Raw genomic sequence first — 57,671 nt, 5'->3', positions numbered from 1 at the left:
GAGCAGCGCGTTCTTGGAGTCGTAGTAGGAGTAGAGCGAGGGAGGCCGCAGGCCCACCCGCTGGGCGACCTCGCGCAGCGACAGCCCGGCGACCCCGTTCGCCCTGGCGACTTCCCACGCTGCCTCGCGGATCTCCGCCCGCGTCGCCGAACGGCGTTCGCCTCTCCGATCCCTTGTCGGTTCTCCTATCACGATTCGAGTATCCGTACACCATTCGCCCACCCACAACCCAAAAATAGGCAAAATCGATATTTCTGTACAGGTCGCCGTCCGGCTCCGAGTGGCACAGCAGGCGCCCGGTCTGCGTCAAGATCAACGACAAGGCCCGATCCAGTAGTGCCCAGGTGGCGGGTGGAGTAGGTCAAAGAAGCCAGGGGTCCCAAGCGTCAGGGGCCGACCCGTTGCCCTGAAGTGGCCAAGCACTGCCTGTTGCACGGCACGAAACTTGACCCCGTCACCGGAGCCGGACGTCCGCGCCCGGCCATGTCCGTCGCGCGTCAATGAGGGCAGTGGGGCGCCGTCAAGCCCAATCCTTTGGCCTGGTCCCCGGTGATGACTTCGAAACACCTCGACCTGCATGCTCGGGCCGCCGAGCGCGCGAGTGATCCGCTCCTGGGCAACGGGGGGCTTGGGGCAGCCTGGCAGGGAGCAGGGCGGCGGATGCGCCAGGCGGCGTTCTCGCAGTGCCTCCCCTGGGGGCACCGTAGCCGGGGGCCGTACGTGTCCGGGTGTGACGCGGGGCGGGGCGACGCCGATGCCTGACGCCTGGCAGGGGGTGGTGCCCGCCCGTGGACGGGCACCACCCCCTGTCGCAAATCGTCGCGGTGTCGGAACTCGCCAAGTCGACACGGACCACAGCATGACGCGTGGTCAAGGGGGTCTTGAGCCACATCGGCAATCGTGATGCGTGATGCCACTCTCACCACTCGGACCTCAAGTGAGGGAGAGTAGAGGGAAGTTCACCTCGGCCGTGACTTCCACGGCGAGGCCGGAGACACATCGCGTACGACATCGAGCGCCGCCAGGGGTGGCCGCCGGAAGGAGCTCTGCCGTGTCCCAGCCCTCCAGTGACCAGCCGCCGGGTGGCGCGGGTGGCGGAGTACCGCAACCGCCTCCGGCTCAGCCGGGGTACGGCTTTCCCCCGACTCGTGGCTACGGGCCGCCTCCTGGGGACACGTATCCGCAAGCGCAGGGGGGAGGCTTCGGGCCTCCCGGGCAGCCGGCCATCCCGCAGTATGGGGCGGGCGGGAGCCCGTTCGCGGCACCTCGGCCGCCGGACAACGAGAAGAGACGCACCGTCGTCGTCGCGATATGCGCAGCGATGGCCGTGCTGATCGCCGCCGTGGTCACCGGCGTGATGGTCCTCCGGCACGACAGGAACGGCGGCGACAGAGCCGACGCGAAGCCCAGCCCCTCCGCCTCCGCCCCTTCGGCCTCGCCTTCCGGCTCCTCCGGGCCGGGCGGGGTGAAGCCGACCATCGGGGGCTGGAAGGTGGTGGTGAATCCCGCTCACGGCACGGCCTTCGACGTCCCACCGGAGTGGCAGGTGGAGGCGCCCACCGTGTTCAGCGGCTACTCGGAGCACGGGAACCCGGACAAGGCTCTCATCGGACACACAGCCCCCGCCTTCTACAAGTCCCAGTGGTGCCGCATCGACACGGACGGCGACGGCAAGATCGACGACTTCGCGCTGGCCTCGGTGGGCACCAAAGGCGCGGACGGCGCGAAGAGCACCGACGAGGTCGCCGAGAAGTCTGCCCCGACCTGGGTGTACGCCGCTTACACGCAACCGGACAAGTCCGTCGTCAAGTGGGACAAGCCCGTGAAGTACACGACCAAGGCCGGTGTAGAGGGCAGTTACGTCAGGTCGCACTCCGAAGGAGCCAAGAAGACCAACAGGTGCACCGGCGACGGCCAGGCGATCGTGTTCGGCTTCAAGAACTCCAAGGGCGATTTCGTCGCCTGGGACTTCTACGGCAGGACGGGCGTCCCCGGTGCCGTCGGCGATGACGTCATCATGCGGGTCCTCAGCACCGTCCGGCTGTCAGGAACCCCCACCGGGCAGCCGCAGTTGTGACGTGGTTTCGAGCGGACATCGAATGATGGCGAAGGGCAGACACGTGACAAATCCGGAGGGAACACCGCAGTGACGCAATCACCCGATTCCCAGCCACGCGGTGATCAGCCCCCGCAGCAGCCGGTACCGGGCAACCCTTACGCCCAGCCCGACGGCGGGTACGAACGGCCGGACAGCGCATCGCCCGGCGCCGGTTACGGCTACCCGGGGCAGCCTTCGGCTTCCGGCAGCAGCCCCTATGCGGTCCTGCCTCCCTACCCGGGCGGCTACAGCGGTACGGGACAACCGTCACCCCCGCCGTCCCCACCCGGCGCCGGTCGAGGCCCCTTCCGGGACAGACGTGCCGTACTGGTTTCCGCGCTGGCCGCCGGCCTGCTCCTGCTGGGCGGCGGAGTGTACGTATGGGCCGGGAAAGGTGGCGACGGCCACGAGAAGCCGGGCGCGAAATCCACGGCTTCCGGGCCCTCGTCGTCCCCCTCGGTCGACAAAGGCGACGGGAAGGGCCCCGGGGGCGGCAACGACGCCTACGACTTCAACGCCGACATGAAGCCGGGCGAGGCGCGAGTCTGGGTGCGCGAGAACGACACCCGACTGACCAAGGAAGGCGCGCTGCAATACGGCCCGTGGCGGGCTGGTGACGTCGTCGCCAAAGCGATGTACAAGGAAATCACCGGATACGCGGTGGCCGACGGTACGCAGAAGTGGAGCACGTCCTTCGAGACGCCGGTCTGCGGCGCGGCGCGCCTTCTCTCCGGCACCGGCAAAGCCATCGTCGCGACGCAGGAGAACAACACCAAGGCCGCCCACTGTACGTACCTTCAGCAGATCGATCTCGCCACGGGCCAGGTCGGCTGGAAGGTGACGGTGCCGCAGGAATCGTCGTACGACACCACCAATCAATTCACCCTCGCCGTCTCCGGCGACACCGTCGTGGTCCACCACGGCGCCTATGCGAGCGGCTTCTCCGTCACCGACGGCAGCAAGCGGTTCGGTTCGTGGAAGACCGAGGGCTGCAGCCCGTACGACATCGGCGGCGGCCCCAAGCTGATCAGCGTGGGTCTGTGCAGCTCCGATGACATCAACAAGACCCAGAGCCTGGTCGAGGAACTCGATCCGGCGACAGGCAAGTCCAAGTGGAACTACAAGTACCAGCAGGGCTGGAGCGTCACCGCGGTCCTCTCGTCGGACCCGCTGGTCGTGGCCGCAAGCAACACGGACAAGAAGACGTGGAATCTCACGGCGTTCGCCCCGGACGGCAAGGTCCGCTGGCAGGTGGAGCCGAACTTCAAGACCATGGGCGGGTGCGACGGCCACGACGGCCAAGGCCTTGACGGGTGTACGGCCGCGGCGGCCGACACCGGCACCCTGTATCTGGGAACGGAGGGCTCGGGCGGAGCCATCAGCAGCTACCCGGAGACCAATGAGGTCGTCGCGATCGACCTCGGCAACGGCAAGGAGAAATGGCGCACCAAGGACCCCAAGGGTCGGGCCATGCGGCCCCAGGCCGTCGAGGGCGGAAAGCTCGTGGCATACGTGCAACCCGGCAGGGTCCAGGACGCGGCCGCCATGGCCACCTTCGCCCCGACGGGCGGAGCTCCCCAGGTAGTGCTGCAGAGCCCGGAAGCGGCGATCGGCGGCGAACGCGCCTTCTTCCTCAATCCGCACATGCTCTGGTCAGGCGGACGGTTCTTCATGCTCAACGGCCGAGTGCAGAGCCCGTCCGACAAGGGGAAGGACCACGCGCTACTTTCCTTCGGCAAGTGAACGGTCCTGCCGATGCGGACTGCCTCGGCCCCGGGCCGCCGGGCACGCCCTCAACGGGAGTGGACGGCAATGCCGTTGGGAACCTGCCATTCCGCTCCGTGGTCGAGAGCGTTGCGCACGATGATGCGGCCGCTGTGGTCCCGGGTGGCCAGAGCGGCCGCTCCGACGCCATCCACAAGACGATCTACCGGAGCGGAGATGCCCGGGGAGCTGGTGGGGACCACCCCTGCTGAACGCTTTCTCAGGGACCCGGGTGGCAGGTGAGCAACTCGGCGTACCTGACAGTTCCGTACTCCCGGTACCTCCTGCGAGTGAAGCACGCAGTGAAGGGCGGCCATCGTCCGGGACGTGCCGAGAGACTCTGCCATGCGTCGACCACATCGACCTCACGGCAGCACGGCGCACCCCACGACGAAGGCGGATGTCATGGCGAACGGTACGGTCCTGCTGGCTTTGCGGGAGGATCCGTTGGGCGGCGGCGCGAGTTCCGAGCAACTGCGCCGTATCGGCAAGGAGATGGAGAACAAGGGGCTGGAACTGCGGTGGGCCGCCAGCGCCGGCGACGCACGCGCCACTCTGCAGACGGAAGCCGGGCTCGCGGCGGCCGTCGTCGCCTGGGACCTGCCACGCGGCCGGGGGAGCGCCGTCGAAGAGGGCGGCGGCGCCGAAGTCCTGCGGCACATCGCGCGCCGTTTCAAGGATCTGCCTGTCTTCCTCCTCATGGCCGACGAGTCCGACCAGGACCTCGAACGCCTCCCGCTGTGGGTCTCCGAGGCCGTGGTCGGCTACATCTGGCCTCTGGAGGACACCCCTGCCTTCATCGCCGGCCGCGTCGTCAGCGCCGCCCGCGCCTATCACAAGGATGTCCTGCCGCCGTTCTTCAAGGCGCTGCGCCGTTTCGACGACGCCCACGAGTACTCCTGGCACACCCCGGCGCACGCGGGCGGCGTCGCCTTCCTGAAGTCCCCCGCGGGGCGGGCCTTCTTCGACTACTACGGCGAGCGCCTCTTCCGCAGCGACCTGTCGATCTCGGTCGGCGAGCTGGGATCGCTCTTCGAGCACAGTGGCCCGATCGGCGAGGCCGAACGCAACGCAGCCCGGGTCTTCGGCGCCGACCGTACCTATTTCGTCCTGCACGGCGACTCCACGGCCGACCGCATGGTGGGCCACTACAGCGTCACCTCCGACGAGATCGCACTGGTGGACCGCAACTGCCACAAGTCCGTGCTGCACGGCCTGGTCATCTCCGGCGCCCGGCCCGTCTACCTCGTACCGACGCGCAACGGTTACGGCCTGGCCGGCCCGCTGCCCCCGGCCGAGACCGACGCGGCGGCGGTCGCCACCCGGATCGCGGCCAACCCGCTCGCGGCGGGCGCGGTGTCGCTGGAGGCCCAGTACGCGGTCCTCACCAACTCCACGTACGACGGGCTGTGTTACGACACCGTCGCGGCGGCCCGCGCCTTCGCCCCCAGCACACCGCGCCTGCACTTCGACGAGGCCTGGTTCGCCTACGCCCGCTTCCACCCCCTCTACGCCGGCCGCTATGGAATGGCGGTCGGACCCGACACCTTCGAGGGGCCCGATCGGCCCACCGTCTTCGCCACGCAGTCCACGCACAAGCTGCTGGCCGCGCTCTCGCAGTGCGCGATGGTCCACGTCAGGTCGGCGCCCCGGGCCCCCGTCGAACACGAGCGGTTCAACGAGGCGTTCATGATGCACGGCACCACCTCGGCGCTCTACCCGGCCATCGCCTCGCTGGACGTGGCCACTGCCATGATGGACGGCGCGCAGGGCCAGTGGCTGATCGACGAGGCGGTGACCGAGGCGATCCGCTTCCGCCAAGCAGTCGTCCGCACCGGCCGTCGCATCGCCGACGCGGGCGACCGGCCCGCGTGGTTCTTCGGCGTCTGGCAGCCCGACACCGTTACCGTCCCGGCCACCGGCGAGCGCATCCCCTTCGCCGACGCCCCGCCGGCGCTGCTGAGCCGCGAGCCCGGCTGCTGGTACCTCGAACCCGGCGCCGACTGGCACGGATTCGCCGGCCTCGGCGAGGGTTACTGCATGCTGGACCCGGTCAAGGTGACCCTGACCTGCCCCGGTGTGACGGCCACCGGCGAGACCTCGCCCTGGGGCATTCCGGCTCGGGTCCTCACCGCCTACCTGGCAGGCCGTGGCATCGTCGTGGAGAAGACCGACAGCTACAGCACGCTCGTCCTCTTCTCCATGGGCATCACGAAGGGCAAGTGGGGCACCCTGATGGACGCCCTGATGGACTTCAAGGCCCTCTACGACTCGGACGCGCCGCTGGAGCGGGTCCTGCCCGCTCTGATCGAGCAGTTCCCGCGCCGGTACGTCGGCACCACCCTGCGCCGACTGTGCCAGGACATGCACGAACACCTCACCCGCGCGGAGCTGATCACCGCGCTCGACACGGCCTTCCAGCAGCTTCCGGAGCCCGTGGAGCCGCCCCGGCGCTGCTACCAGCAGCTGATCCGGGGCGGTACCGAGCGCCTGCGGCTGGCCGAGGCCGCGGGGCGGGTGGCGGCCGCGATGGTCACCGTGACGCCGCCGGGCATCCCGGTTCTGATGCCCGGGGAGTCCGTCGGCGCCCCCGACGGCCCGCTGCTCCGTTACCTGGGCGCGCTGGAGACCTTCGACCGGGCCTTCCCCGGCTTCCACAGCGAAGCCCACGGAGTCACGATCGACCCGGAGAACGGCGACTACCGGATCGAGTGCGTACGCCTGCCGGACGCCTGACACGCTGAAACGGGCGGTGCGGACCTGCCCGGACCAGACGCCAGAGGATTGCCGACCACACATGGCCCGGGGGACACGTGTGGTCGGCCTCCAGGTCGTACAGTTCCGAGTCGGTCGACAAACGCACCGGGCTGACGGAGGCCTACCCGATGCGCCCGCGGCAACACGGACCCCTGGGCCTGCGCGGAGTTTGGACCCCGGCGCAGGATCAGGGTCCCGCTGGTCGCCGCGCCCCGGCAAGGGCGTGGAGATGGTGGTTCATCTGGCTCCCCGCAGGCACATTCGTGCCGCTGCTGTGCGCAGATGCCGGCCGCGTTTGCACTACGCGTTCGACACCTGGATGGCAAGGAAGGTCCTGTCCCGCCTTCTCAGATCTTGCCTCTGCCCCACCTGACGTCCGGTTCGCCGGTGAGACACGGGGCCGAGTGAGACGGCCCAGGTCATCGCACTGCCGCGGGGAGAGGCCCACGAACTGCTGGAGCGCGTCGACGGCAGACCTTCTGCGACGCCGCGGGCAGCGGAGAGCGCGAGTACGCGCTGACAGAGCAGGCCCGGCCGCTGAACAGGCCGCCTCCCCTCTTCCGGCGCTGCGTGCCGCGGGACGTCTGCGTCGCGCGCCGTGAACTGGCTGCCCGCACCGCCCTATCGACACCACCACCGATCAAGGCGGTTGAGACGGCTTCCGTGTCCTGCACGACGGCCAGGACGTGATGGTCGTCGTGCAGGGTGGGCCCCTGGATGCGCCGCGACCGAGCACATCGGCAGGCGGCTCAATGATTCGGTGCCGGAGCCCACGGGCCCCGGCTGCGCAACTTGGCGGGTAGGCCGGGAGGTTGGACCCCGTGGGAAGCCACCGGGAACAGTGCCGGGCAGTGCTGAGGGGGCGTGCGGGGACCGTCGCCCCGTGACGGCTCCTGCCTGCCCGGCGTTTCCGCCAGGTCGGTAGGCGGCGCTCCGGTGCTGTCACGACCTTCCTGCTGCTTTCTTGGCCATCCTCAGTGCGAAAGACGGATCAAGCCCAGCTCGGAGGCCGTGAATGATTTCTGGACAGGTGCCTTGGGCGAAGTTGATGCGGTCTGCCGCGAGAGCGGAGAGCTGGCTATCGGTCGCATCTCGGGGGACGCCCATGAGCTTCATCCGGAGGCCTCGAAGCGCCTGCGAATCGCTCTGAGCGCTATCGGCTTCATAGGCGAGCAGGTCCTCCCTCGTGCCGCCCTCGTACTCCCCCCGACGCCCGCAGCTTCCGCGGTCGCGCCGGGAATGAAATTGGTATAGGCCAGAAGTGTGTTGATTGTGTCTCGGGGAACGAGGGGTTGCCCGGTGATTGCAATCTTGTCGCCCTGTCCGACGGAAAATGAAACCTCTCTCAAATGGTTTGTGAAATCCCTGAGCATCCCCTGGGTGTCCGCCATCATTTCATGCTGACGGCTGCCCCGTTTGTCGTTGCGCATGAATGCCAGGCCAATCATGTCCTTCATGTGACCGGAATGAGAGATGGCATTCGCGAGAATGAACCGAGCCGCCTGTCCTGCGGAACGCCTGATGATTCCCTGGCGGAGAAGGCCCAGGTGGGCGACCCGGGCAGTCGTGCGCGATGGTGCCGGGTAAGGGGGAGGGGCGACGGCCTCCGGAGTGAGAAGCCGTGACTGTCCCTTCGTCGGCCTCGACCTGGGAAGTAAGGTATGGCTTCTCGGTTACCCGGTCCGCATGGACGGTGGGAACCGGGGCCCGGACGGAGGGACCCAAGCGGGGGGAACTGGTCTGCGTGCCAGAGCTGGCAATGTTTGTTTCGTACATGATTCTGGCCGGACCGCTCATGGAGGAGCTTCGCTGAGCCTTGCTTCTGTTGGCCCTGCTGGAACTCTCTGCCGGAGGCACCGGAAATTCTACGGGCGCTCCGTCGAATCTCAAGGCATTCGCATGGCACTGCCAGTTGTCGCATTCGGTATTGCACTGGACGGGAGGCTGCTTATCGAGATGCGCGCCCCACTGCGTAATAGTCTTCACCGATCTTCGTGCCGGTGTCCAGGCGGACGTCCATGAGGCCGCCTCGAACACGTCTATGGCGCAAATGTATGCGATTTGTTTTATAGCTGCGCATTTAGTCGTATCGTCTGATGGCTGGGCGGCGCTGCTACGTTCTGGGTGACAGCGAATCTCCCTGGGTTGGACGGAAGTTGCGTCTGACGTCGGGGCGGTTCTCCATCTCCCTCAGGAGGAGAAAGGTCATGAAGAAGTCGTACGAGGTCCCCACTCTCGTTCGGCGCGGCGACTTCCGTTCTCGCGGTGTTCGGCTGCTGCCCCCGTCACGCCGGCCGAACTCGAGCGCCATGCCGAGCGGTTGACAGACCTGGCTCAGCTCGACTCACTCGCCCGCACGCTGCCGGGCAGTTTCCACCTGGTGGCGTCGCTGGACGGCCGGGTGCGGGTGCAGGGCACCGCTTCCGGGCTGCGGCTGGTCTTCCACGCGGCCGTCCAGGGCATCGCGGTGGCCGCCAGTACCGCCGACCTGCTCGCCCGAGCCACCGGGGCCACGCCCGACCGTGGTGAACTCGCCGTCCGGCTGCTGTGGCCCGTCCCTCATCCGCTCTACGAGACCTCCGTGTTCCAGGGTGTCCGGGCCGTCTCCCCGGGGGACGCGCTGTATCTGGCCGCGGACGGGAGTACCACGCGGACTTCGTCCTGGTGGGTGCCGCCCGAGCCGGCGCGGACGCTCGCTGCCGGGGCGCCGCTGGTCCGGCAGGCACTCACCGAAGCGGTGGCGGCTCGAACGGACCGTGGCGGGGTGGTGAGTTGCGACCTCTCCGGTGGTCTGGACTCCACCTCGGTCTGCTTTCTCGCCGACCGCTCTCCAGCGCGGGTCATCGCCTCCACCTGGCCCGGCCGGGATCCGGCCGATGACGACCTGGGGTGGGCGAAGCGGGCGGCGAGCCACCTGCCCGAGGTCGACCACGTCGTATGGGACGCCGACGAATCTCCACTGGTCTACACGGACTTGCTGGACATCGACGACCCCATGGACGAGCCCACCATCGGCGTGATGGACCGCGCCCGGGTCCTGCACCATCTGCCTGCGCTCCGGGCGCGCGGAAGCCGGCTTCATCTGACGGGCATCGGCGGCGACCACATTGCCTGGTGCTCGGAGGCGTACTACCACCGCCTGCTGCGCCGCCATCCAGGGGTGGCGTTGCGTCAACTGCGGGGATTCAAGGTCTTGTTCAACTGGCCATCGGCCGCCATGGCTCGGGCGCTTCGCCGATGCGCGGCCCTACCGGCGGTGGCTGGCGGACGCCGCCGTGCGCCTCCGCGACCCACTGCCCGCCGCCGCCATCGGCGCTCTGGGCTGGTCGGCCCCGCCCCGTCTGTTCCACTGGGTCACCCCTGAGACCGAAGCGCTGGCCCGCAATGCTCTGTTGGGGGCCGCCGCCACTGCCCGGCCGCTGCACCCCGACCGCGGTATGCACACCGACCTGGAGGCCATCCGCGCCTGCACGCGGATCATCCGCATCTGGGACGGCATGGCGGCCCGGGCAGGCCTCGTGATGGCCTCGCGATGGCCTCGCCCTTCCTCGATGACCGGGTCATCGAGGCCGCCCTCGCGGTGCGGGCCCGTGAACGCGTAACCCCCTGGGCCTACAAACCCTTGCTGACCACGGCCATGCGCGGCATCGTGCCCGATGAGTGCCTGCGCCGCACCAGCAAGGCCCAGGCGTCCATGGACGCTTCCAACGGGCTGCGAGAACACCGGGGCGACTTGCTGGCCCTGTGGGAGGACTCCCGCCTGGCCGCTCTGGGCCTCGTCGACCGCAAGGCGCTGTGCGACCTGGCCCGCCGCCCGGCAAGCCCCGGCCTGCAGCACGCCATCCTCTACTCCACCATCGCCTGCGAGGTGTGGTTGCGCGGCCTCGAAGGCCGTACAGCCACGCCATGACAGGACCCATGAAAGGGGCACGGCCCATGCCACTGCGACTCGCCGCCGGCATCTCCACCGCCCACACCGACTACGGAACGGTCCTGCTGAACCAGCGCAGCGGGGAGTACTGGGAACTCAACCCCACCGGAACCCTCGTCCTGCGCACCCTGCTCGACGGCGGCGACGAAGCGGATGCGGCAAAGGTGCTGGTCGCGGCGTTCGACACCAGTCCCTCGCAGGCGGCGCACGATGTCGGCGAACTCACCGCACAGCTCCGGTCCAGCGGGCTGGCGTCATGAGCACACCCAGCGCGCTCGTCCGCCCGGACGGAGTTCCGCTCGCGCACCGCCTCGGCGCCCACGCCGTCCTTCCGATGGCACGCCTGCTCGCCCGGCTGCCGCCACAGCACATCACCGCGGTGCTGGCGGTCTTCCGCCGGCGTGCCGTCGCCGCGACGCCCGGGCAGGCGCAGGCCGCCCGGGACGCGGTGTGCGCGGCGAGTCTGCGCTGTGCCGGGCCGCAAGGGTGCCTGCCGCGCTCGCTGGGCACCGCGCTGCTGTGCCGACTGTGGGGTGTCTGGCCCACCTGGTGCACGGGGGTGCGGACGGTGCCACCGTTCGCCGCCCATGCCTGGGTGGAGGTCGATGAACGGCCGGTGGGGGAGGGCGTTCCGGACGACTACTTCAGCCGGCTCCTCGTCGTCGCTCCCGACCGCGTCGGCGCCGCGGTACGGGACACACCGTGACCGGGCATCCCAGCGCGGATGCCGAGCCCCGCCCACAGGACCGCGACACCGCACCGGGCGAGCCGGCCACCCCGCAACGGTGCGGCCGCGGCGCATTGGCCACCATGCTGTGGCTGACCTCGGGACACCGGCGCGTCATCGGCGTGGCCACGGCGCTCACCTTGGCCGGTTCAGCGATGGGACTGGCCCAGCCGCTCGTCGCACGGGACATCGTGGACGCCGCCCGGCACGGCCGGATCCTGTGGCCCCTGGTCCTGCTGGCGGGCCTGTTCGCGGCGGAAGCGGTCACCGGCGCGGTGGGCCGGTTCCTGCTGGAACGCATGGGCGAAGGTGTCATCCGCACCATGCGGCACGGGCTCATCGGCCACCTGCTCCGCCTGGACATGCGAGCGTATGGCCGTCACCGCACCGGTGATCTGATCTCCCGGGTCACCGCGGACACCACCGTCGTACGCGAGGCCACCGCCCAGGCTCTGGTCGACCTGGTCTCCGGCGCACTGGTCTCCCTCGGCGCCGTGGCACTGATGGCCTGGCTCGACCCACTGCTGCTCGTGCTGGTCGCCGCGACCGTCGGCGCGGCCGCCCTCATCGTCACCTCGCTGCTGTCCGGAATACGCGCCGCCGCCGAACGCACCCAGAGCGCCGTCGGCGAGATGGCCGCCGACCTCGAACGGGCCCTGGGCGCGCTGCCCATGGTGCGGGTCCACTGCGCCGAAGACCGCGAAGCCGCACGCATCGGCACCCGCGTGGAGAGCGCGTACGCCGCCGGGGTGCGCACCGCCAGGCTGGCGGCGTTCATGAGCTCGGCGGTCGAACTCGCCGTGCAGGGCTCCTTCTTGCTCGTCCTGGTCATCGGCGGCATGCGAGTGGGGAGTGCCGACTCGCTGGGCGAACTGGTGGCGTTCCTCCTTTACGCGTCCTACCTCGTCATCCCGCTCTCCTCGGTCTTCCGCGCCATCGGCCTGATCCAGCGTGGCATGGGCGCCTACAAGCGCGTAGACCAAGTCCTCGCCCTGCCAGGGGAATCGCCCAGCCCAGCTCGCGCGCCCCTGCCGGCTTCCCGGCCATGCCCGGTCACCGCCGGGCCCGCCGCCGCCCTTGCCTTCCGCGAGGTCCACTCCGCCTACCGGACGGGCCGGCCCGTGCTGCGCGGCATGTCCTTCTCGGTCCCGCGCTGCGGCCAGACCGCACTGGTGGGCCGCTCCGGCGCCGGCAAGACCACGGTCTTCTCCCTCACCGCCCGTTTCTACGAGCCCGACGCGGGCACCGTGCTCTTCGAAGGACGTCCCGCGCCCGAACTCACCCGCCGCGCCTGCCGGTCCCGGATCGCGCTGGTCGACCAGAACACCCCGGTCGTCCACGGGACCCTCTGGGACAACATCACCTACGCCATGCCGGACGCCGACCCGTCCGAGGTCGAACGCGTCATGAGGATGGCCAACCTCACCGAGCTCGCCGACCGGCTTCCCGACGGCGTCCACAGTGTCCTCGGCGAACGCGGCGCCACGCTCTCCGGCGGCGAACGCCAACGCGTCGCCCTCGCCCGCGCCCTGCTCACCCGGCCGACCCTGCTGCTGCTCGACGAGCCCACCTCACACCTGGACGCGCTCAATGAAGCCGCCCTCAACAAGGTCATGCGTGACATCGCCGCCCGGTGCGCGGTGCTGCTCATAGCCCACCGGCTCTCCACCGTGCAGAACGCCGACCGCATCTACTTCCTCGACGCCGGCCGAGTGATCGCCGAAGGGACCCATGACGAACTGCTGGACCGTAGCCCGGCCTACCGCGAGCTGGCTGACGCACAAGTGCTGCGCGCTCCCTGCAGCGACTGACCTGAGCGGGGCGAGACAGAGCTGAGGAAGCTGACCGCGTGCGGCTGGAAGGGGATCGGTGGTCATCCGGCAAAGGTGGTGCGGAAGATGCCGGGTGATCGGGGCCAGTGCCGCCGGACGATGGGGTCATGAATGACATCCCTGCAGTGGAACCGGGGCAGCACACCACCGGGAGCTCCGACTGCTTCGACCTGATTCCTTCGCAGGCTATCGGGTGCTGTCGGTGACAACTACCCGAGCCTCGGCACACCCTTTGTCGTCCGGGGCGTTAGTGGGGCATGGTCGTCCAGCGGAATCTGTATGCGCCGTCCACATACGGTGCGAAGGTTCAGGTCCACTCGTCGAAGTCGCCCTCCGTGCCGTTCACCATGAAGGCCGTAGTCCGGTACCCGACGTCGCCGTCATTGCCGACGACTGGTACTTCACCTTCCATGCCCGGCCCCCCAGCCGCCGCAACCCGACCAACGAGTCGGACCGGATGCCCGCCCGCATCGCGGCCTTCGTGAACCGGGTGCCGGGCCATGTTCCACAGCTGAAGTCTGTTCGCAATCCGGCAAAAAGAACAGGTGGGCCCCAACTGACTCTACGGCGCAGCGTGGTTGAGGTGACGGCCCCGACTGCTGTGGTCAATGAGTGGTCAAGATCAGCTCATGCATTTCTGTTTACCGGTTCAGGTGCAGGCTAATTCCTGTCCAGCCACGAGTAATGACCCGCCGGATGTTTACCTGCTCTGGTCCTGGTCTGTCCGGCCCGTTCACATCCATGTAACGAGTTGAGTGGATGAACCCGAGGTCATACCCGTTGACCGGTGCTCGTCAAGTCTGCTTTGCTTCGGCCCGGCGAACGGTGCCACCACAGCCCGTGGTGACAGTTCGTTAGATAAATGAGGTTCGCGTTTCGGTCCGGGGGCTTACTTCCCTGTCTGCGGAGAGAGCAATTCCCCGCGAAACGGCCACCGCATGCCCAGGGGAATCCCCTGTGCAATCGCGGTTCCGCTTTCCGCTGCTCTCTTCACGCGGATATTTCGGCGGGGTGGTGAGTGTCTGTTCCGGGCGCGCCCCGGTATGCCGTTCGCCGCTGTCCAGCCGAAGCGGTCACTCGCGTCGATCGACGCGAGGTGACCGGTACGAGAGAGGCGCCCCCACCCATGGGTATCCCCCATATATCAAGAACCGCGCAGCGGACCGCCCTGACCGGGCTCGTCTCGCTGGCCTTCGCCACCACCGGCCTGGTCGCGGCCGGTTCGGTCCAGGCCGCCGACGTGTCGGCCTCGGCCACCCCACATGTCAAGCGGCTCTGCTCGCAGCCCACCAAGCACCGGGTGATGGCCTGCAAGGCGCTCGCCCGCACTGACATCGTCCAGCCGCACGCGCTCACGGTCAACGCGGTCTCGCCGCTCGCGGTGCCGTCCGGCTATGGCCCGTCCGACCTGCTGAGCGCCTACAAGCTGCCCGCGAACGGCGGTGCCGGTGCGACGATCGCCATCGTCGACGCCCAGGACGACCCCAATGCCGAGTCCGACCTGGCCGCCTACCGCAGCCAGTACGGCCTGCCCGCCTGCACCACGGCCAACGGCTGCTTCAGCAAGATCGACCAGAACGGCGGCACCAACTACCCGACGGCGGACGCCGGTTGGGCGGGCGAGATCTCCCTGGACCTCGACATGGTCTCGGCGATCGCCCCCAACGCGCACATCCTGCTGGTCGAGTCCAGCACGGCCAACATGAGCGACCTGGGCACCGCGGTCAACACCGCCGTCGCCCAGGGAGCCAAGTACGTGTCCAACAGCTACGGCGGCTCTGAGGACTCCTCCGACCTCACCGCGGACAACCAGTACTTCAAGCACCCAGGGGTGGCGATCACCGTATCGGCGGGCGACTCCGCGTACGGCGCCGAGTACCCGGCGGCTTCCCAGTACGTGACCTCGGTCGGCGGCACCGCCCTGAAGCGCGACTCCAGCACCCGTGGCTGGTCCGAGTCGGTGTGGCACACCAACAGCACCGAGGGCACCGGCTCCGGCTGCTCGGCGTACGACCCCAAGCCCAGCTGGCAGACCGACAGCGGCTGCTCGAAGCGCGCCATCTCCGACGTGTCGGCCGTCGCCGACCCGGCCACCGGTGTCGCGGTGTACGACAGCTACCAGGCCAGCGGATGGAACGTGTACGGCGGCACCAGCGCCTCCGCGCCGATCATCGCCGGCGTCTACGCACTGGCCGGCACGCCCGGCACCGGCGACTACCCGTCGAAGTACCCGTACGCGCACACCAGCGCGCTCAATGACGTCACTTCGGGCAGCAACGGCACGTGCTCACCGAGCTACCTGTGCACCGCCGGCGCCGGCTACGACGGCCCGACCGGCCTCGGCACCCCGAACGGCACCACGGCCTTCGCCACCGGCGGGAGCACCGGGGGCGGCAGCGCGCTGACCAACGGCACCTTCGAGGCGGGCACCCTGAGCGGGTGGACCTCCACCGGTTCCGCCGCCGCGGGCACCGACGCCGCCCACACCGGCAGCTACGGTGCGTTGGTCGGCTCGTCCAGCCCGACCAACACCTCCTCCATCGCCCAGACCTTCACCGCGCCGGCGGGCAGCTCCAAGGTCTCCTTCGCCTACGACGTGACCTGCCCCGACACCGTCACCTATGACTGGGCCACCGCCACGCTGAAGGACAACACGACCGGCACCACCACGACGGTCCTGCCCAAGACCTGCACCAGCGGCGCGGGTTGGAAGACCGCTTCCGGCTCCCTGACCGCGGGCCACAGCTACACCCTCACACTCACCAACAAGGATGACGACTACGCGGGTGACGAGACGTACACCTACTACGACGACGTGACCGTCTCCTGACACCAGACTGACGTGTGACGTCACCGGTATGCACCCGGACCCCCCTCCCACCGAGCGTGGGAGGGGGGTCCGTTGCTGTCGTGCCGAGTGCTTGGCTATGAGCAGGTCCCCGTGCCGAGCGCGTTGAGGTGGCAGGTGAACGTGAACGTACGCGTCACGGTCTCCGCAGTCGCGTCGAGCTGCGTGTCGGTCGCCACCACGACGGGATGGTCACCGGAGTTGACCACGCCGAGGTCCAGGGTGAGCGGGATGTTGAGCGACTCGGTTCCGCCGTTGCCGGTTTCGTGGGCGACTCCTTCGCCGACGTCCACTCCGCCGTCGAGCACCGTGCCGGTCAGGGTTTCGCTGGCTCCGAGCTCCGTGTGGAACAGACCGTCGGCGAGGTCGTGGGGGATATGTGCGATGACGTCGATGCGGTCGATGCGGATGTCCAGGTTGTTCGCCGCGCTGGCGGACGGGGCGGCGGTGCTCAGTGCTGCGGCGGTCAACAGCAGGGCGGCGAGAGCGGAGAGAGTGGATCTGGCGTTGCGCATGGTCTGTTCCTTCCTGACCACGGGGCCGCGTGTGCGCAAGTGCGGCGTGCTGTGTACGGACCCCGCTTGCTCGTAGTGTCCTGCGGGCGGGGTACAGCGACCAGACTGGTGAACAGGGCGTGAGGGAGCGCTGAGGCGGCGTACGGCACCTGAATTGCTCGGGTTCGGCAGGGACTTCAGAGCGAGCGTGCTACTCGGCCGGTGGGTGCCTCAGGTGGTCAGCTGAGCGCATGGTTGGCCACCGAATGGAGCGGCTGCTGTGGCGTGGCGGGGGCGAGTTGACGCCCCATTGCTGGGTGGGGTCGAGCGGGTCGCAGAACGCCACGGTGACGGTCCCCGGCCCGGCTGCCGGTGCGGCGACGCACCGTCCCGAGAGCCGGTTGGTGAAGTTGAACACGGTGGTCTGGCGGTGGTATCCCAGGAGCCATTGCTCGTCGGATCCGCTTCCATGGCGCCGCCCCGTCCTGCACCCCGTCGCCGACCCGTACACAGCATCCGGAACCGCCGTCCTCACCGGAGGGCATGAGGCCGCCGAATGCATCGAGCACCCGGCCCGAGGCCGGGATCTGTGGTGGCGCAGGCTGGCCGGACTCCACGTAGCGGGCAGCTACTCGTGGTCTGCCCGGGTCCGAACGAAGCCGCTTAGTAGCTGTCGTAGCTGGGCTTTCCGTTGGGCCGGTAGACGGCGACGACGGTGCCGCCCTTCGTCGTCGAGACGTTGACCGGCTCCAGCGCAGTGGGGATCGTTCCGTCGGCGAAGAGCCGCTTGCCGGTGCCGATGATCACCGGGTGGATGGTCAGCCGGTACTCGTCGACCAGGTTGTGCCGCATGAGGGTCTGGGCGAGGTCGCCACTGCCCACGACGTTGATAGTGCCGCCGTCGGACGCTTTGAGCTTGCGTACGGCCTCGACGATGTCGCCCTCCAGCAGCGTGGAGTTCTGCCACTCGACGGATGTCAGGGTCCGAGACGCCACGTACTTGTGCATGCTGTTCATCCGGTTGGTGAACGGGTTGTCGGGATCGGCGGTCGGCCAGTACGCCGCGAAGATCTCGTACGTCTTGCGGCCGAGCAGCATCGCGTCGGAACCCTCGTACCAACCGGCGATGGCCGTGCCGACCTCGTCGTCGGCCACCGGCTTCTGCCAGCCGCCGTGCTCGAACCCGCTCCCAGCGTCCTCGTCCGGACCGCCTGGCGCCTGCATGACGCCGTCCAGTGTCAGGAACGTGCAGATGGTGATCTTGCGCATGGTGCGCTCCCTTCGTCGAGGGGTAGACCGCACAACCGCCGGAAACTCATCGCGGATCTTCCGTGGCGCAGTACCAGGGCTGCCGATGCCCAGCGTGCTCTGTCTGCGCATGCCAGGGGCGAGAGCGCTGCTGCCCTCCACGCGAAGCTGTTCTCGGTCTCGGCGCGTACTCCGCCGTCGTCCCCCTTGCCCCGTACGCCGATGCCGTCGGCCCGGCCGAGCACGGCCGACGAATCCGCGGCCTCCCGGGCGATGTCCCTGTGGAGAGGCTCGCCACCACCCTGGAGACGCTGACCGAAGCCGGCCTGAGGCCCGGATTCCTCCAGTATCCGGGCGGCCTTCACGGTCCGAAGGCGTTTGTGGCTCACGGGCCCGGACGGTTGCCGGATCGAACGTGGCGATCCCCCGAGGGCCAAGGGGGACGTTCGGCGTCGCTGTGTATGGTGCGCCGGGTTCCGGCAAGGCGGATTAGGCGTGAACTGGACTGGCGGGGGTCCGTGCAGTGCTCGACCATGGGGGAGGTTCGGGTTCTCCCCGGCCGTATGGAAGTGGGCGGCCCCGGCTCCTGTAAAGAGTCGGGTCGTCCGTTCCCTCGATGGCCTCGGCGCGATCCGCAACGCTTGGGGATCGGCTCGACTCCGTCGAGGAGCAGCTTCGCGGCCACCGTCCCCCCGTCCGTGCGGACGTGCTCGGCCTCGGCGGCCGCCCTCAGTGCGGACCGCCTTGACGGCCGCCGGGAAGCGGTCTCCGCGTCACGCACGGGAAAGCCACGAAACCGCCCGCACGGAGACCTGCGCCAGGGCGGGTTCGAGGTGCCGTCAGCTTCGCCCTCACCAGCCCCTGGCGTCGTCCGAGCCACTGAGTAGGTCCCTACCGAGCCGGGTCGGATGGTGGTGGACGGTCTGGGCGTTGCGGAACGTGTCAATCAGGCCGGCCTCGCGTAGGGCGGTGGCCTGCCGGGAGGCTGCGGCAGCAGACAGGCCCAAGACCGCCGCGAGGTCTCCGGTGGTCAGGGCCGGAGTCTTGACCACGGCAGCCAATGCGGCCGCCCTGGAGGGGCCGAGCAAGGCTGCCAAGGCCAGGCTCGGCGCGCGCGATGCGGGGTCACGGGCAAGGACGCCGTTGGTCGCCGGGTACGTGATGGTGACCGAGTCGGCTACGGGGTTGAAGCTGAGCCCGGTCGCGAGCGCCGAGGGCTGAAGAACCAACGGGCGGCCTTCAAGTGACTCGTAACAGTCGTGGATGGTGTTCAGGGCCAGTACCGACCCGTCCCAGTGCACCATGGGGTGAAGAGTGCGCAGCATGACATCGATACCGGAGGTCGCAGCCCGGGTACCGGCCCGAGCCGAGGCGGTGGCCACAACAGAGGTGATCTGGCGTCGGAACGGATCCAACGCGATGGCCTGGAAGCCGGAGACCAGCTGCCCCAACGCCTTGTACGCGGGAGCATGTCCATCGGCCAGAGCGGTGGTGAACGGTGTCAGGGCACGGGCCCGAGCCAGGTCACGCACGTGGAGTGCGGTCTCGGTGGAGTCGGGATCGATGGCCGGGTGCGCCGGCGTGGCCCGGCTGGGGCGGGAGGCCAATCCGGAGAACGTCGGTAGATAGCCCGGGGTATAGAGGTCGAACAGCCTGGCGTAGCCCGGGTTCCAGTTGCGGGTGACCTCACGCCGCCACTGTGAGAGATGACTGGCTCGGGTCCCGTCGGCCAGCACGGCGCCGCCCAGGGCGAGTTCGTAGCCGAAGTCGGGCGAATCGGCGATTTGCATCCGTTCCAGATCAGCGGTGCCAAGGCGTATCCGTATCAACGTGAGTCCCCCAACTCGTGCCCTGCGTTGATGTCCTGAGCCTTTGCGCGCGGGCGCAAAAGTGTAGTCGGACGACCGGTCGGCGGGCAATCGTGGAGGCACTGAGCCACCGCGGAAACAGCGTTCCGAGCACCCGCCCATGGCGCTCTGCTCAGCACGAGGACGCCCACCACCACCTGCGTGGTTCAACGCTGTCGCACCATCCAACTCACGGACAGGAACAGGGGAACCACGGGATGATCAAGAAGCTCGCACTGCTCGCCGCGGCCGCCGGAATGCTCGTCGTGCCGCTGGCGGGGACCGCCTCGGCGCAGACCGCCCCCCGCCAGCCGGTCAAGGCTGAGCAGGTCGCACCGGGCAAGCCCGGCAGCGTGGTGCGCTACACCGTGACGAACGGGCATCGCGACTACGCCGGCACGTCCGTGTCGCCGCGCACGGCCCTCGGCTGCAGCGTGATCAACATCGGGCAGCCCGGCAACATCTACTACGGCGGTGAGTACGCAGGGCAGGTCGAGCAGGAGTACAACACCTGCAACGGGCAGGCGTTCGCGCACTGGCAGTGGGCGGGCGGCTTCCAGAACTCCCACCCAGGCGCGTGGGTGGACGTCAACATCATCTCCTACTACGGAGGCCAGATCGGATACGGCGGTGCGTACACCTACACCAAGGACGTTCCCACGGGCGCAGTTGACATCCACTCGGCGAACCCGGACGCCTGGCACGCGCAGGCGATCGTGAACGGCTGCGGCTCCTGGGCGAAGGGCACGGAGCACTGGTACGGCGGGCAGGACTGGGACGGCCCGCACTCGGGCGGCTGCTGACCCTGCCCGGCAGGAAACGGTGAGGCCGGTGCGTCGACCAGACGTACCGGCCAGACCCGCACGGTACGGACAACGCCGTCATGCCGAGAGCCATGCATGGCCGAGGACACTCTGCCGCTCGATCACCGGCGCATTCTCGGCACAGTGTCGGGGAGCCGGTGGTGCGGCGTCGACCAGGAAGACCGGCAACTGCCCTGTCGTCAGGGGCGGTAGTGCGCCTGATCGAAGGGCGCCCCGTGGCCGGGGCCACCAAGGGGGTGTGAAGTTCCGGTCACGCCTGCCCCATGGGAGGGCAAGGATCCTGCTGGTCGCTCAGTGTTTACCTTCGGGTTCTACTCGCATAGACCCTGGCGGTGGTGTCATGCCGTCAGCTGCCCGGCACGTCCTGGCCGGGCTCGGATTGCGACGGAGACCCCCACATGCCTGTCATACGCCAACTCGCCCCTACCCTTGGCGCGTTCACCCTCGCCGCGGGCGCCCTGATCCTGGGCGCGGGCAGTGCCCATGCCACCCCCACAGCCACGCCGTCCGCCCCCGCGGCGGTCTCGGCGTCGTGTTCGCAGTCGTATCTGCCGCTGCCCGATCCGGTCTGCCAGCCCGGCGCGTACAACCCTGACGTGACCCAGTCCACGATCGGTTCGACGATCTGCGTGTCCGGCTGGACGTCGACGGTGCGGCCGCCCACCAGCTACACCAATCCCTTGAAGGTCCAGCAGATCGCGGCCTACGGCTACAGCGACACCAGCACCGCCGACTACGAGGAAGACCACCTGGTGCCCCTGGAGCTGGGGGGTGCGCCCCGGGACCCGAAGAATCTGTGGCCCGAGCCGCGTTACAACACGGGCGGCAAGACCGCGGGAAACAAGGACACCGTCGAGAACAAGCTCAAGGTCGCGGTCTGCAACGGCCAGGTCCCTCTGGACGCGGCCCGCGCCGCGATCGCGGCCGACTGGACCACGGCACTGGCCGCTGTCGGCCTGAACTGACCTCCGCAAGCGGGGATGGCTCCTGCGGACCGGTGCGCTCACCGGTCCGCAGGACCGATATCCGCTCTGGGCGGAGCCCCTCCCGGCCTGCCCTGCCTGCGTCGTGTACGTAGACATGGCGGGCCCGGCGGCGTTGTGGCCATAGCTCCCTGCACGGCAGCGACGCTCCGAGTCGCCGAGACGGAAGGCAAGGCGGACCGGTACGTTCTGCCCCACCTCACCTCGCCTACCGCATCGCGGAGAACGCGATCGGCCGCATCATCGGACACGAACGGAGCCCGCAGTTCCCGGAGGGCCGCACGAGGGTTGCACGGTCACTGAGCACTGTGCTCACGGGACGGAGGAGGGTCCGCGGGCCGGGGTCATCCGGCGCTGTTCCCCGGCCGACCGGCCGCGCTGCCACGCCGACGGTGTTGCAGGCCGACGGCGGGCGACCCGCTGAACTCTGGGCCGGCGGCCGTGGCCGTACTGAGGCGGGCCCACGGGGGCCTGTGCTTCCGCGCGGGGCTCTGGTTGAAGTTGCGGCGAGCCCAGATGCGGGCTCAGCTTGCACGACGCGGCCGTCGGCCGTGCCGCCTCAACAGGTGCGGTCGCGCCCTTGCGGTCATGATCGAACCACAGGACGAGCAAGCGGTGTGGCGGTGAACGCTGGGAGGGCGATGGCCGTGAAGAGGGACGGACAGCGGAGCACGGAGCATCTGCACTGCCTGGTCACCGGGGCATCCGGGTACATCGGTGGGCGCCTGGTGCCGGAGCTGCTGAAGGCCGGCCACCGGGTGCGCTGCCTGGCGCGTTCCCCGGACAAACTGCGCGACCACCCCTGGACGGGGGACGTCGAGGCGGTGCGGGGTGATGTGTCGGACGCCGAGTCGGTCGCCGCGGCAATGCGCGACATCGACGTGGCGTATTACCTGGTGCACGCGCTGGGGACGGGTTCGGGGTTCGAGGACACCGACCGCCGTGCGGCGCGGATTTTCGCCGAGCAGGCGCATGGAGCCGGAGTACGGCGGATCGTCTATCTCGGCGGGCTGCTCCCACGGGGCGTGCCCGAGCATTCCCTGTCCCCGCATCTGCGCTCCAGGGCCGAGGTCGGCCGGATCTTCCTCGAGTCCCCAGTGCCTGCCACCGTGTTGCGGGCGGCTGTGGTCATCGGCTCGGGCTCGGCGTCGTTCGAGATGCTGCGCTATCTGACCGAGCGACTGCCGGTTATGGTCACACCCAGTTGGGTGCGCACCCGCACGCAGCCCATCGGGGTCCGCGATGTGTTGCGCTACCTCACCGGCTCGGCCACCATGCCGGCCGACGTCAACCGGGCGTTCGACGTCGGCGGGCCGGACGTTCTCACGTATCGCGAGATGATGCGCCGCTATGCCACGGTCGCCGGGCTCCGGCGGCGGGTCATCATGCCGGTACCGGTGCTCACCCCACGGTTGTCCAGCTACTGGGTCGGCTTCGTTACGCCCGTTCCGCCCTCCATCGCCCGGCCTCTGACGGAGTCGCTGCGCCATGAGGTCGTCTGCCACGAGCACGACATCGCCCAGTACGTCCCCGACCCTCCGGGCCGGCCGCTGCCGTTCGACGAAACCCTGGCCCTGGCGTTGCGGAGGGTGCGGGAGGCGCAGGTCGCCACCCGCTGGTCGTCCGCGGCCGTGCCGGGAGCGCCCAGCGATCCGCTGCCCACCGATCCCGACTGGGCCGGCGGCAGCCTCTACCAGGACGAGAGGCAGGTGCTGGTCGACGCGTCCCCACAGGCGCTGTGGAAGGTGATCGAGGGTATCGGCGGCGACAACGGCTGGTACTCCTTTCCGTTGGCCTGGGCGGCCCGCGGCTGGCTGGACCGGTTCGTCGGTGGTGTCGGTCTGCGCCGCGGACGACGCGACGCCGAGCGTCTTCGGGTCGGTGACTCGCTGGACTTCTGGCGGGTCGAGGAGATCGAGCCGGAACGTCTGCTGCGCCTGCGGGCGGAGATGCGGCTGCCGGGCCTGGCATGGCTGGAGATGCACGTCGAGAGGGATGGCCAGGGCCGTACCCAGTACCGGCAGCGTGCCCTGTTCCACCCGCGAGGCCTGCTCGGCCACACCTACTGGTGGTCCGTCTTCCCCTTTCACTCCGTCGTCTTCGGTGGCATGGTCCGCAACATCACCCAGGCCGCCACCAAGGGCATGAGCACCCGCGGGAGCGCTCCTCGCGGCCAGTGAAAGCACCAGCAGTCACGCACGGAATCCGCACCACCGCGCCAGGGGACGCCATGACCGTCGCGGTCGTCCTCTTCACCTCGGACCCGCGTCTGCACGCCATCCGCCACTGCACACCGCGTCGAAGGCGGCGGACGGGGTGGTGCCGCTTTTCGTACACGATCTCGCGAACTGCGCGGCAGGCTTCGACGCCCCCAACCAGCAGGCCTTCCTCGCCGACTGCCTGAGCGACCTCGACGCCTCCCGGTGCCGACGCGGCAGGTATCGCGTCGCGCGCGCAGGACCAGCCGTCCGGGAGGTCTGCGCGGTCGCTGCTGAGTGTGAAGCCGCGGAAGTGCACATGGCTGCGGGCGTCACCGGATGCGCCCACCACCGTGCAGCCGCAGCTGTTCAGCACGGCAGGTGGTGTGGCCGAGGTGATGCAGCGTCTGGCTGCGGTCGAGGCGGATGTGCAGGACCTCGTCGAGGCACACATGGAGACGATGCTGGGCGACAGGTTCCTGGCGAGTGAGTACGCCATCGACTGCGGTGGCGAGGGCGGGCGGATCCACTCGCTGGGACGCGACGAGAACGGGACGCCGGTGATCGTCGAGTACAAGCGCGGCACCGACGCAGGCGTGATCAACCAGGGCCTCTGTTGTTACACGGCCTGGCTGACGAACCACAAGTACGCTTTCCGGAACCTGGCCCGCGACCGGCTCGGGGGCACGGCCGCGTCCCAGATCCTGTGGAGCGCACCGAGGCTGATCTACGTGGTCGGCGACTTCACCCGCTACGACGCACACGCCGTACATGAGCACCGGCGCTCGATCGACCTGGTCCGCTACCGGTACTTCGGCAGCGGCCACTTCGGCCTTGAGACCTGCCCTCGGTCACGGTACTCGGCCAAGGAATAGTGGGTACGGCGCCGCGCGGCCCGGGCGCCGCCGGTTCGGAAGCAGGGCGGTGCCATACCCGAGCCGGCTGAGGCGGTCGACGAGGCCCTCGTCGGGCTCGGGCACGGTGTCACCCGGGCGCAGCGCAAGCAGTACCGCGCCCCCCCAGCGGCTGCGGAACTTCGCTTGCCTCATCCCGCCCCAGCAGACCAAGGTGATGGTCTACCTGATGGCCGATCGAACGACGGTGGACCTTGTGCCGGGCTTCACGCGGGATGTGACGGGGCTTGGCCACCACGGCACGGGCGACCTGGAGGTGCAGCTGCGTACGGACCGGTACCTGGAGCGGGCCCAGGACCTGTTCCGCCTCAGCTACGCCGCGGCATAGCGGTGTCCGCCACGGCAATGTGCGGCAGGGATGTGGAGTTGTGGCTGCTGTCGTGGTGCTGCCCTCGAAGACCGGTCCTCAAAGCCATTGTCCTGCCGAACTTGATGGGCGCAAGGTCGAGTGTGGTAACTCGGTCGCGTGATCTTCGGCTCCGGCAAGCATGAAGGCGGGGCCTTCGGTCCAGCCCGGGATCGTCCAATTCTCAACGGGCTGATCAGGGTTTGCCGAATGGCCGAAGAGCAACGAAGCAAGCCCTCGCCGTGAACGCCGCCGACCCCAAGAGGTGCCGTGCCCCTGTCCGGTGGTCGCTTCCCACGCTGTCGGAGATCGTTACGGCCACCCCGCGGTACGCGGCGCGTGACGTCGTCGAGATGCGCCGTCGTGAGACGAACTCGGCAACGCCGCACAGGAGTTTCGTCGGCGCCCTGGCGCAGTGGCGAAGAGCATGGGTGCCTCGCGCTCGTGGCGCGCAGCCACACGGGTGGTTCTGTACGGAGTGCTTACGCCCGCGTTCGGCTTATTGATGCCTTGGCCGTACAGGGAACTTGGGCCGGCCGCGGTGCCGGACCCGTGGTCGTCGGTCGGACCATCCGGCGTGCCGACAAACGGATCTCGGACATTTGCGCATTAACCTCTCGTCACGTTATGACGTGGCGGATCGCGTACGCGTCCGCTCAACGCTCGGAGAAGATATGCGCAAGCCTCGAAAGACCGCTGTCGTAGCCGTCATCCTCAGCGCCATGGGCTTCCTCGGCACCGGCTCCGCCTACGGACACGAACACGAACACGAGCACGCCGGTAACGAGACCAAGACGCTCGTCATCAACCAGAGCAACACATGCATCACGGTGGAGGACAACACCGACGCACAGGGCCAGTCCCAGAACACCAACGTCGGCTCAAGCCAGGGCTGCGACAACACCGTCATCCTCGGCAAGTAGCTCTCACGGCTCCCGCAGCCCGGGGCCCGACCCCCGGGCGGCGGGGCGGCTGTGGGGAAGACGGATCCGCAGCCGACGTCGACGAAGTGCGATCGAGCAGTACGAATCTGCCCCAAGCGGCAATGCCCTTCATCGTCGTGCGCCACAGTGGGCGGATGTCACTAGGGGCGGTGAGCCGCGGAAGCCGGGCATCAGAACTCGCCGACGGTACACAGCAGTTGGTGCGCTGGTCGTGGTGGCTGCGACCGGGTATGGACTTCTGCTCTGGAAAGGCCCCTGGTGGTTCGACGGCTCACCTATCCGATCCGGTAACCTGCAGCCCGCCGACGGCGTGGTGATCACCGGGCTGCGGACCACGCTCGTTGCCTTGGGGGCTGCGGTCGTGGCGGGCTCCGGACCGATGTACACCCACTTGAGCCTCCAGCACGCGCGGGCAAAGGACCTGGGGGAGGCCGTACTTGCGAGGGAAAGCCACGTCACAGGCCGGTATGCAGAGGCGATCGAGCTACTCGGCTCGGACAAGGCGACAGAGCACCTCGGCAGCATCTGTGCGCTGGAAAGAATCATGAAGGATTCCGAGAAGGATCACTGGACAGTGGTCGAGGCGCTGGCCTCCTTTTGAACTCGCAACACGATCTTGCAGAGATGTGATGGCCGAGTGTGGCTGGTGTGATGATCCGGCCGTTCGCGGGGTGTGAGTACGAGCCTGTGCTTCCCTCCCTTCGGAGCCCCCGCCTTGATGTGCACACCGAGGGGCCGGAGGTCGCCCGGGGACAGGCGGCCGATGCTGGTCGGGCGTGACCGGTGTGATGATCCGGCCGTTCGCGGGGTGTGAGTACGAGCCCGTGGATCTTGGACGATGACTTGTGGTTGCTGATCGAGCCGCTGCTGCCTGGCAACTCCTCCTTCTGGAGCTGGGGTTCGGCTCTGGACAGACGCATTGGCGGTGCCCGGACCACATCGCGCCCATCGCGGGACGGCTCGGCCGACCGTGGTGGTGCCCCGTGGCCGCGCCTTTATGGTCGGCAGCAAGGGACGAAGCGACTTCCCCACAGTCGTTGATCAGCCGTTGATGGGTCATTGATCGGCCGCTGGCTCACTGGGAGTCAGTGTTCCGTTCGCGATCTTGGAGGACCATCATGCTCAGACGGGCAGTGTTGATAGCGGTCGGTGCGGCGGCGGGCTTGGTGCTCGGTATCGGAGGTACCGCTGTCGGCGCCGGTTCAGCCGCGCCCACCGCGGTGGACGTCGCGAGCCCGGTAACTCCCGCAGCCTGCGCCGGCAGCCCGGCAAGTTGCATATGACGGGCCGTAGTTGCGGCATGCCAGAGCCGACATGTCACGGCAGGGGTGGATGACGGACATCGTGACGCGTCGGCTTCGACTACGGCGGTTCAGCCGTACCGACGCGTCGGCTAGGGCCCGCTACCGCTCTGATCCCCGAGTCGCCCGCTACCAGACCTGGCGCTCTCCGATCAGTCATGCGCAGGCCGAGGCGATCGTTGCCGACTACCTCACCGAGAATCCAGAAGGGCCTGGCTCCTTCCAGTACGCCATCGAGCTGTACCGGCGGCCTGGCTTGATCGGTGATCTCGCCGTCGCGAGGGAGGCCGGCCCTGATCGGGCAGTGCTGGGCATCACCCTGCCGCCGGACATGCACCATCAGGGCTACGCGACCGAAGCGATGACCGCTGTGGCGGACCACCTCTTCGCCACGGGCGTGGAACGGATCACGACCACCTGCGACGTCCGCAACACGGCTTCCGCCAAACTCCTTCGACGAGTGGGCTTCGAAGAACAGGGGCGGGAAAAGCAATACGTGGCGCAGCGCGGCATCCACGCCGACGTCCTGCTGTTCGGGATGTCGGGCGAGCAACTGCGCCGTTCTCTATGAACCTGCCGGGAACCCACCGGGTTCAGCGGCGACCACCGAGCGCACTCACGCGCGAACACCACAGGAGGACACGATGGACGGAGCACGCCCGGGAGACCGTTTCGCGCCGGCCGATGAGAGCGAGGCCGACATCGACTCTGCGGACACACCCGGTCTGCTCGACGAGGCGGACGAATCGGAAGACCTCCCGTAGCCGGTGTGCCGGCGCTGGCGGGCGCCGGGTCTCTCGTCCAGCGCATGGCAGGGGTCGCCGACCGCGCCTGGCCCGGCTTCCGCCTCAACAAGCTGCCCCTCACCGGCCGGCTCGTCCATGATGAGCAGGCTCGGGCGCCGGTAGAGGGCTCGGGAGCAGGCGTTCCGCTGAAATGGGCCGCCAGACAGCTCCACGCCGCCCCACAGCTCGCGCGCCAGCAGCATGTCGAGACCGTGGTGCAGGTCTTCGACCGCGTTGCGCATGCCGACCGCGTCGGTCGCCTCCCCTACGGAGCCGTCGTCGGCGGTGCGGGGCCGGCCGAGCGTCACGTTCTCCCGCACGTGCAAGGGCCACCGGGCGAAGTTCTGCGGGACGAGTCCGGTGAGTGCCCACACGGTGTGCGAGTCTGCGTGGGAGAGGTCGATGCCGTCCCACGATGCTGTTCCCTTGTCGGCCAAGAGAATGCCGGTGATCAGGCGCGGGAGGGTGGACTTGCCGCTGCCGTTCTCACCGACGATTGCCACGGTCTCACCACGCCCCAGGGTGAGGGAGACATGATTGACCGCAGGGGTGTCCTTGCCGGTACTGGTAGACGACGTCGTCCAGGTGGATCTCGCCGACCGATTGGGGAACCGCCGCTGCGCCGCGCTTGGGTGCGAGATCGTCGGCGAGGTCGAGGGAGGACCGAATCTCGGAGTGGTAGAGGCTCGTGTGGAACATGGCAGCGCCGTAGATGACGAGCGGGGACAGGGCGGCCAGGGACGTTTGCACCGCGACGACGGCGGTGGCGGCGGTAGCGAGTTCGACTCGGCCGGTGACCGCGAGCCAGGCCAGGGTTGCCCAGGCACAGGCACGAAAGCCCCCGCCGTTTGCGGCAACTGCCCAGGGTGATGCGCAGCATACGAGGGGCGTCGCGTGCGCCGGTCGATGCGTTCGGACAGGGCGCGGTACCAGTACCGGCGGGAGGAACGTCCCGCGGTACAACGTGGCACGGGTAGTCGGGACCGTCTTCTGATCCATGTGGTCCGGGACGATGCCGTTCGCCTAGGGGGACTTCGTGGTCCGGTGCGTCAATGGTGTGCGTGACGCGTGTGTGACAGTACAGGCGATGCACAGCGCCGCTGCCTTATCCAGGCCGCCCGGCATACTGGCAGTCGTCGGCAGCCAGACCGCGGCCAAGTCCGACCCCGTCCACGCCCCCCCTCCGCACCGGTCCGCCAAGCAACGAGCCTCCTGGCCTGCTCCCGTCCGGTGACGAGGCGTGTCACCCTTCGGTCCACCATCTCGTGGACCCGCGGCGGCCCGATGCCTAAGATCAAGCCGGCCTGTGGCCAGACAAAGTCATCATTCGCTGTGACTCGCGGCATGGTGAGACGGAGTGTACCGGCGATGAGTCCCGTGGTGCGTGGTCACCGGGGCGCTCAACGGGGCCTCCGGACACGCCGGTATTCGGCGCCGTGACGCAGGGAGGGGAGGCGCCGTGGCGTCCGTAGGGGAGAGACTGAGCAGGGCGCGCGAGCGGTCCTTCATCGGCAGGGAGGAGCAACTCGGCTGCTTCGGGCAGGCGTTGGCCGGTGATCCGCAGGCACCGTTCGCGTTCTACGTGTACGGGCCGGGCGGCATAGGGAAGTCGACGCTGGTGCGCTGTCTGGCGGACCGGGCCCGTGCGGCGGGCCGGCTGCTGGTGGAGCTGGACGGTCGCTTCGTCAGCCGGGATCCGGCGGAGTTCGAGCGGGCGGCGGGCCCGTTCCTGGACGTTCCCGGCACGGTGTTGTTCGTGGACTCCTTCGAGCACTGCCAGTGGCTGGAGAGCTGGTTGCGGCAGCGCTTCCTGCCCCGAGCGGCGGACGACACCTTGGTGGTGCTCGCAGGCCGCCTCGCACCGCAGCCGCAGTGGACCTCCGATCCCGCATGGGCCGAGATCCTGCACGTCAGCGAGATCGGGCCGTTCTCCGAGGAGCAGGCACGAAGGCTGTTGGAAGCGGCGCGGATCCGGCCGGAGCTACGGGAACGGATGCTGCAGTTCGCCGGCGGCAATCCGCTGGCCCTGTCGCTCGCGGCGGCCGCGGGATCGGCGGGCTGGGGAGGAGAGGAGACATGGTCTCCTTCGGCCGACGTTCTGCGCACGCTGCTGGCAGGGCTGATCGGGGAAGTTCCGACCGCGGCTCACCGGCGTGCCCTTGAGGTGGTGGCCCAGGCGCATGTGACGTCCGAGGAACTCCTGGGCGCCGTCCTGCCCGAGGAGGACACCCATCTGCTGTTCGGCTGGCTGAGGGAATTGCCGTTCATGGAGTCCACCGCTCGTGGGCTCTACCCGCACGACGCCGCGCGGGAGACGCTGGCCGCGGACCTGCGCTGGCGCGCCCCCCATGCCTTCACGGCGGTGCGCCGGCGGTTGGCGGAGGAGTATCTGCGCCTGCTGCGCGAAGGGACCGAGGAGCGGGCCAGTTTCATTTCCGACGAACTCTTCTACCTGTTCCGGGAGTTGGGAAGCCGGGCGCGGCGTGGCAGGTGGACCCCTGAGGAGGAGGTGCACGAGCGCCCCCTGCAACCGGACGACATCGAGGTCGTGCTGCGCATGGCCGAGGAGACCGAAGGCCCCGCCTCCGTGGACCTGGTGCGCTACTGGCTGGAGCGTCAGCCGCAGGGATTCGGCGTCTTCCGGTCGGTGAGCACGGGCGAGACCGTGGCGTTCACCGGCCGGCTCGTCCTGCCCGCACCGCCCGACCCCCAGGACCTCGCCACCGATCCCGTCGTCGCGGCCGCCTGGGAGTACACCGCCGCCACCGCGCCGGTGAGCCCGGGTGAGCACATCGCCATGACCCGCTTCTCGATCTACCCGGACCGCTATCAGGTCCCCTCACGCGTCATCGACCTGAGCAACTCCCGCGCCCAGGGTGAGGCCGCCCGTGCCCGCAGCCGGGCGCACGGCTTCGTCATCTACCAGGATGCCGACGCCTGGGCCGAGCGCCTCAAGGGCGTCATGCACGACACCGGCGCGCGGCCGCGAGTCGGTCAGCACTCCTACGGGCTGTTCTGCAACGACTGGCGGCAGGTGCCGGTCGAGGCCTGGATGCGCCACCTCATCACGGCGACCGCGGTGCCGGCCCCGTCCGGGCCCTCGGGCTTCTCGCGCACCGCGTTCGACCAAGCCGTACGCGAAGCCCTGCCGCACTGGCGCGATGCCGGGGCGTTCGCCGTCTGTGCCCTGATGCGTTCCCGCCTGGCGGCGGACTTCGCCGACCCCGTCGAGGAGCTGCGCGCCTTGCTGCGCCGGGCCGTCGACGACCTCGCCAGTGACCCCCGCGGAGTGCGCGCTCGCGAGGCCCTTGCCGCCGGCTACTTCTCCGGCGCGCCCACCCAAGAAGCGGCCGCCCGCCGCCTGGGGCTGCCGTACGGCACCTACCGCCGCCACCTGCGCCAGGGCCTGGACCTGCTGTGCGGAGCGCTGTGGGAGCGTGAGTTGCAGGGGCCGTTCTGAGAACTGCCTGGTGACGGCGGTGAGTTGACGGTCTCCACCGCGAGTTTCGGCACGGAAGGAGGGGAGCTGGTGCGCCCGGGCGGTGCGCGCCACGCGGAGCCAGGTGGACAGGAGTGGACAGTCGCCATCCCTGTCCGGTCTGGAAAGTGGACAGCACTTGGCACGAGTGTCTGCGTCATGAACGATGCACGCACGCAGGAGCGGAAAGCGCGTGGGGCCCACCGGCCCGGAGCAGCGCTCGCGGTGCTCGCCGCCGCGCAGTTCACCGTCATGGTCGCCACCTCGGTCGTGAACGTGGCGCTGCCGCAGATCCGCGCCGGAGTGGGCCTCTCGGACACCGGAACCACCTGGGCGGTCAACGCCTACGGCCTGGCCTTCGGGGCCCTGCTCCTGGCGGGCGGCCGGGCAGCCGACCTCCTCGGCCGCCGTCGGGTGCTTGGCGCCGGGCTCGGGCTGTTCGCGGTGGCCTCGCTGGTGGCGGGCCTTGCCACCGGCCCGGGCCTGCTCATCGCCGCCCGGACTGCCCAGGGGCTGGCCGCCGCGGCCATCGCCCCCGCCGCGCTCGCCCTCGCGATGGACCAGTTCCCCCCGGGCCCCAAGCGAGTGAAGGCGCTCGGGGTATGGGGCGCGGTGTCCGGAGCCGGGGGAGCGGGCGGTGTTCTTCTCGGCGGTGTGCTCACCCAGGCCGGTGGCTGGCCGTGGATCTTCCACGCGGTCGCACTCGGGGCGGTCCTGGTCCTGGCCGCAGTGGTGGCACTCGTGCCCAAGGCGGCCCGGCCGGAGCCCGGACGGTTCGACCTGCTGGGCACCGCCACCGTCACCCTCGCTCTGACCTGTCTGGTCTGGGGTCTGACCAGCGCCCGCGGCGACGGCTGGACCGACACGAGGGTGCTGGGCGCCCTCGGCCTCGCGGCGCTGCTGCTCGGGGCCTTCACCGTGATCGAGCACCGCAGGCCGTACGCGCTGATCCCGCCGGGGCTGCTGTCCACCGGGCGGGTCGCCGCGGGCAATCTGCTGATGGCACTGCTCGGCTCCGTGTGGATCGCTCTGTTCTTCTTCCTGCCGCTCTATCAGCAACAGGTCCTCGGATCCGGCCCGTTGGCCACCGGGGCGGGCCAACTCCCGCTCGCCGCCGCCAGCATGCTCGGCGCGACACTGGCTCCCCGCATCTCCCGGGGCATCGGTGCGACCGCGACCGTGACCGGATCCCTGCTGACCGAAGCCGCAGGACTGCTATGGCTGGGAAGGATCAGCGCCGACGGAAGCTACCTCGCCGACCTCCTCGGCCCGACCCTCCTGGTCGGCCTGGGACTCGGCGTCGCCCTGGTCCAGCTCACCGCGCTCGCCGTGGACGGCGTACCGCGCCAGGACGCGGGTGTGGCCGGCGGCCTGGTCAACACCACCCGACAGGTGGGAGGCGCGATCGGCCTCGCCGCCCTGGCGACCCTGGCGGGGTCCGTCACGACCCACGCACACCAGCCGCCACTGGAAGCGCTCACCAGCGGCTATCGCACCGCCTTCACCGTCTCGGCCGCACTGCTGGCCGCCACCGCGGTCCTCGCCCTGCCTCTCACCCGTCGAGCCCGCGGCGCCCTGCCGCCGGCGGGAGCCCGCCCCCATGGTTGGGCCCCGGCGGGACCGATCGACCGACGGCGCACCAGTCGCCTGATCCACACCCCGCCGGCCGCACGGCGCGCCTCGCGAGGCGGCCCCCGCCGGGATGCCGCGCCGCATGGCACGAAGCGGTCCGTAACACCACCACGCACGCCCCGCACGACGACCTTCCAGACGTTCGACACACCCCGGAGGACCTGACATGACCAGCAAGCCCTACCTCACCGGCCACTTCACCCCCCTCACCGAAGAGGTGACGGCCATCGACCTCACCATCGAGGGCTCGCTGCCTCCCGAGCTGACCGGCCGGCTGCTCCGCAACGGCCACAACCCGAAGCCCGGCGTCACTCCCACCCACTGGTTCAAGGGCAGCGGCATGGTGCACGGCATCCGGCTGCGCGAAGGCCGCGCCGAGTGGTACCGCAACCGCTGGGTGCACACCCCCGCCCTGGACGGCGCCCCCTATATGACCGAACAGGGCCCCGATCTGACGGCGAGTGCCGCCGGCACTCACATAATCGAGCACGGCGGCCGCCTCCTTGCCCTGTGCGAGTCGAACCTGCCCTTCGAACTCACCCCGGAGCTCGAAACCGTCGGCGCCCACGACTTCGACGGCAGGCTGCGCACCGCGATGACCGCGCACCCCAAGGAGGACCCGCTGACGGGCGAGCTCCACTTCTTCGGGTCCTCGCCGTTCCCGCCGTACCTCATGTACTACGTCGCCGATGCCAAGGGCGTCGTCGTCCACAGCGCCGAGGTCCCCGGCGCGACCGCCTCGCTCAAGCACGACTTCGCCCTCACCCGCCGCCACGTCGTCTTCATCGAGGGCAACGTCACCTTCGACCCCGACAACCACTCCGGCATCCCTTACAGCTGGAGCGACCGGCAGCCCGCCCGGATCGGGGTCATGCCCCGCGGAACGGACGGGACCCAGTACGTCCGCTGGTTCTCCATCGAACCGGGCAACATGCTGCACGTCTCCAACGCCTATGAGGACGGCCAGGGCCGCATCGTCCTGGAGGGCCCCACCGTGGATCGCGAGGGCTTCCGGCTCTCCTGGAACTGGTGGGCCGGCGCCCCCGGCCGCGGCAGCGAGCCCGCCGCCCGCTCCTACACCCGCCGCTGGGTCGTCGATCTGGCCGACGGCAGCGTCGACGAGCAGATCATCGACGACCTCGCGGTGGAGTTCCCGACGATCAACGAGCAGTACCTGGGCGCCGAGAGCCGCTACCAGTACGCGATTTCCTTCCCCGATGAGAAGGGCTTGGGCAGCTACGGGGTCGTCAAGTACGACCGCACCACCGGGGCACGCCGCATCCACCAGGTCGGCGACGCCCGCATGCCCAGCGAGGCCGTCTTCGTGCCCGCCGCCAGCGCCTCCGGCGAAGACGACGGCTATCTCCTCACCGTCGTCTCCGACCTGAAGCAGGACGCATCGCAACTGCTTGTCCTGGACGCCTCCGGACTCGACCGGATCGCCACCGTCCACCTGCCCCACCGGGTGACCGCCGGAGTGCACGGCTCCTGGATCCCCGACAGCGACCTGGAGAACTCCGAGGGCTGACCCCCTCGCTCCGCCCGACCCGCACACCCCCGAAACCCTCGCTCCACGCCTCCTGCCCGCACACCGGCCGAGGCAGCCGACCAAGGAAAGCCGACATGACAAGAAACCGGAAGTACGCAGGCTTCATCGCCGCCGCCCTCGCCGTACCGGCGCTCGCCCAGCCCCAGGGCGGTGACCGCCCGGCCGCCGGCTCGGCCATCGACTGGCGCGCCTGCGCCGACGCGGACTTCAAGGGCATGCAGTGCGGCTCGGTCCAGGTGCCGGTGGACGGGTCCCACCCGGGCGCCGGCAGCCTCGGCCTCGCCATGGTCCGCCGTCCTGCCGACGATCAGGCGCACCGTCAGGGCACCGTGCTCCTCAACGACGGTGCGGGCGGCTCGGCGATCGAGCAGCTGCGCCTGGCGATGCACATCCGCATGCCGGAGTTCGCCGGTGACATGACCCAGAAGTTCGACCTCGTGGCGGTGGACCCGCGGGGCGTCGGGCACAGTACGCCGGTCGTGTGCGGCGAGCCGCTCAAGCCCGCGGGAATCACCCACTTCCCCAAGGACCGGGCTGCGTTCGACGCGCTCGTGTCCCACAACCGCGCCTTCGCCGAGGACTGCGTGCGCCGCAACGGCGCCATCACCTCACACCTCGATCTGACCAGCACCGCACGGGACTTCGAAGCGGTACGCAAGGGCCTCGGCGAACAACAGGTGAACTGGTACGGCATCCACTACAGCACGCTGCTCGGACGCACCTACGCCCAGCTCTACCCCGGCCGTCTGCGCACCATGATCCTCGACACCGCCCTCGACGACACCGGTGCGCCCCTCTCCCGGATCACTCAGGAGGCGGCCACCGCCGAGACGGCCTTCAACCGCTTCACCGCCTGGTGCGCCACGTCGAAGGACTGTGCGCTGCACGGCCAGGACGCCGCGGCCGCTTACGACGCCCTCGTCGCCGGCGCGGACCGCGAGCCGATCCCGACGAAGTCCGTGGGCCACCAGCCGCTGACGGGTGAGGACATCCGTGAGGCCACCCAGGACTACCTCACCCTGACCCTCCACTGGCCGGAGCTGGCGCAGGCCATCGTGAAGGCTCAGGGCGGCGACGCGACGGACTTCATCCACGACCCGGACGACACCCTTGACCCGGTCCAGGTACAGGTGCCGGCCTGCCTGGACAACGCCCGCCCGGTCAGCACGCTCGCCCAACTGTCCAAGCTCCAGGCCGAGTTGGCGCGAGTGTCTCGCCACCTCGGCGGCGCCGTACGCTCCTACAAGGCCATGGCCGGCTGCCTCGGCTGGCCCATCCCGGCCGAGCCCGTCGCGGCGGGCCCCGCGGTCCACGGCGCGCCGCCCGCGCTGGTCCTGCAGTCCACTCACCAGGCACTGGCCCCGTTCGGGGCGGGCGCCGCGATGGCCGCCCAGTTGCCCGGCAGCGTCGTCCTCGCCCGCGAAGGCGACGACTACAGCATGTTCCTGTCCTCCCGGTGTGTCAGGGAGGCCACCAACCGCTACCTGACCGCACGAGCGCTGCCCGCCGCCGGCACCGTCTGCACGGACTGACCCCACGTGATGCAGGTGGCCGGAAGCGTCCTCAGCCGTCCGCGCGATCTAGAGCGAGGCCGTTGGTGCAGGTGGGAGCCACGTGAACCACATGCGTCGTCAGTGATGGCGAATGGCACGTGAGGGAGAACGAAAGGCGAGGCGCCTCCGTCGGATTGCTCCGGCGGGGGCCCTCGCGCGTTGTTCTGCGTCACGGAGCTGATGCGCTCGATGTGTCCGGCCCGAATTCCGGCGAGGTCGCTCTGCGGTGTTGTCCGCCGCGGCAGCATCTTTCCGCGTCGGCGGCATCGCCTCCCGCCGATTCGCGAAGCTCGCCCGGATCGGCCGCTGCGAGGCAGAGCCCGTGACCCGTGTCAGTGCGAACGGTTTACGTCGTCCTGGGCGAGCGACTGCGTCAGGTGTTCCAGGCGCATGGCGAAGGCGGCGGCCTCGTCCGGCGGCCACGTCGCCATCTCCTCCGCCACGAAGGACTCCATCGCCCCGCGCAACGCCCTGACCGCCCTCTCGCCCTCAACGGTGAGGGCCAGCCTGGTCGCACGGGCGTCGGTAGGGTCGGGACGACGGGCGATCAGCCCGGCCTCCTGCAGCCGGGTCGCGTAGCGGGTGGTGACGGTGCGGTCCATCCCGATCGCCTCGGCGAGCTTGGTGGCGGTGGCGGGTCCCACACGGGCCAGCCCGGACAGCACCGGGTAGGTCGTGGCGTCCACTCCCTCCACCCCGGAGGTCAGCCGGCCGTAGAGCCCGGCGCGGGTGGCGCGCAGGGTCAGCGCCCCGATGGCCGCGGCCACGCGCGCGGCGGACGTGCTGTCACGTGTCGTTTTACTCACCCCTCGATGATACGTGCAAAAAGCACGGAGTCTTGCTATCGTAATCTGCGTGCAGAAAGCACGTACATCAAGCACGCAAGGGACTGTCATGTCGCATTCGTCTTCGCACCAGCACCAGCCCGCCGTGCGCCCGGAAGATGTCCTGCCCGAGGGCGTCGACTCGACCGCGATCAACGGGATGACCGTCCGCAAGGGGTCGGTGGCCGCATTCGTCGCCAACGCCCTACGACTGGACGAGCTCACCGAGGGCACTCCCGAGTACGCAGCCCTCGTCGCGCAGATGAGGGAACTCGCTCCCGCCCTGCGTGCCATCGGCCTCAACGACGTCTTCCGGCCTCACTCCCCGGCAGTGGAGCGGATCCTCGCCGAGGCCGCGTAACGCGGCACGTGCGGCCGACGGCCGTCCGGCGCCCGGGGAAGCGAACACTGCGCACCGTCGGGCGTCGAATCGTCGAGCGGTGCGCCGGTCGGTGACGATCAGGTCATTTAGCGCCCCCTCCGGGACTGCCCTGCCTCGCCCTGGAGGGGCCACCGGCGGCTCGGTTTGTCGAGGCATGAAGAAACCGGGCGATGCCCGAACTCCCCGTTGCTCCATGGTGCGTCGACGTCCGTCTCATCCGACGGCACTCGAAGCGGGGAGCGTTGAAACGCAATGGGACACGAGTGAGAGGAAGTGGTTGCCATGCTCGACGTGCTCATCGCCGGGGCCGGCCCGGTGGGGCTCTGGCTCGCCGCGGAGCTGCGCCTGCACGGGGTGGAGGTGGCTGTCGTGGAACGCCGGGCGGCGCCGGACGGACGGTCGCGCGCTGTCGGCATGCAGGCCGGCACGCTGGACACCTTCGCCACCCGCGGCCTCGCGCAGCGGTTCATCGAACGCGGCACCCCGGTGCCGACCGGCCACTTCGGGGCGGCGACCACCCGGCTGGACTTCTCCACCGTCGGGGCGGTCCACCCCTTCATGCTGGCGCTCGGCCAGTCCGTCACCGAGCAACTCCTGGAAGAGCACGCGGTCGCCGTGGGCGCCCAGGTGCTGCGCGGGCAGGAGGTCGTCTCGCTCACCCAAAGTCCGGACGCCGTGGAGGTGGTGATCCGGGCCGGCGGCACCCACCGGACGGTGCGGGCCCGCTGGGTGGTGGGCTGCGACGGCACCCGCAGCGCGGTACGACAGGCCGCAGGCATCGACTTCCCCGGCCAGGACACCACGCTGACCGGGTGGCTCGCCGACATAGAACTCGACGATCCGCTTACCGCGCCGCTCGCTGCCACCGGGCCGGCCGGTTCGTTCCTGGCGGCCCCGATCGGCGACGGCGTCCACCGGCTGGCGGGACTCTCCACGGCCACCATGCACCGCGGGACCGGAGAACCGCTGACCCTGGAGGAGGTGCGTGAGCAGACCCGCACGCTGCTGGGACGGGACCTCGGCATCCGCAACCCCCGGTGGCTGTCGCGCTACGGCAACGCCACCCGCCAGGCCGCGCGGTACCGGGCCGGACGGGTGCTGGTGGCCGGGGACGCGGCGCACATGTTCTTCCCGGCCGGTGGGCAGGGCATGAACCTCGGCATCCAGGACGCCACCAACCTGGGCTGGAAGCTGGCCGCCACCCTCCAGGACCGGGCGCCCGACGGGCTGCTCGACAGCTACGACACGGAGCGCCGGCCGGCCGCCCGCGCCGTCATCGACAACACCCGCGCGCAGCTCGCCCTGTTCGCCGCGGCGAGCCCGGAGCAGATCGCCCTGCGCGAGGTCTGGTCCGCCGCGCTCGCCGAACCGCAGACCAACCGCCAGTGGGCCCGCCGGATCGCCGGCTTCGACGACCCGGTCTCAGCCGACACCACACCCGGCGCCCACCCGCTGAACGGCACCCGACTGGCCGGCCTCGCCCTCGACGCAGCCGACGCACCCACCGCCCACCCATTGATGCACCACGGCCGACCACTGCTGCTGGACCTCGGAGGGACACGGACACCGTGCCTCGCCGATGGCGTGGAGCAGCGGGCAGTGACGGTCAACACTGAGGCGGCGCACGCGATCTGGCGGGACGTCACCGCCGTCCTGATCCGTCCGGACGCCCGGATCGCCTGGGCCGGCACCGACACCGACCCGCAGCGCCGGGCCGCCGACTGCCTCACGGCCCTGCGTACCCTGTGCCGCTGAAGCTGCTCGGCGAGCCTTATGAAGCACATCTGAGATGGGTGCGGTTCTTCTGAAGTGAAGGACTGATCAAGAGTGGTTGTCAGTGGTGGGTGCGAAGATCGCCGTATGGGAGTTATCTATGGCTATTTCGCTGCTGCTGACGATGACGACGCGGTCCGGGCCGTGGTGCGTGATGACGACGAACCAACTGCGACGGGCTATGACGGGTTTGATGTCAATGCTGCGGATCCGACCACCGACTTGCTGCCAGCAGAGGTGATCTTGACTGGTCGGTCGGCGGAGACCATCCAGGCTGACCCGCGGCATGGGCACCTGCTCGCGGTCGTCGACGAGGGAGAGTTGCTGTGTCTGACGCTGACGGATGCCCTGCGTGATGCGCTCGCTGTCGCTGATCGCGGTTCACTGGCCGGTGTTGCCCAGGAGTGGGCAGTATCGGATGTGTTTCCCGCACCGCCGGATCCGGACGGCCTTGCCGAGTTCCTCAACCGGGTCGCCGATCTCGCGAGCCGGGCTGTTGAACGCGGACACCGCCTCTACTGTTGGATCTGTGTTTGATGGGCTCGTGTGGCCAGGCTTGAGCCTTGGGGAGCTCGACCGCCTGCTGGGCCTGGTCGAACGAGCCCCGCACCACCTCCAGACCCTCCACCCGTCCTCGGGCAGCCGCCTCCCGGGGCCTCCAACTCATCGAACAACGAACCCATCCGGCACCCCTCCTCCACGCCACGGTAGAGACCGGAAGGCCCGAGCACACCCCGATCAGCGTCCTCCCGACTCGATGCCTTCCCTGCGGAGGAACCGCACCCAACGGAGTTTGCAGGGCTCAACCCGGCATGCGCTCGTGCTCACAGGTGTCGTCCGTGCCGTGGACGTCCCAGGTGGGGAACGGGTCGTGCTGTGGTGCCGACTCATCCGGGTGTACGAGGCAGGCGTCCAGGGCGCGGTGCAGTGCGTCGGAGTTCAGCCCCGTCCCGATGAAGACCAACTCCTGGGCCTGCCCGCCGCATTCACGCATGCCGGACGGTTCGAACCGGGCGACGGCGCCGGCCTGTGACCACAGTCCGGTCACCCGGTCGCGGCCCGCGAGCCAGAAGAAGCCCTTGGAGCGCAGGATGCGGCCGTAGGCGCCGCTGTCGAGGTTCTCGGTGACGAACTCCCACAGTCGTCCCGGGTGAAAGGCCCGGTCGGCTCGGTAGACGGTCGAGGAGATGCCGTACTCCTCGGTCTCGGGAACGTGGTCGCCGTTGAGTTCCATGACCCAGCCCGGCGCCTGCTGCGCGCGCTCCAGGTCGAAGAGGCCGGTGCCGAGGAGGTCCGAGGGGGCTACCCGGCCGTGCTCGGCGGTGATGACGCGGGCGGCGGGGTTGAGCCGGGTGAGCGTCGCCCTCAGTCGGTCGGCCTCGTTCTGCGCGACCAGGTCGAGCTTGTTGAGGACGATGACGTCGGCGAACTCGATCTGGTCCATGAGGAGATCGCTGACGGTTCGCTCGTCGTTTTCGTACTGGTCGAGTCCGCGCTCCACGAGGCCGTCGCCGCCCGCGAGTTCGGGCAGGAAGTTCGCCGCGTCCACGACCGTGACCATCGTGTCGAGCCGGGCCAGGTCGCCGAGCGTGGCACCGTCGTCGCGGGGGAACGCGAACGTGGCGGCGACGGGCATCGGCTCCGAGATCCCGCTCGACTCGATGAGGAGGTAGTCGAAGCGACCCTCGCGGGCCAGTCGGTCCACCTCCTCCAGGAGGTCGTCGCGCAGGGTGCAGCAGATGCAGCCGTTGGTCATCTCGACCAGCCGCTCCTCGGTGCGCGACAGCGCCGCCGCACCACCGCGCACCAGGGCCGCGTCGATGTTGACCTCGCTCATGTCGTTGACGATCACGGCGACGCGCAGGCCTTCCCGGTTGCCCAGGACATGGTTGAGCAGGGTCGTCTTGCCCGCTCCGAGGAACCCGGAGAGGACCGTCACGGGGAGCCGCTGGCCGACGGTCGTGCTGGTCGTCATCGCGGTCAGCCCTCTGGTCGCAGCAGCCCGCGCTCGTACGCCTTCACGAGCCGCTGTGGCACCTGGTGGACGGTCCCGTCGACGGTGACCGGAACCAGCTGGGGCGTGCTCGCCTTCCACTGGGCGCGGCGGTGACGGGTGTTGGAGCGGGACATCTTCCGCTTGGGAACGGCCATGGATAAGGGACCTCCGTCGTCGTGGTGAGGACGTCAGCGTACATGAAAATGAAAACCATTAACATCTGTGGTCCCGCCATCGGTACTGGAGGCCTTCGCCGGCTCACCGCGACTGTCGGTGCTGCTGCTCGGCGTACTCGCGGTGGTTCTGTCGAATCTCCTCGGAGGCGGACGCCTTCGTGGCAGCGTCCTTGTCAGGGTTCTCCGCGACGGCCCGGCTCGCCTTCGTGATGGTCGGCTTCATGGCGCTCTTCCGCGTACGCCACCCTGATGGCCCGGAGGCGACGGACCGCGGGCGCACCCACTCCTCGGCCGGTCCCAAGACGGCCTGGCTGCTCGGACTGCCCGCGCTCATGCTGCTGTTCGTCCCGCCCGCCCTCGGCTCGTACACCGTGATCGTCAGCTGCTCTGCGGCGGATGCCCGGGTGGTGAAGGTGGAGGTCCACGGGATCGCCGCCCCGCCGGGCGACGCCTGGGTCACCGTCACCGTCACCGGGACGTGGCGGCCCGACGCGAAGGCCCCGGCTCTCGATGCCACCGGGCTCAACCGCATTCCGCAGCCCAAGAACCCCTATCGGGACACCGCACACCCTGACCGGACCCGCGTCAGATGATGTCGACCGTCACGGCGTAGTTGCCCTGGCCCGGCCCGCAACGCATCGCTTCACCACAGGAGTTGCGGTGGGCCAGGACCTGCGCAGTGCCGGTCCGGCGGGCGGTGAAGTCGGCGGCGGCGATGCCGCAGCCCGCGCCCGGCTCGCAGGTCCCTGTGGGCGTGCTGCCGCTGTTGCCGACAGGGGCCAGGGTCTGGGGGTTGGAGCTGGTGGGGGCGGACCAGTAGGTGCTGCGCAACCGGATCAGGACCCTCGTGCCCACCCTCACCTTGATGACCTTGCCTGCGGCGTGCTCGTCGAGGGCGATCGTCGGGGCCGGCGCGGAGGCGGATGGTCCCGGGACCGGAATGGATGCGGCACCCGGCGTCCGCGGCGGTAGTGGTGAACTGCCCGGTGACGAACAGCCGTTGACCGCATCGAATGCCAGAGCAACGGTGAGCGCTGCCCAGCCGATGTGTGCGCCGCGGCGCTGACGCGGTCGAGGAGTCATGCAGTCTCCAACGGGCGTGCCCCTGGTTGATACGAGGGGTGCGGGGACGAGCCGTCCGGCTCGCCCCCGCGGTCGTGACGCGTCAGGAGACGGTCACGTCGTCGTAGTAGGTGTAGGTGGCGTCACCGGCGTAGTTGTCGTCCTTGCTGGTGAGGGTGAGCGTGTAGCTGTGGCCCGCGGTCAGGGACCCGGAAGCCTGCTTCCAGCCCGCGCCCTGGGTGCAGGTCTTGGCGAGCACGGTGGTGGTCGTACCCGTGGTGTTGTCCTTGAGGGTCGCCGTCGCCCAGTCGTACGTCACGGTGTCGGGGCAGGTGACGTTGTACGAGAAGGAGACCTTGGAAGTGCCGCTGGGCGCCGTGAAGGTCTGGGCGATCGAGGACGTGTTGGTGGGGTCTGCCGAGCCGATCATCGCTCCGTAGCTGCCGCTGTGAGCTGCCGCGCTGCTGGCCGTGGCGCTGCCGCTGGCGGTCCAGCCGGACAGGCTGCCGGTCTCGAAGCCGCCGTTGGTGACGCCCCCGGTGCCGGCGGCGGAGACGGTCCAGCCGAACGACGTGCTGCCCGAGGCGCCGGTGGAGTCCTTGGCCGTCACGCTCACCGACGAGGTGCCGACGGTGGTGACCGTGCCGCTGATCAGTCCGGTGGAGGAGTCGATCGACAGGCCGGCGGGCAGGCCGGTGGCCGAGTAGGTCAGGGTCTGTCCGCTCGCCGAGTCGGAGGCGCTGACCTTCAGCGAAACGGCGGTGTTGACCGTGGTGTTCTGGGCGCCCGGGTTGGTGACCGTCACGGTGTTGCCGGTCGATCCGCCGCCGACGATCGGGTGCGAGATGGCGCAGGCGTTGGTGTCGTTGGACCAGCTGGCCTGCTCGGCGAAGGTGCCGGTGCCCATGGTGACGTTGGCCGCTCCACCCGCGGTTCCGGGGGTGAGCCAGGCGCACTCGTCGGAGTTCTCCTGGCCGTCGTAGGAACTGCCGGTGTGGTTGGTCCAGCCGCCGGCCGGGTTCTGGTCCGACATCATCTCGTGCCACTCGTGGCCGAGCGTCATGGTCCAGCCGTCGAGGGTTCCGGGCGAGTTGACGAAGCCGACGCCACAGCCGGAGCCCGAGTCGATGTTGTACGGCTGGTTGCTGAACGCAACGTCGCCGTAGGGCGAGTTCACCGCGCCGCCGGTCAGGGTGCTGTCACCGTTGTAGTCGTGCCAGGCGCAGTACTGGCCCTGGTAGCTGTCCGGGTTGGTGCCGTGCGGCGACAGGATCACGTAGTAGGCGTCGCGGTTCGACGCGGCCGTGGTGTTGCCGAAGTGGGCGGCGGCGTTGACGGCCTCCTGGCCGAGCTGGTGCCCGGAGGCGGCGCTGGGCGACGCGGCCGCGTTGTCGTACCACACGCCGGACAGGACGCCGCCGCTCTGGTACGGGACGAAGTTGGCGTTCGAGGGGCAACTTGTCGCACCCGCCGCCACGTTGGGGCCGTCGCACCACTGGGTGAGGTCGGCGGACCACAGCTCGTTGCCCGTGCCGATGCCCTTGAACATCTGCTGGGCGGCGCCGGCGGCTCCGGCCGAGTCGCCCGAGAACTTGGCGTTCCCGTTGCCGTCCGTGCTCTGCGTTCCCCACTGGGTTCCGTAGAAGACCAGGTAGACCTTCGAGTGTCCGCTCTGGACACCGATGCCGTCGATGCCGCCGCCGTAGGACAGCGTCTCGGGGCCGGTTGCCACGTTGGGTGAGGCGTGAGTGGCCTGCCAGGACTTCATCTTGGCGTTCTGCTGCGCGGTCGGCACGACGCCGTGCCGGTAGTTGTGCTGGTAGGCGGGGCTGTACGGGTTGGTGACCGCGTGGCCCTTCGCCGAGTCCGGGACGGGGGCGGCGTTCGCCTGGGGTGCGACGACGGCGACCATGGCGCCGGTGACGAGCGACAGGGACGCGAGGCCGGTCAGGGCTCTTCGTGCCGTGCCGCGTATGTAGGGGGTACCCATGTGTAGGGGGATCCTCTCTCCAACAGATCGCGTGGCGCCGGTCGGCGGGCGATCTGTTACTTGATTGCGGGCAGCGAGGCGCAACGGCGGAGCGGTGTTCCAGTGGTCGTACGGGACGCCGGTGGCGCACTGCTGGGCGGGAGAGGGGATGCGTGCTCGGCACTGAACACCGGTGCAGGGGAGGCCTGTTGAGGCGCCCCAGACCGATGTGTAGACGTGGCGCGAATCCTCCCGACCTGCTCCGGCGGGAAGGCGGAACCAACCGTGGTCTGTTGACACGGCATGTGGCGTTGGTGCGGTGTGAGGCGGGTGGTGCGCCGATCGCTGGCCGGAAGCCAAGCAGGGGTGACGTGTCACGGTCAATTGATCGGCAGGGGCTTTCCCCTCTCTTGAAAGACATCGATGCCAACTTGACCGCGCCGGGGAGGAATCTCTACCGGTCCATGGGTGGCCGCCCGCGGCATGGGGCGGAGGGGCTCGGTGATCGCGCGATCCATCGCTCGAAATGCCGGAGGCCGGTTCGGGTCGGGGGCGGGCGCATGGCTGGGAAGCGGGACGGTGGCATGGATCAGGGGGGCGATTCGCCGCCATGCGGGTTACGTCGAGGCGGCAGCCATGCCTGCACGTGCAGTTGAAGGCTTGTCGGCGCCCCTGTGCCCCCACTTCGTTGCCGCGCCCAGCCCGAGCGGCCGGTAGTCGGGTTCCTGGCCGCCGTCGCGTCCTCCTTCGCGCGGCGCAGGCGAAGGCCATCGCCCAGGAGGCGGCCGAGGCGCCACTTGGTGGTGGGCTTCCTTCCCTATTTGGCAGGGCGGGGGGCGGGGTATCGTCAAGTGTTGGTAATGGTTTTCATTTGTAACACCTGGCGCCGTGGTCGCGACAATCATTTCCATCTAGCGTGTCGGGTGTCCCGTTCTGCCGGGTCCTGCCCGTCCGCAGGGCCCGGCCGGTTCGTCGAGGAGAACTCCCGCCATGCGCACTGCCATATGCTGCCGAACCCGACCCCGAACTCAAGTCCGTACTGCTGCCGTGAGTCTGGCCGTTGTCGTGGCGCTCGCCGGACTGAGTGCCTGCTCCACTGCCTCCGGCTCGTCGGGGGCGGACAAGACGACGAAGTCCGCCGGTGCGGACAGCGGCAAGGGAGGGGTGAAGCTCCGTGTGGTGGCAGCGGAGAACTTCTGGGGCAGCATCGCCCAGCAACTCGGCGGCGACCACGCGGACGTGAAGAGCGTCATCGACAATCCCGACGCAGATCCGCACGACTACGAGCCGACCGCCGCCGACGGGCGGACCGTGGCCTCCGCGCAGTACACGATCGTCAACGGCATCGGCTACGACGCCTGGGCGGACAAGCTGCTGTCCGCCAACCCCGGCAGCGGCCGGACCGACCTGAAGGTCGGCGACCTGGTCGGCCTCAAGCCCGGTGGCAATCCACACCGTTGGTACTCGCCCGACGACGTCCACAAGGTGGTCGAGAAGATCACCAGCGACTACAAGAAGCTCGATCCGGCCGACGCCACCTACTTCGACGCACAGCAGAAGAGGTACGAGGGACAGGCCCTCGCCCCGTACAACAAGCTCGTCGCCGACATCAAGGCGAAGTACGCGAACACTCCGATCGGGGCCTCGGAGTCGATCGTCACTCCGCTCGCCGAGGGGCTGGGCCTGAAGATGCTGACCCCCGAGTCGTTCCTCGACGCGATCAGCGAGGGCAGCGATCCGACCGCCAAGGACAAGTCGGCGATCGACCAGCAGATCAAGGACAAGCAGATCAAGGTGTACGTCTACAACAGCCAGAACTCGACGCCGGATGTGGCCGCCCAGGTCAAGGAGGCCAAGGCGCAGGGCATCCCGGTCGCCACCGTCACCGAGACGCTCACCCCGGCGGGGGCCTCCTTCCAGGACTGGCAGGTGCGCCAGCTGACGGGCATCGAGCAGGCGCTGGCCCAGGCGACGGGCAAGAAGTGAGTGCGGTGGAGCCCGTCGGACGGGTGAGTGACGTGGCGCGGCACCGGGTGCCGGCGCAGGCCGGACCCGCCGAGCCGCCCGGAGCCGCCCCGGCAGTGGTGTCCCTGCGCGGTGCCGGGGTGCGGATCGGCGGCCGGGAACTGTGGTCCGGGGTCGATCTGGACGTCGGGGCAGGGGAGTTCACGGCCGTTCTCGGCCCGAACGGAGTCGGCAAGTCGACCCTGGTGAAGGTGCTGCTCGGCCTGGTGCCGTCCGCGGTCGGTGAGGTGCGGGTGCTGGGTCAGGCTCCGGGCCGGGCCGGGCCGCGGGTCGGCTACCTGCCGCAGCGCCGGAGTTTCGATGCCAGTCTGCGGATCCGGGGCATCGACATCGTGCGGCTCGGCATGGACGGCGACCGCTGGGGTGTGCCGCTGCCGGTGCCGACCCGGTTCAGCGCCCGGCGCCGGGCCGAGTACGACCGGATCGCCCAGGTGATCGAACTGGTCGGTGCCACGGCGTACGCGAACCGTCCGATAGGGGAGTGCTCCGGTGGCGAGCAGCAGCGGTTGCTGATAGCCCAAGCTCTCGTGCGCAGGCCGGAGTTGCTGCTCCTTGACGAGCCTCTGGACAGTCTCGACCTGTCCCATCAGGGAGCGGTGGCGGCATTGATCGGGCGGATCTGCCGGCAGGAGCGGGTGAGTGTGGTGATGGTCGCCCACGACGTGAACCCGATACTGCCCTGGCTGGACCGGGTCGTGTACATCGCCGAGGGCGGCGCCGTCGCGGGCCGCCCCGAGGAAGTGATCACCACGCAGACGCTGTCGCGGCTGTACGGGGCGCCGGTGGAGGTGCTGCGGACCAGCGACGGGCGTCTGGTGGTGGTCGGTCAGCCCGAGGCGCCCGCCCTCCACGCGGATCGGCACGTGTCATGAACTGGGCCGAGGCGAACGCCGGTTGGTCGTGGAATCCGGCGGCCGACATTCAGCAGATCTGGGCGTTCCCGTTCATGGTCAACGCCTTCAGGGCCGGTACCGTCGTCGCCGTCCTGGCCGCCGTGATCGGCTGGTACATGGTGCTGCGCAAGCAGAGCTTCGCCGGGCACACGCTGTCGGTCATCAGCTTCCCGGGAGCAGCCTGCGCGACCCTGCTCGGCGTCAGCGCGGGCCTCGGCTACTTCGCGTTCTGCGTCGGCGGCGCGCTGGTGATAGCCGCGATTCCACGCTCCGGCCAGGGCGGCCGGAGCCAGGAGTCGGCACTCACCGGCACCGTGCAGGCGTTCCTCCTCGCCTGCGGCTTCCTCTTTGTAGCCCTGTACAAGGGCTTCCTGGGCGGGGTCAACGCCCTTCTCTTCGGCAGCTTCCTCGGGATCACGACCACACAGGTCATCACCCTCGCCGTGGTGGCAGCCCTCGCGCTCGGCATCCTCGCGCTCATCGGCCGTCCGCTGCTGTTCGCATCCATCGACGGGGACGTGGCCGCGGCGCGCCGGGTGCCGGTACGGGCCCTGTCCGTGGTGTTCCTGGTGCTGCTCGGCGCGGCCACCGCCGAGGCCAGCCAGATCACCGGCACGCTCCTGGTGTTCGCCCTGCTGGTCATGCCCGCCGCAGCCGCCCAACAGATCACCGCCCGCCCCGCATTGAGCCTCGTCGCTGCGGTACTGATCGCGGTGCTGGTGACCTGGTGCGCCCTGGTCACCGCCTACTACTCGCCGTACCCGATCGGCTTCTACGTGACCACCTTCGCCTTCGGCGTCTACGCCCTGGCCAGGACGGGCCGCGCGCTGGCCGCCATCCGCCCTGACGTTTCAGAGGAACCCGCGAACACGCCGGTCGGGCACGCGCCGCTCGGAGGTACCCCATGAGCGCCTTCTCGCATCCCTTCTTCCTCCACGCCCTGCTCGCGGGCACCGGCATCGCGTTCGCGGCCGGACTGGTGGGGTACTTCCTGGTCCTGCGCGCCCAGGTCTTCACCGGCGACGCACTCAGCCACGTCGCCTTCACCGGAGCCCTTGCGGGCCTGGCACTCGGCTATGACCTGCGCCTCGGACTGTTCGCCGCGACTCTCGCCTTCGCGATACTGATGGGCCTTGTGGGGAAGCGGGGGAGGGCGGACGACGTGGCCATCGGCAGCGTCTTCTCCTGGATCCTGGGCCTCGGCGCCTTCTTCCTCACCCTGTACGCAACCCACGGCGCGGCCGACGGCACAGCCGGGGTGGGCGTCCTCTTCGGCTCGATCTTCGGCCTCTCGGCCGGGCAGGCATGGCTGGCGGCGGCAGTTGCCGTGGGCATCGGCCTGGCTGTACTCGCCGTGACCCGACCACTCCTGTTCGCCTCGGTCGACGAGGCCGTGGCCGCCGCCCGCCGCGTCCCCGTACGCATCCTGGGTATCGTCTTTTTGGTCCTGGCCGGCGCCTGCGCGGCCGAGGCCACCCAGGCGGTCGGCTCACTCCTGCTGCTCGGCCTGCTCGCCGCGCCCGCCGGCACCGCCCAACGCCTCACCGACCGCCCCTACCGCGCCCTCGCCCTGTCGGCGGGCCTCGCCGTCACGGAGATGTGGGCGGGGCTCGCCCTCAGCTATGCGGCACCCCAACTGCCGCCCAGCTTCAGCATCCTGGCGGTCGCCACCGCCGCGTACGCCGTGACCCTCGGCGTCGTACGCAACCGTCCCCGCACCCGACTCCGGCCGGTGCAGGCATGGTGACCAGCCCGGCCGACGACGTGACCCTGATCGGCCGCCGGACCGCCCAACGCGCCACTGTCCTCGCCGCGTTGATCCAGGCAGGAGGATTCGTCGGCGCCCGCGCCCTGCACGCCTCTCTGCAGAGGGACGGCTCACACATCGGCCTGAGCACCGTCTACCGCACGCTGGGCGCCCTAGCCGACGCGGGCCGCGCCGATGTCGTACGCGACCGGGGCGGCGAACGTCTCTACCGGCACCGCCCGTCGGCCGAACACCGGCACTACCTGCTGTGCCGCGCCTGCGGCATGAGCATGCCGATCGACTCCGCCGCCGTGGAAACCTGGGCGGAACACATCGCCCGCTCCTCAGGGTTCGCGGAAGTCGAGCACACCGTCGAACTCACCGGCCTGTGCCCGGACTGCCGACCGCACTGACCATCGCGACCGGGCTCTTGCCGCGGTGGGCCGGGGCCATTTCCGGGGTGCGGCCGGCGGCACGGAGTTGCCGGGCGAGGGGAGGCGGCCGCTGCGGTCTCGGGGATCGAGCGCGCGCAGCGCCTTGGCCACCTCGGCGGCGAGCCGGGTTCGTTCGCCGTGGGCGGCACCGCCCGGGGAATCCCGGGCGGCCTCGGCTGAAGCTCGCGCCGCCAGTCCGCGGGCTGTCAACGACACTGAGCAGGAAGGAAAGGAGCAGGCAGAGTCCCATCATCGCGAACGCAGTGATCTGCGCGGCTCGAACGCTGGCCGGCATCGTCAGGGGCGCGACAGGAGCAGGCGGGCAAGCGGGTGTGTACGGGGGTGGCGGGGGCGGAAATCCGGTCGACATACCGGAACCAGAGTCACCTCACGGTCCCGCTACGGCCGGGTTCGTTCCTGGAGGCTGTGTCGTTCCCCGCGATGGACCGTTCACACTGAACTCGGCCTACGCTGCCCTGACGACCTCGTGCACGGCCGGCCGTGGCTCGTTGCGCGAGTAGCGCGTTGAACTGAGCATGGTGGGGGCCGGGGCACGTGGGTTGATGGTGGCGGAGTACCGGGTCACCGGATTGTCGCCAGCGGTGCTCGCGGACGCCGACTACCAGGGGATGGGCGCGCAGACCGCCGGACGGGCGGTGACTCCGCCCCATCGCACGTTCAAGAAGAACGCTCCCGTGCCACGGCCAACCGGGCACGAGGTCGTCAGTCAAAACGATCTTTCAGACACGCTCGCCGGGGTGGGCCATGTGGTCAGGGCACGGAGGCGAAGGCGAGGACGGTGTTGTGGCCGCCGAAGCCGAGGGAGTGGCTGAGGGCCAGCCGCAGGTTCTGGTGGCGGGCATGGCCCGTGACGAGGTCGAGGCCGTCGGCCGCCTCGTCGGGCTCCGTGAAGTTGGCGACGGGCGGAACCGCCTGCTGTTCGAGGGACATGACGGTGAGCGCCGCCTCGATGGCGCCAGCCGCTCCCATGGTGTGGCCGAGCACTCCTTTGGCCGAGGTGATCGACGGCTCGCGGGACTGGAACAGAGTACGGATGACAGCAGCTTCCGTACGGTCGTTGAGGAGTGTGCTCGTGCCGTGGGCGTTGATGTGGTCGACGTCGCCGAGGGCTGCGTCGGCGGCGCGCAGCGTCTGGAGGACGGCGCTGCGCAGCCCGCGCCCTTCGGGATGTGGGGTGGTGGCGTGGTGGGCGTCGCTGGTGGTGGCGTGACCGACGACGTGGGCTCTGGGGCATACCTGACGGGCCGTGGCGTGGGGCGTGCGTTCCAGGACGATCACGGCTGAGCCTTCGCCGAGAACGAATCCGTCACGGTGCCGGTCGAAGGGGCGCGAGGCGCGTTCCGGGTCGTGGGTGCGCCGGGACAGGGCGCCCATTTTGGCGAAGGCGGCGGCGCAGAAGGGGGTCGTCATGACGTCGCAGCCCGCGGCGAGTGCGATGTCGCACAGACCGGCGTCGAGGAGGAGGCAGGCGGTGATGACGGCGCTGGCTCCGGAGGCGCAGGCGGTGGAGGTCTGGAGGGCGGGTCCGGTGATGCCGAGTACGAGGGTGAGGTGGCCGGCGGCCATGTTCGGGAGGTAGCCGGTGAGGGTGAGCGGGGACAGGTTCCGGGGGCCGTGGTCGAGGAATTTGCGGTACTGGGTTTCGAGGGTGGAGATGCCTCCGGCGGCCGAGCCGACGACCAGGGCGACACGGGAGGGATCCCACTCTGCGGGATCGAGGTGGGCCGAGCGCAGGGCTTCAGCGGCGGCGGCGAGCAGGAGCTGCGTGGACCGGTCGTAGCGCCACGGTTGGCGGATGCCGGGCACCGAGTCGGCGTCGAAGCCGGGGACTCGGCAGGAGAAGTCGACGGGGAGACCTTCGAGTTGGGGGTCGGTGCGTGCGGTGGAACACCCGCCGCACACCGCCTTCCAGGTGGCGGCGGTCCCGATGCCACCTGGTGTCACCAGTCCGATTCCGGTGACGGCGATGGGGCACGCCATCAGACGGCCCCGCGTCCCGACGCCGGCTGGTTCTGCCCGCTGAGCAGGGCCGTGACGGTTCGGGTGATTTCTTCGACGGTGCGGTCGGGGGTGGCGTCGTTGTCGTCCAGGGGTACGCCCCAGTGCTCTTGGAGCGTGACGTAGAGCTCCACAGTGGCCAGCGAGTCCAGTTCGAGGTCGGCGAGGGTGGCGGCGGGGGTGGCCAGGTCTGCGGGCACGTCGAACTTGGTGGTGAGGAGGGTGGTGAGGTGGGTCAGGACGGCGTTCATCGCCGACTCCTTTCGAGGTTGGGGGTGGCGGCGGCCGTGAGGTGGGCTTTCGCCGGGGCGGTGCGGGGCGTGACGGCCGGCCAGGTGAGGGCGATGGAAGCCCAGGTGAGGCCGCCGCCGAAGGCTGTGAGGACGGTCCGGTCGCCGGGGCTGAGGACCTGTTGGGTTGCTGGGTCCGCGAGCACCAGGGGAATGGAGGCCGCGGCGGTGTTGCCGAGGCGCCCGATGTTGCCGAAGCGGTGGGCCGGCGGCACGCCGAGGCGGTCGGCGACGGAGTCGAGGATGCGCTGGTTGGCCTGGTGTCCGATGAAGGCGCACTTGGTGTGGGTGGCCCATCCCGCGGTCGTGAGGACCTGCTGGGTGGAGCGCGTCATGTGCCGTACGGCGTGTGCGTAGACCTCCCGACCGCGCATGTGGAAGTAGTGGCTGTCGGGCCCGGGCGGGGGCTGCTGGTGCGGGTGGCGGGAGCCGCCTGCGGGGATGTTGATCAGGTGGTGGTTGTCGCCGTCGGATCCGAGGTCGGCGGCCAGGATCGCGCCCGGTGTGTCTGCGGCACCGCCGCTCAGGACGACGGCCCCGGCGCCGTCACCGAACAACCCTGCGGTCTCCCGGTCGTGTGGGTTGATGATGGTGGAGTAGGTGTCAGCACCAATGACCAGGCAGCTCCTGCACAGTCCGCCGCGGATCGAGGCGGTGGCGGTGGCCAGGGCGTACAGGAATCCGGAGCAGACGGCGGCGAGGTCGAAGGCGGGGACCTGGTCCAGCCCCAGGCGGTGGGCGACCCATGGGGCGGTCGCCGGGCAGGGGTGGTCGGGGGTGGAAGTGGCCAGGATGACCAGGTCTACCCGAGGGTTTCCGGCCGACGCGAGGGCAGCGGATCCGGCCCCGGTGGCGAGGTCGCCGGTGGTCTGGCCGGGTGCGACGCGGCGGCGTTTGTCGATGCCGGTGCGGGTGCGGATCCAGTCGTCGCTGGTGGCCAGCGCGCCGGCGGCGATGATGTCGTCGTTGCTGAGGATGTGGTCGGGAAGGCAGGAGCCGATGCCGGTGATCACTGCGGTGGAGTCGTCGAAGCGCACGGGTGCCTCCGATGGGAGGGGTCAGGCGGCGAAGGGGGACGGCGGTTTGGGGATGCCTGCCAGCCCTCCGTCGGCGACGGCGAGTCCGCCGTCCAGGACGAGGGCGTGGCCGGTGACGAAGGCTGAGCCGGGACCGGCGAGGAAGAGCGCCGCGTGGGCGACTTCTTCGGGCTCCGCCCAGCGGCCGAGCGGGACGTGAGCCATCAGCCAGTCGGAGAGCGGGCCGGTGGTCGCGGCGAACTCGGTCATGTCGGTGCGCGTCCAGCCGGGGCACAGGGCGTTGACGCGGATCCCCTGGCGGGCCCAGCCGACGGCGAGGCTGCGGGCCAGCGAGATCTGAGCGGCCTTGGAGGCTGCGTAGGCCTCCATCATGGGGGTACCGACCAGGCCGGCCACGGAGGACATGAGGATCAGGCTGGCCCGCTCGGAGTCGGCCAGGTATCGGTGTGCGGCCCTGCACAGGGCGGCGGTGGCGTTGAGGTTCAGGGCGATGACGTGGTCCCAGTGGGCCTGTTCGGACGCCTGGAGGGGTGTGACGACCGGGGATCCGTCGTCCGCGGTAGGCAGGGTACCGGCGTTGTGCACAACGATGTCGAGTCCGCTGAGGAAAGCGGCGGACTGGTCGACGACGGTGCCGGGCGCGCCGGGCCGGGTGAGGTCGGCGGGGATGGCAACTGCCTTGCGGCCGCGTTCCTCGACCATGTGGACGGTATCTCGCAGGGCGTCCACCTGACGTGCTGAGAGGGCCAAGTCGCAGCCCGCGTCGGCGAGAGCCAGGGCGGTGGCCCTGCCGATGCCGCGGGAGGCCCCGGTGACCAGGGCACGTGCCCCGTCGAGGCGGAAGTGGTCAAGGGCGCTGGGTGAGGTGGTCATACCGGGGCCTTTCTCGTTCGGGCAGGTTGCTCCTGGTGGGGGCGATACGGACGGCGGGAGCACCGCTCCAGGTGAGCAGGGCGCTGCCCCAGGTCATGCCGGCGCCGAAGACCGTGATCAGGACGCGGTCCTTGGGGCGGAGAGCGTGGCGGCCCGCAGCCGCGGTCAAGGCATAGGGGGCGCTGGCCGCGCCGATGTTGCCGACCTCGTCCCCGACGATGACGAGGGTGGGGATGTCGATGCCCAGTTGCCGCCCCAACCGGTGCAGCAGGACCGGGTTGGGCTGGTGGGCGACGAGGCAGTCGATGTCGCTCACGGACAGGCGGTTGCGGGCGAGGGACTCGTGCACCAGACGCGGGAAGGTCGCACTGATGAAGTGGCTGACGGAACGTCCGTCCATGTGGATGCAGTGGCCCTTGTCGGCCAGGGTGGTGGCGTCGGCGGGGAGCCGACTACCGCCGGCGGGGATGAGGACTTGGTCGGCGAGGGTGCCGTCGGAGCCGAAGTCGAAGTCCTGGAATCCTTCGTCGGGGCCGACCGGACCGAGGATGGCGGCTGCGGCTCCGTCGGCGAAGAGCACCGAGGTGGCCCGGTCCTCGGGGTCGAGGAACTTCGAGTAGACCTCGACCCCTACAACTGCGGCGTAGCGGGGTGTATGGTCCGCGCGCAGCCAGTCGTGGGCGACCTTGATGGCGAACAGCCATCCGGAGCAGGCCGCGCTGACGTCGAGGGCCACCGCGTGCTCGGCCTTGAGGAGGGCCTGTACGCGGCAGGCGGTGGCGGGGCCCAGCTCGTCGGGGGTGGAGGTCGCGCAGATCAGCAGGCTGATGTCGGCCGCGTCGATGCCGGCGGCGGTGGCGGCCGCCCGTACGGCACTGGCCGCGAGGTCGGAGGCGGCCTCGTCGGGCGCGGCAACGTGCCGTGCGCGTACTCCGGTGCGTTCTCGAATCCAATCTGCCGTCACCCCGGTCCGGCGGGCGACCTCCTCGTTGGAGCGGATGTCCTGGGGCAGGTAACTGCCCATGCCCCGGATGCCGATGGGGCTGTGGGACAGGGAGCGGTTCATGAAGGGGCACCGTTCTTCCAGTTCAGGTTCTGGGCGAGGGCTTCGATGTAGTTTTCGGCTCCCAAAGGGGCGCGGACGATGTCGGAGGGGAGCGCGAAGGCGTCCTCCAGTTGCGGAAGGTGGGGCAGGATCGCGTCGCAGAGCCGGTCGGTGAGGTGGGGCAGCTCGTCCAGGTCGGTGGGGACCAGGGTCCCCGCGGCGAGCAGGGACCCGGCTTGCCTGCGGGCGGCCAGGACGCCGTGCAGCGCGGCGAGCGGCTCCAAGACGGCCAGGGTTTCGGCGTCGGTGACCGTGGTGAGGGAGCGGATGACGTCGTCGGCCGCGAGGCGGGCGGCATAGGCGGTGCCGAGTTCGGCGGCCTCGTCCAGCAGTGGGTTCCACACCTCGAAGCTGTCCCTGGCGTGCGGGCCGGCCGTGGCCAGCGCGTCGCGTCGCGTCCTGAGGCGGTGCGAGAGCCGGTGGGTGTGGCGGCTCAGCACGGCCGGCCACCACTGCGGGTCTGGTGCGGGTGGCAAGGGGCCGGTGTCCGCCGAAGGCAGGGCCTCGTCGGCGAGGGCGCGGCCGACGTCGTAGTAGATCAACTGGTTGTCGCCGCCGGCCGGGTCGAAGGCTTGGAGGAAGCCTCGGTAGGCGGCGAGACGGTTGGTGTCGAGCAGGCCCGCGAATCCGCAGTGGCGCTGACAGAGGTCGATGACGCGGGCTGCTTCGCGGATGCTGTGGGCCTTGTAGGCGGACAGCGGCCGGTTCACCGCCGACCAGGGGGCGAAGGCCATCGTGTCGCCGCCGTCGGCCGGGCCGCTGTCCGCGGCGCCGATCAGAGAGCCGGACCAGAGCCCGAGAGCCCGGGAGGCGGCGCAGGTCAGGGCGAACGCGTCGGCCATCGCGCCCAGGACCGCGTGTTGTTGACTGCGGTAGCGCAGGAGCGGTGTGCCGGGCGCGAGCCGGCCTTGGGTGCGGCGCCCCCTGGCGTAGCGGACGGCCAGCACCCCGGCTTGTCGTGCGAGGGCGGCGGCCGCAGCCGGGAGGGTGCCCCACAGCCCCTGGCCCACGCACAGGGTGCGCTGCAGACGCCGGTCGGGAGAGCCGAGGGGGTCGTGAAACAGGCCGTTCGGGCCGAGGGTGGCGTCGTCGCACAGCCAGTGCTCCCAGGGCAGCCGTACTCCGTCGAAGCGGATCAGGGTGTAGTCCAGGGGCAGGGCGCCGAGTTCCACCGGGGCGGTCATCTTCACCCCGGGCAGCGGACCGGAACCGTCGGTGAGGTCCACCACGAACGGGAAGACACCGCAGTCCTCCTCTGCCACGATCAGGCGGGCCAGGACGACTCCGACGCGCGGGATGCCGTGAGCGGCCGTGCCCGAGAACTTGGCCGCCTCCGCATCCGGAGTGGTCAGGACGAAATCACGGGTCTCCGGTTCGAACACGGCCCGGGTGCGGACGGCCAGATGGCTGTTGGACCTGCCGACCTCGGTGATCAGATACGAGCACTTGGCGCGCGCCGACTCCAGCGTTTCGAACTTCTTCTCCAGCGGGGCGTGGTCGGGGGCCAGGTGGGTCATGGACCCCAAGCCCAGGAGCGTGTGGTTGATGAGCGTCATGCACAGGGCCGGCTCGGCCGCGGCGGTCCAGGCGATGAGCGCGGCGAGCTGCTCCGGGGCCCGGAGCATGCGGCGGGCGGCGGGCAGACTCTCGGACAACCGTTGCAGACGGTGCGTCAGATGAGCGTCCCTGTCGTACGGAGTGGGGCCGTCCGGCGCCGGGTCGTGACTCAGGGCATGGTGGAGGGCGTCGAGGAACGGTGGCGGACACGTCCCGTGCACCAGCGTGTTCAACGGGGAGGGGCAGGGCAAGGGGCTGGTGGGCATGGGGGGTCTCCGGGGCTCGGGCGGGGAGGGGCGTCACCACGAGAAGAAGCCGAGGTCGGCCAGCGGCGCGTGGACCGTGGCGGGCCGTCCGGCCAGGATGCGGCGGGCGTTTTGGCTCAGGGCGCTTCCGGTGCCGGCCTCGTAGAGCCGGAGGGCCTGGCCGGGCAAGAGGTGGGCGGCGGCCAGGGTGACGGCATCCGGAACGTGGGCAGGCAGCACCAGACAGTCGGCGAGCCGCGCGGCCAAGTCCTCGCCGGGTACGTAGCAGCGGCGGGCGACGGCGGACACCACCATGCACCTCGTGGGCCGTGCTGGATGACGGCGGACCGCTTGGGTGAACTCTTCCGACTGGCGGCGCAGGGCGGGGTGGTGGGAGGAGAAGGGCAGCCGGAGCCGCACCGCTTCGACCCCGCGCCCCGCGGCAGCCTTCTCGACCCGTTGCAGTTGGTTGACGGGACCGCTGACGACGGTTTCCCGATCGTCATTGACACAGGCCACGGCGGTGTCCTGGGCGGCAGCGCGCGACAGCAGGGAACAGGCCGCACGGTCGCCGCACCCCAGGAGAGTCAGACCGCCGGGGCAGGTGCCGATCAGGATCCTCCCCAGCTCCCAGGCAATCTCCGCGCCCTCGGCCGGCTCGAACGCGCCCGCGGCGGTCAGTGCGGCGATCTCCCCGAAGCTGACGCCGACCACCGCATCCGGCGTCCCGAAGCGCTCGCACAGCGCCCGGTGCACGGCCAAGGACGCCCCGAACTGGGCGAGTTGCATCACGCCCGGCGGCGCCTTCGCAAGGTCGCGGCCGCTGGGGGGCGTGGCGCCCAGGAGCCAGGGCGCCAGAAGCGGCAGCCCGTGGCGGGCCGAGACCTGGTCCACTTCCTCCAACACTTCGCGGGCGGCCCTGCGCAGCGGACCGCTCGCGCGCAGCAGCGGCGTCAGGCGGAAGTCCCCTTGCCCCGGGAAGAGATGCACGTGACGGGCGTCAGATGCAGCGTCCGAGCCCCCCTGTGTGGCGCACTGAGTCGCCTTCGTCTCCCCCAGAGGCGCGAACGGGGCAGCGAGTCCCGTCGGGTTCGGCGCGTACGTACCGTACTTCCTCCACCTCGACGGACCGCCGTCCCGATGGCGCGCGCTGTACACCACCGGAGTGCCGAACACCCGGGCCACCAGGCCGGCCACCGTACAGGGAAGGC

General features: G+C 69.7%; 45 protein-coding genes and 4 pseudogenes (1 of these 49 only partly in view). 31 read left to right on the top strand and 18 right to left on the bottom strand.

The genetic code is table 11. The features are described from left to right. Positions 1-192, bottom strand: the beginning of a protein-coding gene (locus IE206_RS31120; protein WP_226599141.1) for a TetR/AcrR family transcriptional regulator. It extends 447 nt beyond the left edge of the window; 192 of the gene's 639 nt are visible here — the first part of the coding sequence; the start codon lies at positions 190-192; its stop codon lies off the left edge, out of view. Between the two features lie 1,129 nt (positions 193-1,321). On the opposite strand from IE206_RS31120, the gene IE206_RS31115 reads away from it, so the two are divergent. The 3 genes from IE206_RS31115 to IE206_RS31105 all read left to right on the top strand — a co-directional run bounded on the left by IE206_RS31115 (position 1,322) and on the right by IE206_RS31105 (position 6,598). Further along, positions 1,322-2,077, top strand: coding sequence for a DUF8017 domain-containing protein (locus tag IE206_RS31115; protein WP_189968005.1), 756 nt, complete (start codon positions 1,322-1,324; stop codon positions 2,075-2,077). A 69-nt stretch (positions 2,078-2,146) separates the two neighbouring features. Beyond that, complete coding sequence (locus IE206_RS31110) at positions 2,147-3,841, top strand: outer membrane protein assembly factor BamB family protein (RefSeq protein ID WP_189968003.1); 1,695 nt, start codon at positions 2,147-2,149, stop codon at positions 3,839-3,841. Between the two features lie 426 nt (positions 3,842-4,267). Continuing rightward, complete coding sequence (locus tag IE206_RS31105; RefSeq protein WP_189968001.1) at positions 4,268-6,598, top strand: Orn/Lys/Arg family decarboxylase; 2,331 nt, start codon at positions 4,268-4,270, stop codon at positions 6,596-6,598. Between the two features lie 1,133 nt (positions 6,599-7,731). Here the strand turns inward: IE206_RS31105 and IE206_RS31100 are convergent. After that, positions 7,732-8,076 (bottom strand): hypothetical protein, encoded by a 345-nt coding sequence (locus IE206_RS31100; protein WP_189967999.1) that lies wholly within the window; start codon positions 8,074-8,076, stop codon positions 7,732-7,734. 863 nt (positions 8,077-8,939) lie between these two features. Here IE206_RS31100 and IE206_RS43665 point away from each other — a divergent pair. From IE206_RS43665 to IE206_RS31075, 6 genes are all read left to right on the top strand, one after another. Continuing rightward, positions 8,940-9,983 carry an asparagine synthase-related protein gene (locus IE206_RS43665; RefSeq protein WP_373301010.1) on the top strand — a complete coding sequence of 348 codons (1,044 nt, stop codon included), beginning with the start codon at positions 8,940-8,942 and terminating at the stop codon, positions 9,981-9,983. Positions 9,984-10,151: 168 nt separating this feature from the next. After that, a complete protein-coding gene (locus IE206_RS43660) occupies positions 10,152-10,529 on the top strand; it encodes an asparagine synthase-related protein (protein ID WP_373301009.1) in 378 nt (125 codons plus the stop codon). Between the two features lie 26 nt (positions 10,530-10,555). Beyond that, positions 10,556-10,810 (top strand): lasso peptide biosynthesis PqqD family chaperone, encoded by a 255-nt coding sequence (locus IE206_RS31090; protein ID WP_189967997.1) that lies wholly within the window; start codon positions 10,556-10,558, stop codon positions 10,808-10,810. Next, complete coding sequence (locus IE206_RS31085) at positions 10,807-11,256, top strand: lasso peptide biosynthesis B2 protein (protein WP_189967995.1); 450 nt, start codon at positions 10,807-10,809, stop codon at positions 11,254-11,256. Before IE206_RS31090 ends, IE206_RS31085 begins: the two co-directional genes overlap by 4 nt. 104 nt (positions 11,257-11,360) lie before the next feature. Next, positions 11,361-13,088: an ABC transporter ATP-binding protein gene (locus tag IE206_RS31080; RefSeq protein WP_189968075.1), complete on the top strand. Its 1,728-nt coding sequence runs from the start codon at positions 11,361-11,363 to the stop codon at positions 13,086-13,088. Positions 13,089-14,235: 1,147 nt separating this feature from the next. Next, positions 14,236-15,939 (top strand): peptidase S8, encoded by a 1,704-nt coding sequence (locus tag IE206_RS31075; RefSeq protein WP_226599140.1) that lies wholly within the window; start codon positions 14,236-14,238, stop codon positions 15,937-15,939. 95 nt (positions 15,940-16,034) lie between these two features. On the opposite strand, the gene IE206_RS31070 is transcribed toward IE206_RS31075, so the two are convergent. From IE206_RS31070 to IE206_RS31060, 3 genes are all read right to left on the bottom strand, one after another. Then, the gene (locus tag IE206_RS31070) at positions 16,035-16,472 is read right to left on the bottom strand and encodes a hypothetical protein (RefSeq protein WP_189967993.1); all 438 of its coding nucleotides are present in this window, start codon (positions 16,470-16,472) and stop codon (positions 16,035-16,037) included. Between the two features lie 642 nt (positions 16,473-17,114). Next, positions 17,115-17,720 carry a dihydrofolate reductase family protein gene (locus IE206_RS31065; protein WP_189967991.1) on the bottom strand — a complete coding sequence of 202 codons (606 nt, stop codon included), beginning with the start codon at positions 17,718-17,720 and terminating at the stop codon, positions 17,115-17,117. Positions 17,721-18,550: 830 nt separating this feature from the next. Then, the gene (locus IE206_RS31060) at positions 18,551-19,489 is read right to left on the bottom strand and encodes a MarR family transcriptional regulator (protein WP_189967989.1); all 939 of its coding nucleotides are present in this window, start codon (positions 19,487-19,489) and stop codon (positions 18,551-18,553) included. 275 nt (positions 19,490-19,764) lie between these two features. Here IE206_RS31060 and IE206_RS31055 point away from each other — a divergent pair, with 275 nt between their 5' ends. The 8 genes and pseudogenes from IE206_RS31055 (at position 19,765) to IE206_RS31020 (ending at position 27,627) form a co-directional block, all read left to right on the top strand. Next, a complete protein-coding gene (locus IE206_RS31055) occupies positions 19,765-20,349 on the top strand; it encodes a hypothetical protein (RefSeq protein WP_189967988.1) in 585 nt (194 codons plus the stop codon). 419 nt (positions 20,350-20,768) lie between these two features. Then, on the top strand, positions 20,769-21,335 hold the full coding sequence (locus tag IE206_RS31050) for a hypothetical protein (RefSeq protein ID WP_189967986.1): 567 nt from the start codon (positions 20,769-20,771) through the stop codon (positions 21,333-21,335). A gap of 659 nt (positions 21,336-21,994) precedes the next feature. After that, a complete protein-coding gene (locus IE206_RS31045; RefSeq protein WP_189967984.1) occupies positions 21,995-23,533 on the top strand; it encodes an SDR family oxidoreductase in 1,539 nt (512 codons plus the stop codon). 50 nt (positions 23,534-23,583) lie between these two features. After that, positions 23,584-23,906, top strand: a pseudogene (locus IE206_RS31040) (deoxyribodipyrimidine photo-lyase); the annotation flags it as partial. Between the two features lie 43 nt (positions 23,907-23,949). After that, positions 23,950-24,793 (top strand): annotated as a pseudogene (locus IE206_RS31035) (transporter). Between the two features lie 692 nt (positions 24,794-25,485). Next, on the top strand, positions 25,486-25,734 hold the full coding sequence (locus IE206_RS31030; protein ID WP_189967982.1) for a hypothetical protein: 249 nt from the start codon (positions 25,486-25,488) through the stop codon (positions 25,732-25,734). Between the two features lie 232 nt (positions 25,735-25,966). After that, positions 25,967-26,356, top strand: a complete 390-nt coding sequence (locus IE206_RS31025; RefSeq protein WP_189967980.1) for a hypothetical protein — start codon at positions 25,967-25,969, stop codon at positions 26,354-26,356. Positions 26,357-27,087: 731 nt separating this feature from the next. Next, entirely contained in the window at positions 27,088-27,627 is a 540-nt protein-coding gene (locus tag IE206_RS31020) for a GNAT family N-acetyltransferase (RefSeq protein WP_189967978.1), read from the top strand. A 276-nt stretch (positions 27,628-27,903) separates the two neighbouring features. Here IE206_RS31020 and IE206_RS31015 read toward each other — a convergent pair. Further along, positions 27,904-28,776, bottom strand: a pseudogene (locus IE206_RS31015) (ATP-binding cassette domain-containing protein); the annotation flags it as partial. A gap of 524 nt (positions 28,777-29,300) precedes the next feature. Here IE206_RS31015 and IE206_RS31010 point away from each other — a divergent pair. The 4 genes from IE206_RS31010 to IE206_RS30995 all read left to right on the top strand — a co-directional run bounded on the left by IE206_RS31010 (position 29,301) and on the right by IE206_RS30995 (position 36,032). Next, complete coding sequence (locus tag IE206_RS31010; RefSeq protein ID WP_226599139.1) at positions 29,301-31,301, top strand: ATP-binding protein; 2,001 nt, start codon at positions 29,301-29,303, stop codon at positions 31,299-31,301. Positions 31,302-31,478: 177 nt separating this feature from the next. Continuing rightward, positions 31,479-33,116, top strand: a complete 1,638-nt coding sequence (locus IE206_RS31005) for an MFS transporter (protein ID WP_189967976.1) — start codon at positions 31,479-31,481, stop codon at positions 33,114-33,116. Position 33,117: 1 nt separating this feature from the next. Then, positions 33,118-34,479 carry a carotenoid oxygenase family protein gene (locus IE206_RS31000; RefSeq protein WP_189967974.1) on the top strand — a complete coding sequence of 454 codons (1,362 nt, stop codon included), beginning with the start codon at positions 33,118-33,120 and terminating at the stop codon, positions 34,477-34,479. Between the two features lie 95 nt (positions 34,480-34,574). Beyond that, positions 34,575-36,032: an alpha/beta fold hydrolase gene (locus tag IE206_RS30995; RefSeq protein ID WP_189967972.1), complete on the top strand. Its 1,458-nt coding sequence runs from the start codon at positions 34,575-34,577 to the stop codon at positions 36,030-36,032. A gap of 353 nt (positions 36,033-36,385) precedes the next feature. Here IE206_RS30995 and IE206_RS30990 read toward each other — a convergent pair whose 3' ends face one another. Next, entirely contained in the window at positions 36,386-36,859 is a 474-nt protein-coding gene (locus IE206_RS30990; protein ID WP_226599138.1) for a MarR family winged helix-turn-helix transcriptional regulator, read from the bottom strand. 88 nt (positions 36,860-36,947) lie between these two features. Here IE206_RS30990 and IE206_RS30985 point away from each other — a divergent pair, with 88 nt between their 5' ends. The 3 genes from IE206_RS30985 to IE206_RS30975 all read left to right on the top strand — a co-directional run bounded on the left by IE206_RS30985 (position 36,948) and on the right by IE206_RS30975 (position 39,569). After that, positions 36,948-37,238 carry a hypothetical protein gene (locus IE206_RS30985; RefSeq protein ID WP_189967968.1) on the top strand — a complete coding sequence of 97 codons (291 nt, stop codon included), beginning with the start codon at positions 36,948-36,950 and terminating at the stop codon, positions 37,236-37,238. Positions 37,239-37,541: 303 nt separating this feature from the next. Beyond that, positions 37,542-39,014, top strand: coding sequence for an FAD-dependent monooxygenase (locus tag IE206_RS30980; protein ID WP_189967966.1), 1,473 nt, complete (start codon positions 37,542-37,544; stop codon positions 39,012-39,014). Positions 39,015-39,119: 105 nt separating this feature from the next. Continuing rightward, positions 39,120-39,569: a hypothetical protein gene (locus IE206_RS30975; protein WP_189967964.1), complete on the top strand. Its 450-nt coding sequence runs from the start codon at positions 39,120-39,122 to the stop codon at positions 39,567-39,569. A 265-nt stretch (positions 39,570-39,834) separates the two neighbouring features. Here the strand turns inward: IE206_RS30975 and IE206_RS30970 are convergent, their stop codons facing one another. Both IE206_RS30970 and rpmF read right to left on the bottom strand, forming a co-directional pair. Further along, positions 39,835-41,007: a GTP-binding protein gene (locus tag IE206_RS30970; RefSeq protein ID WP_189967962.1), complete on the bottom strand. Its 1,173-nt coding sequence runs from the start codon at positions 41,005-41,007 to the stop codon at positions 39,835-39,837. Between the two features lie 5 nt (positions 41,008-41,012). Beyond that, on the bottom strand, positions 41,013-41,183 hold the full coding sequence (gene rpmF, locus IE206_RS30965; protein ID WP_189967960.1) for a 50S ribosomal protein L32: 171 nt from the start codon (positions 41,181-41,183) through the stop codon (positions 41,013-41,015). A 70-nt stretch (positions 41,184-41,253) separates the two neighbouring features. On the opposite strand from rpmF, the pseudogene IE206_RS43850 reads away from it, so the two are divergent. Together IE206_RS43850 and IE206_RS30955 are read left to right on the top strand one after the other, a co-directional pair. Beyond that, positions 41,254-41,428, top strand: a pseudogene (locus tag IE206_RS43850) (permease); the annotation flags it as partial. Further along, the gene (locus IE206_RS30955; RefSeq protein WP_189968081.1) at positions 41,426-41,797 is read left to right on the top strand and encodes a hypothetical protein; all 372 of its coding nucleotides are present in this window, start codon (positions 41,426-41,428) and stop codon (positions 41,795-41,797) included. The pseudogene IE206_RS43850 and the gene IE206_RS30955, both read left to right, overlap by 3 nt. Here IE206_RS30955 and IE206_RS30950 read toward each other — a convergent pair. Beyond that, positions 41,790-42,287 (bottom strand): hypothetical protein, encoded by a 498-nt coding sequence (locus IE206_RS30950; RefSeq protein ID WP_189967958.1) that lies wholly within the window; start codon positions 42,285-42,287, stop codon positions 41,790-41,792. The two genes, IE206_RS30955 and IE206_RS30950, sit on opposite strands and share 8 nt — an antisense overlap. 82 nt (positions 42,288-42,369) lie before the next feature. Continuing rightward, complete coding sequence (locus tag IE206_RS30945) at positions 42,370-44,256, bottom strand: Ig domain-containing protein (RefSeq protein ID WP_189967956.1); 1,887 nt, start codon at positions 44,254-44,256, stop codon at positions 42,370-42,372. Between the two features lie 1,026 nt (positions 44,257-45,282). Here IE206_RS30945 and IE206_RS30940 point away from each other — a divergent pair. The 5 genes from IE206_RS30940 to IE206_RS30920 are packed head-to-tail and all read left to right on the top strand — an operon-like array spanning position 45,283 to position 49,313. Next, positions 45,283-46,221, top strand: coding sequence for a metal ABC transporter solute-binding protein, Zn/Mn family (locus IE206_RS30940; RefSeq protein WP_226599137.1), 939 nt, complete (start codon positions 45,283-45,285; stop codon positions 46,219-46,221). A 5-nt stretch (positions 46,222-46,226) separates the two neighbouring features. Further along, entirely contained in the window at positions 46,227-47,132 is a 906-nt protein-coding gene (locus tag IE206_RS30935) for a metal ABC transporter ATP-binding protein (protein ID WP_189967946.1), read from the top strand. Beyond that, positions 47,129-48,061, top strand: coding sequence for a metal ABC transporter permease (locus tag IE206_RS30930; RefSeq protein ID WP_189967926.1), 933 nt, complete (start codon positions 47,129-47,131; stop codon positions 48,059-48,061). The genes IE206_RS30935 and IE206_RS30930 overlap by 4 nt, the downstream gene beginning before the upstream one ends. Continuing rightward, positions 48,058-48,900, top strand: a complete 843-nt coding sequence (locus IE206_RS30925) for a metal ABC transporter permease (protein ID WP_189967924.1) — start codon at positions 48,058-48,060, stop codon at positions 48,898-48,900. The genes IE206_RS30930 and IE206_RS30925 overlap by 4 nt, the downstream gene beginning before the upstream one ends. Next, complete coding sequence (locus IE206_RS30920) at positions 48,894-49,313, top strand: Fur family transcriptional regulator (protein ID WP_189967922.1); 420 nt, start codon at positions 48,894-48,896, stop codon at positions 49,311-49,313. Before IE206_RS30925 ends, IE206_RS30920 begins: the two co-directional genes overlap by 7 nt. 792 nt (positions 49,314-50,105) lie before the next feature. Here IE206_RS30920 and IE206_RS30915 read toward each other — a convergent pair. From IE206_RS30915 to IE206_RS30885, 7 genes are all read right to left on the bottom strand, one after another. Further along, positions 50,106-51,335, bottom strand: a complete 1,230-nt coding sequence (locus IE206_RS30915) for a beta-ketoacyl-[acyl-carrier-protein] synthase family protein (protein WP_189967920.1) — start codon at positions 51,333-51,335, stop codon at positions 50,106-50,108. Continuing rightward, positions 51,335-51,604 (bottom strand): acyl carrier protein, encoded by a 270-nt coding sequence (locus IE206_RS30910; protein ID WP_189967918.1) that lies wholly within the window; start codon positions 51,602-51,604, stop codon positions 51,335-51,337. The genes IE206_RS30915 and IE206_RS30910 overlap by 1 nt, the downstream gene beginning before the upstream one ends. Continuing rightward, positions 51,601-52,680 carry a beta-ketoacyl-ACP synthase III gene (locus IE206_RS30905; RefSeq protein ID WP_189967917.1) on the bottom strand — a complete coding sequence of 360 codons (1,080 nt, stop codon included), beginning with the start codon at positions 52,678-52,680 and terminating at the stop codon, positions 51,601-51,603. Before IE206_RS30905 ends, IE206_RS30910 begins: the two co-directional genes overlap by 4 nt. Before the next feature lie 21 nt (positions 52,681-52,701). After that, entirely contained in the window at positions 52,702-53,553 is an 852-nt protein-coding gene (locus IE206_RS30900) for an SDR family NAD(P)-dependent oxidoreductase (protein ID WP_189967915.1), read from the bottom strand. After that, complete coding sequence (locus IE206_RS30895) at positions 53,528-54,619, bottom strand: 3-oxoacyl-ACP synthase III family protein (protein ID WP_189967913.1); 1,092 nt, start codon at positions 54,617-54,619, stop codon at positions 53,528-53,530. The genes IE206_RS30900 and IE206_RS30895 overlap by 26 nt, the downstream gene beginning before the upstream one ends. Continuing rightward, entirely contained in the window at positions 54,616-56,313 is a 1,698-nt protein-coding gene (locus IE206_RS30890; RefSeq protein WP_189967910.1) for an acyl-CoA dehydrogenase, read from the bottom strand. The genes IE206_RS30895 and IE206_RS30890 overlap by 4 nt, the downstream gene beginning before the upstream one ends. A gap of 201 nt (positions 56,314-56,514) precedes the next feature. Next, on the bottom strand, positions 56,515-57,450 hold the full coding sequence (locus IE206_RS30885; protein ID WP_226599136.1) for an acyltransferase domain-containing protein: 936 nt from the start codon (positions 57,448-57,450) through the stop codon (positions 56,515-56,517). Positions 57,451-57,671: the final 221 nt, after the last annotated feature.

Origin of the sequence: Streptomyces violascens (genome assembly GCF_014649955.1) — a bacterium.
Classification (GTDB): domain Bacteria; phylum Actinomycetota; class Actinomycetes; order Streptomycetales; family Streptomycetaceae; genus Streptomyces; species Streptomyces violascens.
The sequence above is the reverse complement of the archived record's forward strand: the minus strand, read 5'-3'. Positions and strand labels throughout refer to the sequence as shown.

What these genes read in the sequence shown, in the direction of transcription:
- IE206_RS31115 (WP_189968005.1), top strand. Translation starts at nt 1,322, where the DNA reads ATGGCCGTGCTGATCGCCGCCGTGGTCACCGGCGTGATGGTCCTCCGG.
- IE206_RS31105 (WP_189968001.1), top strand. Translation starts at nt 4,268, where the DNA reads ATGGCGAACGGTACGGTCCTGCTGGCTTTGCGGGAGGATCCGTTGGGC.
- IE206_RS31100 (WP_189967999.1), bottom strand. Translation starts at nt 8,076, where the DNA reads ATGAAGGACATGATTGGCCTGGCATTCATGCGCAACGACAAACGGGGC.
- IE206_RS43660 (WP_373301009.1), top strand. Translation starts at nt 10,152, where the DNA reads ATGGCCTCGCCCTTCCTCGATGACCGGGTCATCGAGGCCGCCCTCGCG.
- IE206_RS31090 (WP_189967997.1), top strand. Translation starts at nt 10,556, where the DNA reads ATGCCACTGCGACTCGCCGCCGGCATCTCCACCGCCCACACCGACTAC.
- IE206_RS31085 (WP_189967995.1), top strand. Translation starts at nt 10,807, where the DNA reads ATGAGCACACCCAGCGCGCTCGTCCGCCCGGACGGAGTTCCGCTCGCG.
- IE206_RS31080 (WP_189968075.1), top strand. Translation starts at nt 11,361, where the DNA reads ATGCTGTGGCTGACCTCGGGACACCGGCGCGTCATCGGCGTGGCCACG.
- IE206_RS31075 (WP_226599140.1), top strand. Translation starts at nt 14,236, where the DNA reads ATGGGTATCCCCCATATATCAAGAACCGCGCAGCGGACCGCCCTGACC.
- IE206_RS31070 (WP_189967993.1), bottom strand. Translation starts at nt 16,472, where the DNA reads ATGCGCAACGCCAGATCCACTCTCTCCGCTCTCGCCGCCCTGCTGTTG.
- IE206_RS31065 (WP_189967991.1), bottom strand. Translation starts at nt 17,720, where the DNA reads ATGCGCAAGATCACCATCTGCACGTTCCTGACACTGGACGGCGTCATG.
- IE206_RS31060 (WP_189967989.1), bottom strand. Translation starts at nt 19,489, where the DNA reads ATGCAAATCGCCGATTCGCCCGACTTCGGCTACGAACTCGCCCTGGGC.
- IE206_RS31055 (WP_189967988.1), top strand. Translation starts at nt 19,765, where the DNA reads ATGATCAAGAAGCTCGCACTGCTCGCCGCGGCCGCCGGAATGCTCGTC.
- IE206_RS31050 (WP_189967986.1), top strand. Translation starts at nt 20,769, where the DNA reads ATGCCTGTCATACGCCAACTCGCCCCTACCCTTGGCGCGTTCACCCTC.
- IE206_RS31045 (WP_189967984.1), top strand. Translation starts at nt 21,995, where the DNA reads ATGGCCGTGAAGAGGGACGGACAGCGGAGCACGGAGCATCTGCACTGC.
- IE206_RS31030 (WP_189967982.1), top strand. Translation starts at nt 25,486, where the DNA reads ATGCGCAAGCCTCGAAAGACCGCTGTCGTAGCCGTCATCCTCAGCGCC.
- IE206_RS31020 (WP_189967978.1), top strand. Translation starts at nt 27,088, where the DNA reads ATGACGGACATCGTGACGCGTCGGCTTCGACTACGGCGGTTCAGCCGT.
- IE206_RS31005 (WP_189967976.1), top strand. Translation starts at nt 31,479, where the DNA reads ATGAACGATGCACGCACGCAGGAGCGGAAAGCGCGTGGGGCCCACCGG.
- IE206_RS31000 (WP_189967974.1), top strand. Translation starts at nt 33,118, where the DNA reads ATGACCAGCAAGCCCTACCTCACCGGCCACTTCACCCCCCTCACCGAA.
- IE206_RS30995 (WP_189967972.1), top strand. Translation starts at nt 34,575, where the DNA reads ATGACAAGAAACCGGAAGTACGCAGGCTTCATCGCCGCCGCCCTCGCC.
- IE206_RS30985 (WP_189967968.1), top strand. Translation starts at nt 36,948, where the DNA reads ATGTCGCATTCGTCTTCGCACCAGCACCAGCCCGCCGTGCGCCCGGAA.
- IE206_RS30980 (WP_189967966.1), top strand. Translation starts at nt 37,542, where the DNA reads ATGCTCGACGTGCTCATCGCCGGGGCCGGCCCGGTGGGGCTCTGGCTC.
- IE206_RS30975 (WP_189967964.1), top strand. Translation starts at nt 39,120, where the DNA reads ATGGGAGTTATCTATGGCTATTTCGCTGCTGCTGACGATGACGACGCG.
- IE206_RS30970 (WP_189967962.1), bottom strand. Translation starts at nt 41,007, where the DNA reads ATGACGACCAGCACGACCGTCGGCCAGCGGCTCCCCGTGACGGTCCTC.
- rpmF (WP_189967960.1), bottom strand. Translation starts at nt 41,183, where the DNA reads ATGGCCGTTCCCAAGCGGAAGATGTCCCGCTCCAACACCCGTCACCGC.
- IE206_RS30955 (WP_189968081.1), top strand. Translation starts at nt 41,426, where the DNA reads ATGGCGCTCTTCCGCGTACGCCACCCTGATGGCCCGGAGGCGACGGAC.
- IE206_RS30950 (WP_189967958.1), bottom strand. Translation starts at nt 42,287, where the DNA reads ATGACTCCTCGACCGCGTCAGCGCCGCGGCGCACACATCGGCTGGGCA.
- IE206_RS30945 (WP_189967956.1), bottom strand. Translation starts at nt 44,256, where the DNA reads ATGGGTACCCCCTACATACGCGGCACGGCACGAAGAGCCCTGACCGGC.
- IE206_RS30930 (WP_189967926.1), top strand. Translation starts at nt 47,129, where the DNA reads ATGAACTGGGCCGAGGCGAACGCCGGTTGGTCGTGGAATCCGGCGGCC.
- IE206_RS30925 (WP_189967924.1), top strand. Translation starts at nt 48,058, where the DNA reads ATGAGCGCCTTCTCGCATCCCTTCTTCCTCCACGCCCTGCTCGCGGGC.
- IE206_RS30920 (WP_189967922.1), top strand. Translation starts at nt 48,894, where the DNA reads ATGGTGACCAGCCCGGCCGACGACGTGACCCTGATCGGCCGCCGGACC.
- IE206_RS30915 (WP_189967920.1), bottom strand. Translation starts at nt 51,335, where the DNA reads ATGGCGTGCCCCATCGCCGTCACCGGAATCGGACTGGTGACACCAGGT.
- IE206_RS30910 (WP_189967918.1), bottom strand. Translation starts at nt 51,604, where the DNA reads ATGAACGCCGTCCTGACCCACCTCACCACCCTCCTCACCACCAAGTTC.
- IE206_RS30900 (WP_189967915.1), bottom strand. Translation starts at nt 53,553, where the DNA reads ATGACCACCTCACCCAGCGCCCTTGACCACTTCCGCCTCGACGGGGCA.
- IE206_RS30895 (WP_189967913.1), bottom strand. Translation starts at nt 54,619, where the DNA reads ATGAACCGCTCCCTGTCCCACAGCCCCATCGGCATCCGGGGCATGGGC.